The sequence below is a fragment of the Kitasatospora sp. Ki12 genome (assembly GCF_054601375.1).
Genome location: NZ_BAAIHT010000001.1, coordinates 3,477,148 through 3,533,702, shown reverse-complemented (window position 1 = coordinate 3,533,702; position 56,555 = coordinate 3,477,148). Strand labels below are relative to the sequence as shown.

Here is a 56,555-nt window from a genome sequence, read left to right as displayed (position 1 = left end):
GCCGAGCGCCAGCGCGATCAGGCCGACCGGGATGTTGATGAAGAACACCGACTCCCAGTTGACGTGCTCGACCAGCAGGCCGCCGACGATCGGGCCGGCCGCGGTGGAGGCGCCGATCACGCCGCCCCAGATGCCGATCGCCATGTTGAGCCGCTCGGCCGGGAAGGCCCCGCGCAGCAGGCCGAGCGCGGCCGGCTGGAGCAGCGCGCCGAACAGGCCCTGGAGCACCCGGAAGGCGATCACGGTCTGGATGTCGCCGGCGAAGCCGATCGCGGCCGAGGTGGCGGCGAAGCCGACCGCGCCGACCAGGAAGGTGTTCTTGTGGCCGAACCGGTCGCCGATCTTGCCGGCGGTGATCAGGAAGACCGCCAGGGCGAGCAGGTAGCCGCTGGTGACCCACTGGATCTCGGACGGGGCGGCGTTCAGCTTCTCCTGGATCACCGGGTTGGCGATGGCGACGATCGTGCCGTCCAGCGCGACCATCATCACGCCGACGGCGACGGTCAGCAGGGTCAGCCAGGGGTGCCCCTTGAGTCCGCTCCCGGACGGCGGCGTCGGCGGCGGCGCGGCGTCCGCCTCGGAGTTCTTGACGACGGACTGGCTCATCTGGGCCCTCCGGGGGCGTGGCTCGTTCGGAACGTGGTCGTGGCGCCCCGGCCCACCCGTCCCCACAGGTGCCCCGGCCCGACGGGCGCCACTCGCGGCAGATTATGTCAGCCGCTGACATTCGGCAAACAGTGACTTCTGGCCATTACTGACATTTGTCAGAACGCTAAAGTTGTGCTCCCACCCGCCGCACCAGCGCCCCGGAAGGCCCCACCATGGCCGCTCGCACCCCCCGCCCCGCCGGCACCCCGGAGGACCTCGGGCGGACACCCGGGCTGCGCGAGCGCAAGAAGCAGCAGACCAGGTACGCCCTGGTCCAGGCCGCCCACGTGCTCTTCCTCAGCCAGGGCTTCGCCCGGACGACCGTCGACGAGATCGCCTCCGCCGTCGACGTCTCCCAGCGCACCTTCTTCCGGTACTTCGCCAACAAGGACGAGGTCGCGCTCGCCGTGATGGCCGACGCCGAGGACTACTTCATCGAGTGCCTGCGCCACCGCCCCGCCGAGGAGACCCCGCTGCAGGCCCTGCGCGCCTCGATCGTCAAGGCCTGGCGCGACCTCGGGAACGCCAAGGCCTCCGGCCCCGGCTCGATCAGCAGCGCCCTCGAACTCATGCGGATGATCGAGGACGCCCCCACCCTGCTCGCCGCCCACCTGCGCCGGGTCACCGAGCAGGAGCGGATCGTCGTCCGGGTGCTCGCCGAGCGGGAGGGGCTGGACCCCCGGGAGGACCTGCGCCCCACCGTGCTCGCCGCCGTCTTCGGCAGCGTCCTGCGCGCCGCCCACCTCTCCTGGACGGCCGACCGCGAACCCGAGGGACCGGAGGGCATGATCGCCCTGATCGAGCGCCACTTCGACCAGCTCGGCCCGGCCCTGACCGGCCACTGGCGCGCCTGAACGCCCGCCCGGGTCATACCGGGGTACTACCCCGGATCCCGGCCCCCGGTCGGACTCGCCGCGGCCGTCCCGCCCCTAGTCTGGCCTGATGATCGACTCGTCCGCCGGATCCCGCCCCACCGGCACGGCGCGGGCCCTGCTCAACGCGCTCGTCCGGCCCTCCGCCGACCACACCCCGCTGCTGGCCCAGGCCTCCCGGCCGTGGGCCCGCCACCTCCCGTACGTCCTCGCGGTGGCCGCGATCGCCTCGCTGCTGCCCAGCGGGATCAACGTGCTGGCCAACGACTACGGGCTCAACGGGGGGCTCGCCGGTGCGCTCGCCGTCGCGCAGACCGCGCCGCTGCTGCTCGCGGTGAGCCGGCCGCTGGCCGCCTGGTGGATGATCGGCGGCACCGATCTGCTGGCCGCCCTGCTGGTCCTGACCACCGGGAGCGGGACCGGCAGCCTCTGGCCGTGGATCCCCACCAGCCTGATCGGCTACCTGATCCTGATGCTCCCGCTCTCCCTCCGCGAGCCGCGACGCACCCTGGTCGCGGTCTGGCTGGTCACCGCGGCGGCCGGGGGCGCCCTGACGATCGCCGGGGCGGGCTCCCGCTTCACCGGGAACAACGTCCTCCTCGCGATCGCCCTGACCGGTGCCGTCCTGCTGCTCGGTGGGGCCCTGCGGGAACGCGCCGAGGCGCGCCGGCTGCTCACCGAACAGGAGCACATCAGCGAGGCCGAACGCGAGCGCCGCACCCTGCTGGAGGAACGCGCCCGGATCGCGCGGGAGTTGCACGACGTGGTGGCCCACCACATGTCGGTGATCGCGGTCCAGGCCGCCAGCGCGCCGTACCGGATCAGCGACGTGCCGGCCGAGGCCGCCGAGGAGTTCGGCACGATAGCCGGCACCGCGCGCGAATCGCTCGCCGAGATGCGCCGGCTGCTGGGCGTGCTGCGCAGCGAGGACTCCGGCGGCGAGCGGGCCCCGCAGCCCGGGGTGGGCCAACTCGCCCAGCTGGTCGAGACGGTGGGACGGGCCGGAGTGCCGGCCGAACTGACCGTGGACACCGGGCTGGCGGAGACGGTGCCGCAGGCCGTCGGCCTCTCCGCGTACCGGATCGTCCAGGAGGCGCTCGCCAACGTGGTGCGGCACGCCCCCGGCGCGCGGACCTGGGTGTCGCTCTCCTCGGACGGGCCGGAGCTGCTGGTGACCGTGGTCAACGCGCCGCCGGCCGAGCGCACCGAGTCGCTGGAGGCCTCGGCCGAGGGCACCGGGCAGGGCCTGGTCGGAATGCGCGAACGCGTCCGGCTGGTCGATGGCAGGCTGGACACCGGCCCGCTGCCGGACGGCGGCTTCAAGGTGGCCGCCGTCCTGCCCCTCGACACCTCAGACACCGCAGACAGCCCAGACGCCCCAGGCAGCCCAGACACCCCCCGGGAGACCACCGCATGACCATCCGCGTGATCATCGTCGACGACCAGGCCATGGTGCGCGCGGGCTTCGCCGCCCTGCTGAACACCCAGACCGACATCGACGTGGTGGGGGACGCGGCGGACGGCGCCCAGGCCCTGGAGGTCACCGGGCGCACCCACCCCGACGTGGTGCTGATGGACGTCCGGATGCCCGTGATGGACGGCCTGGAGGCGGCCCGGCGGCTGCTCGGCCCGGCGGTGCCGGGCGCCCACCGGCCCAAGGTGCTGATGCTGACCACCTTCGACGTGGACGACTACGTGTACGAGGCGCTGCGCGCCGGCGCCAGCGGCTTCCTGCTCAAGGACGCCCCGCCCGCCGACCTGATCGCGGCCGTCCGGGTGGTCGCGGCCGGCGAGGCGCTGCTCGCCCCCTCGGTGACCCGGCGGCTGATCGAGGACTTCGCCCGCACCCGCCCGGCCCGGCGCCACGACCCCAAGGTGCGGCTCAACGGCCTCACCCCGCGCGAGACCGAGGTGCTGGCGCTGATCGCCCGCGGCCTGTCCAACCAGGAGATAGCCGCCGACCTGGTGCTCGCCGAGCAGACCGTCAAGACCCACATCGGGCGCATCCTCGCCAAGCTCGACCTGCGCGACCGCGCCCAGGCCGTGGTGCTGGCCTACGAGTCGGGCCTGGTGACCCCCGGCCAGTAGGGGGGCTGTCCCCACCCCGCTGACCCCCCTCCCGCGAGCGGGAAATCCTCCTGATACCCCAGTACCACAAGGCAGTTGGCCCCGCGGTGTGACGTCCGCGGGGCCGTGCTGTTCCTACCTTCCTCTCCGTAGCGAGCCGGACGGACGAGGGGGAACAGGGACATGCGCGGACTTCGGGTCAGGAGGGCGCTCGCCGCCGCCGCGGTGGCGCTGGCGGCGGTACTCGGCGCGGGCGGCTGGGCCGCCGGCACCCAGACCCCGCTCACCGGACCACCGCCCGGCAGCGCCGCCTGGACCGCCGACGCCTCGCTCGGCCTGCGGCTGCCCGACCCGGCCACCGCCACCCCGGCCGACGTCGCCGCGTTCTTCGCCGGGTTGGCACCGGCACGGCAGGACGCGCTGGCCGTCCGGCACCCGCTGGTGGTCGGCAACCTGGACGGCGCCCCGGTCCCGCTCCGGTACCGCGCCAACGCCCTGGCCCTCGCCGCCGAACGCACCCGTGAACTCGCCCGGGCCGTCGACCCCGCCCTCACCCCGCAGGACCACGCGGCCGCCCGTACCCGCGCCGAGCGCTACCGCACCCTGCTGGACGGCGGACGGCAGGTCCTCGCCTTCGACCCGCGCGGCCGCGGCCAGGTCGCCGAGGTGTACGGCGACCTGACGGGCGCCGCCCGCACCGCCGTGATCGTCCCCGGCTCGGACATCGACCTGCTCAGTTTCGACCGCGCGGGCAACCCGTACGGCACCCCCGCCGGCATGGCCCGCGCACTCCACGAGGCGACCGGCCGGCAGGTCGCCGTGATCGCCTGGGCCGGCTACACCACCCCGGTCGGCCTCGGCCCGGACGCCGCCACCGAGGACCTCGCCCGGGCCGGCGCCGACCGCCTCACCCGGCTGCTCGACGGACTCGCCGCCACCACCCGCCCGCAGGCCCCGGCCACCGTGTACTGCCACAGCTACGGCTCGGTGGTCTGCGGCCTGGCCCGCCCCACCCCGGCCCGGGCCTCCGGCGTGGTGGTGCTCGGCTCCCCCGGCATGGGCGTCGGCTCCGCCGCCGACCTCGACCCGCGCGTCCCGCTCTGGGCCACCGCCCGCAACGGCTCCGACTGGATCGGCGACGTGCCCAACGTGCGGCTGTTCGGCCTCGGCCACGGCACCGACCCGACCGCCCCCGGCTTCGGCGCCCGCCCGCTGCCCGCCACCGGATCCCACGGCCACAACGGCTACTTCGCCCCCGGCACCGACTCGCTCGCCGCGTACGCCGCCGTCGCCCTCGGCCGCGCCTGAGCGCCAAGCGCCGAGCGCCGAGCCACCCGAGCACCCCCCGCACCCAGCCCCCCGCACCGGAAGGAGCACCACCATGGCACGGAGCACCACCGCCGCCCACCCGCTCACCGCCCTGCGCCACGCCGCCCGACGGGTCGACGCCAAGACCCCCGCCACCCGCGACCGCGCCCTGGACGGGCTGCGCGCCCTCGCCCTGCTCGCCGTCCCGGTCGGGCACTGGATGCTCGGCGGCTTCACCCGCTCCCCCGACGGCGTGCTGCACAACGCCAGCCCGCTCTCCTCGCTCGGCTTCTTCGCCCCGATCAGCTGGGCGCTCCAGATGCTCGGGGTGTTCTTCCTGGTCGGCGGCCACTCCTCGGTCCGCTCACTGGAACGGGCCCGCGCCCGCGGCGGGTCCTACGGCGGGTGGCTGCGCAGCCGGGCGGTGCGGCTGCTGCGTCCGGTGCTCGGGGTCACGGCCGTCTGGGCGCTGCTGATCCCGCTGCTGCCCGCGCTCGGCGTGCCCGCCGACACCCTGCGCACCGGCGCGACGCTGGTGGTGCAGCCGCTCTGGTACATCGGGGTCTACCTGGGCCTGACCGCGCTCACCCCGCTCTGCGTGGCCGCCGGGCGCCGGCTGGGCGGCTGGTCGGCGGGCCTGCTGGCGGCCTCGGTCGCCGTCGTCGACCTGCTCCGGTACGGGCCGTGGGCGCAGGCGGTGCCGTCCTGGGTCGCGCTGCTGAACATCCTGCCGGGCTGGCTGTTCGGCTACCAGCTCGGCGTGCTCTGGGCGCAGGGCCGGCTCGGCCGGCCGGCCGCCCGGGTGCTGCTGCTCGGCGGCGGCGCGCTGTTCGCCGCGCTGCTGCTGGTGTTCCACTACCCGGCCAGCATGGTCGGCGTGCCGGGGGCGGAGCGCACCAACTCGCACCCGCCGTCCCTGCTGGTGCTCGCGCTGGCGGCGTTCCAGTGCGGCGCCGCGGTGCTGCTGCGGGAGCGGCTGGGCCGGCTGCTGACCCGCCGTCCGCTGCTCTGGCTGCCGGTGGTGGTGGTCAACCTGTCGGCGATGACGATCTTCTGCTGGCACCAGAGCGCGATGCTCGCGGTGGCGGTGCCCGGCGCGGCCGGCCTGGGCGCCGTCCCGGGGCTGACCACCGCGCCGGACTCGCTCGGCTGGGTGGCCGCGCGGCTGGCCCTGCTGCCGCTGTTCGGAGCGGTGCTGGTGGCGATCGGGTGGTTCACCCGGCGGTTCGACGGGCCGTGGACGGCCTTCTCCCGGGCCGGGAAGGCGGCGGCCGGCGCCGGGGCAGCGCTGTTCGCGGCGTACGCGCTGGGCGTGGTGTGACGTTCCGCCGGGCTCGGTGCGACCGTTCCGTCGAGGGAATGCATCGGCATGCGAACCACCACACGCTGTGATCTCCTGTCACCGTTGGCGACCATCGCAGGACCGCGCCCGCCCACGGCCCGTCCGCCCGCATTCGCCGCCTCCCTCCCTCCGCGCACCCCCTCCTTAGGAGACCCATGTCCCTGTCCCCACCACGCCCCCAGCCACGGCGCCGGGCCCGCCGACGGCTGTCGGGCACCGCCGTCGTCCTCGCGGTGACCGCCGGCAGCCTGCTGGGCACCGCCGCCCCGGCCCTCGCCCACGGGCCCGGCTCCGACGACCTGACCCCGCACGTCGACTCCCCCCGGGTGATGGCCGAGCTGCGGCAGGACGAGGTCGCGGCGCTCGGCCAGGAGCACGCCGAGGAGCACGCCCGGATGCGCGCCGCCGTCCGGGGCATCGGCGACTACCCGCAGACCACCCGCACCAACCGCTACAACGCGCTGACGGCCTCCCAGGCCGATCACAACAGGGCCTTCGACCCGGCGACCTTCGGCGCGTTCAAGGAGTACTTCCCGTCCCCCGACTTCGGCGACCACGTCGCGCTGCTGCCGACCGGCAAGGTGCTGCTGTTCTCCTTCGAACGGATCGAGACCAACCCGGAGAAGGAGCCCGCCCCGACCCAGACCATCGGCAAGGAGAACGCGGGCCGGGCCTTCCTCTGGGACCCGGCCAAGGGCACCGGCAAGGACGCCTTCAAGCAGGTCACCCCGCCGGTCGCCGACATGCCGGACGGCCTGGGCGAGCAGCGCCCGGTGCCGTTCTTCTGCTCCGGCCACTCCTTCCTGCCCAACGGGATGCTCGGCGTCTTCGGCGGCAACCTGGGCGGCAACGGCGGTACGGGTGCCAAGCTCTCGCTGATCTTCGACCCCTGGACCGAGACCTGGACCCGCAACCCCGACATGTCGGTCGGCCGCTGGTACCCCTCGGTGGTGACCGGCGCCGACGGCCGGCAGCTGATCATGTCCGGGCAGTCCGAACTCGGTTACGGCACCCCGACCCCGGTGGTCGAGCGGTTCCCCGCCAAGAACTTCGCGGTGCCGGTGAAGAAGACCGACCTCCCCGCCAACACCCCGGTGGAGCGGTTCAGGGCGGACGCCCCGTTCAGCACCGACTACCCGCACCTGTTCTCGCTCAACGACGGCAACGTCTACGGCTTCGGCCGCACGCCCAACGAGCAGTGGAAGTTCGACCCGGTCGCCGAGTCCCGCGGCGACCTCACCGCCCGCCCCGACGGCCGCAGGCGCAACTACGGCTCCGCCGTGATGCTGCCGAGCGGCGTCAACGGCCCGGACTCCGCGCTGATCCTCGGCGGCGACCGGGACAACCCGAGCACCCTGCGCTTCTCCAACGGCAGTTGGACCGCCGACAAGTCCCGCGCCTTCGGCCGCACCCAGGACGACACCGTCCTGCTGCCCGACGGCAGGCTGCTGACCGTCAACGGCGCCTACGACATCCGCGACTACGGCAACGGTCCGTACAACCCCAACGCGGACCTCAAGTACCGCCAGATCGAGCTGCGCGACGACCAGGGCAACTGGAAGCTCGGCCCGGTCCAGCGGCTGCCGCGCGGCTACCACTCCAACGCGGTGGTGCTGCCGGACGGGCGCGTCATGGTGACCGGCGACGAGCTCCAGCAGCTGGCCAACAACACGGACGTCAACGGCACGGTGAGCGGCATCCCCGGCACCACCGGCCCGACCACCATGAACGGCACCATCGAGATCTACGAGCCGCCGTACCTGAGCCAGGGCGACCGGCCGGCGCTGGCCAACGCGCCCACCACCCCGGTCGGCTACGACAAGACCTTCACCGTCACCAGCACCACCCCGGGCCTGGCCGCCAAGGCCGTCCTGCTGGCCCCGACCACCTCCACCCACTCGGTCAACACCAGCCAGCGCCACATCGAGCTGCGGCTCACCAGCCGGGCCGGCAACCGGCTGCAGCTCCAGGCCCCGCCGGACGCCAAGGCCGCCCCGCCCGGCTGGTACATGCTCTTCCTGCTCAGCGACCAGGGCGTGCCCAGTGTCGCGCAGTGGGTCCAACTCGGCTCCTCGGCCTGATCCCCGCAGTACGAAAGGACTTCCCACCCATGACCACGGAACCGAACCTGCGCGACAGCGAGGAGATCCAGGGCGACATCCTCGCCGGGTTCAAGAAGGACAACGTCAGTGTCCTGTTCCTCAAGTTCGAGGACGCCGCCCGGGCCCGCGACTGGCTGCGCAAGCTGACCCCGCAGATCTCCACCACCCGCGAGGTCGCCACGTTCAACGAGGCGTTCAGCGAGGCCAGGCAGGCCTCCGGCGGCGACGACCCCAAGTCGCTGACCGCCACCTGGCTCGGCATCAGCTTCACCTACGAGGGCCTGCGGATGCTCTCCGCGAGCGACCCGTTCCCGACCGCCCCGCCGGTCGGCAGCGGGCTGGAGGCCTTCAAGCAGGGTTCGGCCCAGCGTGCCTTCGCACTCGGCGACACCGGTGACAACAGGCCGGACAACTGGCTGTTCGGCAACGGGAAGAACCAGCCGGTGCACGCCGTGCTGAAGATCTCCGCCGACACCGAGCGGGACCTGCAGTCGGCCGTCGAGGCCCAGCGGATCTCCGCCGCCGAGTGCCGGGTCCTGATCGTCTACCAGCAGAACGCGCAGACCCTGCTGGGCAGCCGCCGCGGCAAGGAGCACTTCGGCTTCAAGGACGGCATCAGCGAGCCCGGCATCAGCGGCTTCGACCGGCCCAACCCGGCCAAGCCGGACGAGGTGGACGGCCACCCGGGCACCCGGCTCATCCCGGCCGGCGAGTTCGTCTGCGGCCTGGAGAACGACCGGTTCAGCTTCCCCAGGGACCGCTACCCGGAGTGGTCGCGCAACGGCTCCTTCCAGGTGGTCCGCCGGCTCGCCCAGGACGTACCCGGCTGGTGGTCGCAGGTCGCGGTCAAGCTGGAGGAGCTCAGGCAGGCCAAGGCCGTCCCGGAGAACGCCACCACCGAGTGGCTGGCCGCCCGGATGGTCGGCCGCTGGCGATCCGGCGCACCGGTCTGCAAGCACCAGGACCGGGACGTCCCGAACAACCCGAACGCCGCCAAGGACAACGACTTCGACTTCCGGGACGACCCGGAGGGCCTGGTCACCCCGCTCTGGTCGCACCTGCGCAAGACCGAACCCCGAGCCGGCCTGCAGGAGAGCCCGGACAAGCCCGCGTTCCCGGCCAGGGACCTCAACGGCCGGCGGATCATGCGCCGCGGCACCCCGTACGGCGCGCCGTTCGACCCGGCCTCCGAGGGCCCCGGCGGCCCCGACGACCCCCGCGGCCTGCTGTTCATCTGCTACCAGGCCGACCTGCAGCGGCAGTTCGAGTTCATCCAGGCCGACTGGATGGACCAGCGGAACTTCCCGCCCAACCGCGACTCCCAGGGGACCACCCCGCCCGGGCACACGAGCCCGAGGCCCGTCCCCGGCCGGGACCCGGTCACCCAGCACTGCCTGGACCCGGACACGGGTGAGGTCACCCCGGTCGACTACGAGAGCCGGGACGCGAGCGGCCTGATCCAGCACACCCCGCTGAACTTCGCGCAGTTCGTCCGGACGACCGGCTCGGTGTACGCCTTCATGCCCTCCCTGAGCATCCTGCGCGGGCTCTGCGAGGGACGGCTCACCCCGGTCGGCGGGCAGGGCAGCAACGGCCAGACCGGCGGGCAGACCGGCGGACAGACGGGCAGCCAGACCGGCGGGCAGACGCAGCCCAAGCCGCAGCCGGTGAAGGCGTACCCGTGCGACGAGTTCGTCGGCGTCCCGGACCAGTACCGCAAGGGCGGCCAGAGCCAGTACTGGGCGTTCCACGGCGACCGCTGCCGGCTGATCTCGGTGGCCGACGGCTCGGCCCACACCGACCGGAAGGTCGAGGACGACACCTGGCTCACCAGCTGGACCTGTCTCCAGGGCGTCGGCCGGGTCGACTGCTTCCTGCCCGTGCCGGACCAGCAGGACCCGGCCGGCAAGAGCTGGTACTGGGTCTTCCACAGCACCGGCGGCCGCCAGCTGTACCGGATGGTCTCGGTCACCTGCGCCGGCGGCCGGTACACCACCACGCTCGAACGCTCCGACCGCGACCTCACCCACTGGGGCTCGCTCAGCGGCGTCGGCCAGGTGGACTGCTGGCTGCCCGTCCCGGACCAGCAGCGGGTCGGCGGCAAGAGCTGGTACTGGTGCTTCCACACCACGGCCGGCCGCCAGCAGTACCGGCTGATCTCGATCGCCGACGGCACCTCGCACACCGACGTGCGCGAGCGCACCGACCGTGAACTCTCCCAGTGGAGCTCGCTGAACGGGCTCAACCGGGTGGACTGCTTCCTGCCCGTCCCGGACTGCCAGCGGGTCGGCGGGAACAGCGAGTTCTGGGTGTTCAGCGGCCAGAACTACCGCCGGATCTCGATCGCCGACGGCAGCGGCCACCCGGACCGGCTGGTCGCCGCCGACCGCTCCTGCGACGCCTGGGCCTCGCTGTCCTGACCGGTGCGTGGCCCGACCGGCCCCGGCCCGGCCGCCCCGGCCCGGTCGCCCGGCCCCGGACCCACCCGCGCCCCCGGTGCGCTGTCACGCGCGCCGGGGGCGCGTTGTCGGTGCCCTGCTCTAACCTGCCGCCATGGTGACGTTCGACGAGTTCCGCACGATGGCCATGGCCCTGCCGGAGGCCGCCCAGGAGCCGACCTGGGACATCGAGACGCTGCGGGTGCGCGGCCGGATCTTCGCGATGGGCGCGCCCGACGGCGACCGGGTCACCGTCAAGGCCTCCCCCGAGGACCAGGCCGAACTCCTCGCCGCCGAACCCGAGGTGTTCTCCTCCGCCCCCTACGTCGGCCGGCACGGCTGGGTGAGCGTCCGGCTCGCCCTGGTGGACCGGGACGAGCTGCGCGACCTGGTCACCGAGGCCTGGCGGCGGACGGCACCGAAGCGGCTGGTACGGGAGTTCGACGCCTGAGCGGACGGCCGTACGGGTCTCCGGCGCACCACTGGGAGACGCCGTCAGGACACCCTCGGTTCATGTGACTCATCCCACAGTTTGGCCGTGCCCGCCACCCCGTCGGGCCCCCTAGGCTTGCGCAGGGAAGTCAGCAGTCTTATCGCACCCTCCGGGCACCGCCCGAGAAACGGTGACGGGCCCCAAGGGAGTTGGTGCGGTGCGCAACCGTCGACGCTGGAAGCGGGTACTGGTCGGAGCGTTCGCGGGTTGTGCCGTGCTCGCCGATGCCGGCGCCTCGGCCGCCGCGGCGGCCGTCTCCTCCGAGCAGCTCGCGATCTCCACGCCCCCGGCCGGCAGCGCCGCCTGGGTCCAGGACCACTCCTACGGCCGCGTGCTGCCCGATCCGGCCACCACCAGCCCGGCCGCCGCCGCCGAGTTCTTCGCCTCGCTGGCGCCCACCGAGCTGGACCGGCTGATCCAGGAGTACCCGCTGGTCGTCGGCAACTACGACGGCGCCCCGCTGGACCTGCGCTACCGCGCCAACCGGATCGCCCTGGCCGTCGAGCGCGACAAGGCCAAGGCCCGCGCCGAGGACCGCGAGCTCGACTCCGACACCCGCGCGCTGGCCGTCTCCCGCGCCAACGACGTCGATCACCTGCTCGCCCCCGGCCGGCAGATCCTGGCCTTCGACCCGCGCGGCCGTGGCCTGGTCACCGAGGTGTGGGGCGACCTCGCCGACGCCGAGCGGATCTCCGTCCTGGTGCCCGGCTCGGACGCCGACCTCGGCCACTTCGACCAGACCGCCGAGCCGCTGCGCTCCCCGGCCGGCATGGCCCGCGCCCTCCACGCCGAGGAGCAGCGCCAGGCCCCGGGCACCCGTACCGCCGTGATCTCCTGGACCGGCTACGTCACCCCCTCCGGCCTCGGCCCGGACGCGGCCACCTCCCGGCTCGCCGACGTCGCGGCGCCCCGGCTGGAGCGGCTGCTCGCCGGGCTCAAGGAGACCACCCGGCCGGACGTGCCCCCGTCGCTGCTCTGCCACTCGTACGGCTCGGTGGTCTGCGGCACCGCCGCCCCGAAGATCCCGCGGGCGGCCGCCTCGCCGTCCGACACCTCGGGCATCACCGACATGATGGTGTTCGGCAGCCCCGGCATGGGCGTGCAGAGCACCGCCGAACTGGGCGACGGCGTACACGTCTGGGCCGCCCGCAACCCCAGCGACTGGATCGGCAACGTCCCGTTCCTGGAGGTCGGCAAGCTCGGCCACGGCGCCGACCCGACCGGCGGCGGCTTCGGCGCCGAGCAGATCTCCTCGGCCCGCGCGGTCGGCCACAACGGCTACTTCACCGACGGCACCGACAGCCTGCACAACTTCGCGGCGATCTCCCTCGGCCACTACCGGGACGTGGTCCGGACGGAGCCCAACTCCTAGAGCCCGTTCACGCCCTACGACGGCTGGTCCTGGTACAGCCGCAGGGCGTCCGCCGCCGCCCTGGCCAGTTCGCGCCGGGCGGCCGGCGGGGCCAGCACCTCGGCGTCCGCGCCGAAGGCCAGCAACGACCGGACGGCCGCAGGGGACGGGAAGGCCATCGCCACCTCCACCCAGTCCTCGGCCGGCCCGACGCCGGTCTCCGGCGGCTGCGCGGTGACCCGGCCGCCGTGGATGCGCAGGAACAGGTCCAGCCTGCCGCGCCGTACCCGCACCCGTACCGGCAGTTCCTTCGGCAGCCGCTCCACCTGCTCGCGCAGCACCGCCCACACCTCGCCGAGCCCCACCCCGGCCCGGCGGCGCACCGCCTCCTCGGTGGTCTCGGCGGCCAGCACCCGGTCGGCCCGGAACAGCCGCGGCTCGCCGTGCAGATCGGCCACCAGGTACCAGACCGACGCCTTGCTCACCAGCCCGTACGGGTCCACGGTGTACTCCGCCGGCGCGGGCGTGCCGCTGTGCCGGTAGCGCAGCCGCAGCCGGCGGTCGGCGAAGACCGCGTACTGCAGTTCGCCGAGGTCCGGGCCGGCCGCGGCGGCGGGCGGGCCGCCCTGCATCCAGCGGGCCGGGTCGACCAGGATCCGCTCGCTGATCCGCTCGGCGGCCGGGCGGTGCGGGGCCGGCAGCGCCGCCATCACCTTGCGCAGCGCCGAGCCGAGCGCGCCCTCCAGCCCGAGGTCGCTGTGCGCGCCCTGGGCGGAGAGCACGAACAGCGCCCTGGCCTCGTCCGCGGTCAGGCCGGTGACGTCGGTGCGGTAGCCGGGGAGCAGGCCGATGCCGCCGTGCCGCCCGCGCTCGGTGACCACCGGCACCCCGGCGGCGGAGAGCGACTCCACGTCGCGGTAGATGGTGCGGACGGACACCTCCAGCCGCTCGGCGAGTTCGGTGGCGGACACCCGGCCGCGGGTCTGGAGCAGCAGGAGGACGGAGAGCAGGCGGTCGGCCTTCATGGAACAAGAATCCCAGTAATCCTGACGGCGCTTGTCAGGTTTTACTGGGAGATTGCGTTCCGAGCCCGAAAGACCGGCCCACTACGGAGAGTTGACCGCACATGAACGCCGTCCAGGACGCCCGCCCGCAGTACCTGCTCGCCCTCGACCAGCTGGAGAAGCTGTTCGCCACGATCACCCCGGCGGACCTCGACCGGCCCACCCCCTGCCCCGAGTTCACCCTGCGTCAGCTGCTCAACCACGTGGTCGGCGGCGTCCACCGCCTCGCCTACATGGGCGAGGGCGGCCGCTCCGAGGACATCCTGCCCGGCATCGTGGACCCGTCGGACGAGGGCTGGCCGGCCGCGCTGGGCCGGGCCCGCGCCCGGGTCGCCGCCGCCTGGGCGGACGACGCCAAGCTCGGCCGCCCGACCTTCGCCCCCTGGGGCGAGGTGCCCGGCGCCGCCGCGGTCGGCGGCTACGTGATGGAGGCGGTGACCCACACCTGGGACATCGCCACCAGCCTCGGCAACGGCTTCGTCCTGGACGACGGGCTGGCGCACACCGCGCTGGGCATCGCCCAGGCCGTCCTGCCGGCCGAGGGCCGGGGCGAGGGCGTGCCGTTCGGCGCCGTCCGGCCGGCCGCCGAGGACGCCGACGTCCACGCCCGACTGGCCGCCTGGCTGGGCCGCGCCGCCTGAACCGACGCGACGGGCAGGGCCCGGGGAGCCGGCGGCTCCCCGGGCCCGTCCCGCTACCTCCGGCCCGCTACCTCCGGCCCGCTACCTCCGGCCGGCCGCTTCCGGCCGGCTACTCCCGGCCGACCGAGGTGAAGCTCATGTCCGCGTAGCGGTCCCCCGACACCCGGCCGGCCACCGGCTCCAGCAGCGCCAGCTCCGCCGCGGTGAGCCGCAGCGTCACCGCCCCGGTGTTCTCGGCGAGCCGGCTGCGCTTGCGGGTGCCCGGGATCGGCACGACGGTCAGCCCGTGCACCTCGGCCCGCTGGTGCACCCAGGCCAGCGCGACCTGGGCGAGCGTCACGCCGTGCGCCTGCGCGATCTCCCGCAGCGGGGCGAGCAGTTCGCCGTTGGCGGCTGCGTTCTCGCCGGTGTAACGGGGGTGGGTGCGCCGGAAGTCCGTCGCGGAGAGCCTCTCGGCGTCCTGGAACGCGCCGGTGAGGAAGCCCCGCCCGAGCGGCGAGTACGGCACGAAGGCGACGCCCAGCTCCGCCGCGGCCGGCACCGCCGAGCGCTCGACATCGCGGGCGAACACCGACCACTCGGACTGCAGCGCGGCGATCGGGTGGACGGCGTGCGCCTCCCGCAGTTCGGCGCCGGTCACCTCGGACAGGCCGAGGTGACGCACCTTGCCGGCCTCGACCAGCTCGGCCATCGCGCCGACCGACTCGGCGAACGGCACGGCCGGGTCGCGGCGGTGCATGTAGTAGAGGTCGATCTCGTCCACGCCGAGGCGGCGCAGCGAGGCGTCGACGGCGGCCCGGATGTACGCCGGGTCGTTGCGGATGGCGCGCCGGGTCGGGTCGTCCTCCGAGCGCTCGATGGCGAACTTGGTGGCGATCACCACCCGGTCCCGGTTGGCCTTGACGAAGGGGCCGACGAACTCCTCGTTGCGGCCGAAGCCATACATGTCGGCCGTGTCGAACAGGGTGACACCGCGCTCCAGCGCGGCACCCAGGGTGGCGAGCGCCTCGTCTGAGTCGGTCGGACCGTAGAACTCGCTCATGCCCATGCAGCCGAGGCCCTGGACGCCCACCAGCGGGCCGCCCGTGCCGAGTTCGGCGGTGGGAAGGACGGGGTGAGTCATGTGATACCTCCACAAACCCCCGACCGAGGCCGGGGAATGGATCGGATCTTTTGCGGAATAGGTCGATTGCCACGGACAGTGATAGCGTGGTCACGCCGGGTCGGAGCGATAACCAAGCTTCGGCCCGGCCTACCGCCGGGCCGGCGGGAAGTCAGGTCTGTGGAGCTGATGTAAGACCGATGGGCGGCACACCGTCCCTCCGCTGGTAACCCCAGGTCGGCAATCGACTGTGAAGCAGAAAGCCCGACCCGCGAGGGCCGGAATCCTCTGGCTTCGGCCGGAGGCTGAGGTCAAGCGCTCTGCTCTTCCTCTTGGTGGTACCGGCATTCGACCGGGGCGCCGGTGCTGCCGGCGATCTTCCCGGCGTAGAGATCGATCTTGTAGTCGAGGACGGCGAGGGTGGCCTGGAGGTCGACGATCCGCTGCCGGACCTCCTCGCGCTGGTCGACCAGCAGCTGCCGGCGGTCCTCGTAGGTCCCCTCGCCCTGACGGGCCATGTCGACGTACCTGAGCATGTCCGCCACGGACATGCCGGTCAGCCGCAGCCGGCCCAGGAAGGCCAGCCGGTGCAGGTCGGCGTCGCAGTAGCGGCGCTGGCCGCCGGCCGCGCGGTCGACCGGGTCCAGCAGGCCGATCCGCTCGTACCAGCGCAGGGTGTGGGCGGTCAGGCCGCTCGCGGCGGCGACCTCGCTGATGGTGTGCCGCGGGGTCCGGTCCGGATCGCCGCCGGGTGCGCGGTTGAACACCTCGGAGCAGCTGAGCGGGTCGACCTCGACTCGTGCGGGCGTGGCCATCGAACGTTTCCCCCCTGTCCTGTACGACCTGTCGTCGCACGACCGGTCCTCACGCGACCCGTCCTGTGCGACGGGAACGACGCTACCGAGTTGGAGTGCACTCCAAGCAAGCCGGTCCGACCCGTCAGCCGGGTGCCCCCGCCACCCGTCTCCGACCCCGGCTACAGTCGAGGTCCATGGAGAGCTTGCGCATGATCGACAACTGGCCGGTGCCCCACGCCGCGGCGGCGGTGGTCCGGGGGGCGGACGGCGCGGTGCTGGGGGCGCACGGCCCGCAGCAGCACCTGTTCCCGCTGGCGTCGGTGACCAAGCTGCTCACCTCGTACGCGGCGCTGGTCGCGGTCGAGGAGGGCGTGTTCGAGCTGGACGACCCGGCCGGGCCGCCCGGTTCGACGGTGCGCCACCTGCTCGCGCACACCTCCGGCCTGGGCTTCGACGAGGACCGGGTGTTCGCCGAGCCCGGCAACCGCCGGCTGTACTCCAACGCGGGCTTCGACGCGCTGGCGCGGACGCTGTCCGAGGCCGCCGGGATCGAGTTCTCCCGCTATGCCGCCGAGGCGGTGTTCGAGCCGCTGGGCATGGCCGACACCCTGATCAACACCGCGCACAAGTCCCCGGCCGGCGCCGGCGGCCTGTCCACCGTCGCCGACCTCGCCCGGTTCGCCGCCGAGCTCCAGGCCCCCAAGCTGCTGGACCCGTCCACCGTCCTGCGGGCCACCCGCGAGGTGGCGTTCCCCGGCACCAGCGGCGTGCTGCCCGGCTACGGCCACCGCCGCCCGAACGACTGGGGCCTCGGCTTCGAGATCCGCGACGGCAAGAGCCCGCACTGGACCGGCACCGCCAACTCCCCCGCGACCTTCGGCCACTTCGGCCAGTCCGGCACCTTCCTGTGGGTCGACCCGCGGGCGGGCGCGGCCTGCGTCGCGCTCACCGACCGGGACTTCGGCCCGTGGGCGGTCGAGGCCTGGCCGGCCTTCTCCGACGCGGTCCTCGCCGAGCTGGGCTGAGAGCCGGGCCCCCTCAGCCGTACGAGACCGGCGAGTGCATCTCCCAGAGCAGGAGCTGCGCGCCGGTCTCGCCGGCCGTCGGGTCGGCGAAGGCGTCGCCGGTGATCCGCACGCTGTCGCCCGGGACCATCGAGCGTCCGCCGCCCTTGGGCCCCGGGACGGTCCGGTAGCCCAGCGAGCCGGCCGTCAGGTGGGCGTACCGCCAGGGGGCCGCGGGCAGTCCGGGCAGCGGCTGCCACGGCCCGGCGGCCGCCAGCCAGAGCGCGGCGTCACCGCGGCGCAGCCGCAGCGCGTCCGTCCCGGCGTCGCGCTCCAGACCGGAGGCGAGCAGTGTCAACCCGTCGTCGGCCGGTTCCACCTCGCGCAGCCCGTACGCCGGCTCGGCGTCGAACCTGTCCGGCTGGAGCCACATCTGGACGAAGCGCACCGGGCCGGTGGCGCCGTCGGCGTTGCGCTCGGTGTGGGTGACGCCCGAACCGGCGCTCAGGTGCTGGACCGTCCCCGGGCGGACCACCCCCTCGTGGCCGTGGGAGTCCCGGTGGGCGAGCGCGCCCTCCAGCACCCAGGTCAGGATCTCGGTGTCCCGGTGCTTGTGCTCCTCGAACCCCGCGCCGGGGGCGAGGAGTTCCTCGTTGCAGGCGAGCAGCGCGCCGAAGTGGGTGTTCTTCGGGTCGTAGTGGCCGGAGAAGGAGAACGCGTGGCGGGTCTCGACGCCCTCGGCCGGGGTGGAGCGGTAGCGCTCGCCGGTGCGGCGCAGGTCGGCGCGGGGGCGTTCTGGGGCGTCGGTCACGCGCCCCACACTAAAGGGTGTGACCCTTGCCACCGTGCCGCTCCGCCGGGGGGTGTGCACGAGCAGTCACTCACGTGAGGCAGTCTTGTCCTTGTGCCAGCCGCCTCCGCGAACGCCAAGAGCGAACCCAGTCCCGCACCCGAACCGACCGGGAAGAGCCCGGCTCCCCGGTCGGGCCGTGACCGCCCCGGCCGTACGGCGCCCCGCCTGACGGCGCAGGAGCGCAGAAACGCCGCCGAGCGCGCCGAGCGCCGGGCGGCGACGCTCAAGCGGCTGGAGAAGGCCTCGGGCAAGCTGGCCACCGCCGCGATCTCGCGGATGGACGACCAGCTCGGCTGGTACCGGCGGATGCCGCCGGAGCACCGGTCCTGGATCGGCCTGGTCGCCCAGGCCGGTATCGCCGCCTTCACCGAGTGGTACCGGCACCCCGAGTCCGCGAAGGCGATCTCCACCGACGTCTTCGGCACCGCCCCGCGCGAGCTGACCAGGGCGATCACCCTGCGCCAGACCGTGGAGCTGATCCGCACCACGATCGAGGTGATGGAGGAGGCCATCGAGGAGGTGGCCGCCCCCGGCGACGAGGCGGACATGCGCGAGTCGGTGCTGGTCTACGCCCGGGAGATCGCCTTCGCGACCGCCCAGGTGTACGCCCAGGCGGCCGAGGCGCGCGGCGCCTGGGACGCCCGGCTGGAAGCGCTGGTGGTCAACTCCCTGCTGTCCGGCGACGCCGACGAGGGCGTGCTCTCGCGCGCCGCCGCGCTCGGCTGGGGCCAGCCCAGCCAGATCCGGGTGGTGATGGGCAACGCCCCGGACGGTGACAGCGAGCTGGTGGTGGAGGCGATCCGCCGGGCCGCCCGGTACGCCAAGCTGCACGTGCTGACCGGGGTGCTGGGCAGGCGCCTGGTGGTCGTGGTCGGCGGCGACAAGGAGCCGGTGCAGGCGGCCAGGGCGCTGATCGGCCAGTTCGCGCCGGGCCCGGTGGTGGTCGGCCCGACCGTGCCCGACCTGCTCTCCGCGACCCGCTCGGCGCACGCCGCCGCGGCCGGCCTGCGCGCCTGCGCGGCCTGGCCGGACGCCCCGCGCCCGGTGCTGGCCGACGACCTGCTGCCCGAGCGGGCGCTGGCCGGTGACCAGGCCGCCCGCCAGCAGTTGGTGGAGGAGATCTACACACCGCTGGACGAGGCCGGTTCGGCCCTGCTGGAGACGCTGAGCGTCTACCTGGAGCAGGCCTCCTCGCTGGAGGGCGCCGCCCGGATGCTCTTCGTCCACCCCAACACGGTGCGCTACCGGCTACGACGTGTGACCGACGTCACGGGGTACGCCCCGTCCGACGTACGTTCGGCGTTCACCCTGCGGATCGCACTGGCCCTCGGCCGACTGACCGCGGCCGGGGAGCCCAGCTGAGCCGGGATGTAGGGACCATACAATCCCGGATGGTTTTCTTCGTTACCGTCGCCTACCCGCCCCTGGGCGCCTGGCGAGAGAGGGTTGAACCGTGCTCGTAATCGTCGCCCCTGGACAGGGTGCCCAGTCCCCCGGTTTCCTCAGCCCCTGGCTGGAGCTGGACGGTGTCGCCGACCGCCTTCGCGGCTGGTCGGAGGTGGCCGGGCTCGACCTGGTGCACGCCGGCACCGAGGCGTCCGCCGAGGAGATCAAGGACACCGCCGTCGCCCAGCCGCTGCTGGTCGCGGCCGGTCTGGTGACCGCCCGGGAGCTGTTCCCGGACGAGGACGCCGCCCGCAAGCTGGTCGGCGCCGTCGCCGGCCACAGCGTCGGTGAGATCACCGCCGCCGCCGGTGCCGGAGTGCTCAGCGCCCACGACGCGCTGGCCTTCGTACGTGAGCGCGGCCGGGCCATGGCCGCGGCCGCCGCCGTCACCGAGACCGGCATGATCGCCGTGCTCGGCGGCGACTCGGAGGTCGTCGCGGCGAAGCTGGCCGAGCACGGCCTGACCGCGGCCAACAACAACGGCGGCGGCCAGATCGTCGCCGCCGGCACGCTGGCCCAGCTGGAGGCGCTGAAGGCGGACCCGCCGGCCGGCGCCAAGCTGATCGCCCTGAAGGTGGCCGGCGCGTTCCACACCGAGCACATGGCCCCCGGCGTCGAGCGGCTGGCGGAGCTGGCCCCGACCCTGACCGCGGCCGACCCGCAGGTCCGTTACGTCTCCAACAAGGACGGCGCGGTCGTGGACTCCGGTGCCGAGGTGCTCGCGCGCCTGGTGTCGCAGGTGTCCAACCCGGTCCGCTGGGACCTCTGCATGGAGACCCTCGGGCAGCTGGGCGCGACGGCCGTGATCGAGCTGTCCCCCGCGGGCACCCTGACCGGGCTGCTCAAGCGCAACCTCAAGGGTGTGGCCACGCTCGCCCTCAAGACCCCCGCCGATCTGGACAAGGCCCGCGCGCTCGTCGCGGAGCACGGCGGTCAGGACCAGGAGTTCCACGCATGACCAAGCCCCAGATCCGTCCCGCCACGGGTGCGCGGTACTCGCGCATCCACGGCGTCGGCGGCTACCGCCCGGTCCGGGTGATTCCCAACGCCGAGGTGCTGGAGTGGATCGACTCCTCGGACGAGTGGATCCGCACCCGCAGCGGCATCACCGAGCGCCGCTGGGCCGGCCCGGACGAGTCCGTCGCCGAGATGTCGGTGCAGGCCGCCGGCAAGGCCATCGCCCAGGCCGGGATCTCCGCGGACCGGATCGGCGGCGTGATCGTCGCGACGGTCTCGCACCTCAAGCAGACCCCGGCGATCGCCACCGAGATCGCCGAGCGGCTCGGCTGCGGCACCGCCCCGGCCTTCGACATCTCGGCCGCCTGCGCGGGCTTCGGCTACGGCCTCGGCCTGGCCGACGGCATGATCCGCGGCGGCAACGCCGAGTACGTGCTGGTGATCGGTGTCGAGCGGCTCAGCGACCTGACCGACCAGTCGGACCGCTCGACCGCCTTCATCTTCGGCGACGGCGCGGGCGCCGCGATCGTCGGCCCGTCCGACGTCCCCGGCATCGGCAAGCTGATCTGGGGGTCCGACGGCTCGCAGGCCGACGTGATCACCCAGACCGAGGCCTGGGACACCGCCTTCGCCAAGCCCGACGCCGTCAACGGCCCGGGCGGCGAGACCAAGTGGCCGTACCTGCGGATGGACGGCCAGCCGGTCTTCCGCTGGGCGGTCTGGGAGATGGCCAAGGTCGCCCAGCAGGCGCTGGACGCCGCCGGGGTGACCGCCGACCAGCTCGGCGCGTTCATCCCGCACCAGGCCAACATGCGGATCACCGACGCCATGATCAAGGCCCTCAAGCTGCCGGAGTCGGTGCCGGTTGCCCGTGACATCGCGGAGACCGGCAACACCTCCGCGGCCTCCATTCCGCTCGCGATGGAGCGCATGCTGGAGACCGGCGAGGCCCACAGCGGCGACCTGGCGCTGATCATCGGGTTCGGGGCCGGTCTCGTGTACGCCGCAGCAGTCGTTACGCTCCCCTAGGCGCGTTTCGCCCATTGCCCCACAAGCCTGTGCCCGGCCGCCGGCCGGACACGTTCAACACTGAAGAGGAGCAGCCAGTATGGCTACCAAGGACGAGGTCCTGGAAGGTCTCGCCGAGATCGTCAACGAGATCGCCGGTATCCCGACCGAGGATGTCGCGCTCGACAAGTCCTTCACCGATGACCTGGACGTCGACTCGCTGTCCATGGTCGAGGTCGTCGTGGCCGCCGAGGAGCGCTTCGACGTCAAGATCCCGGACGACGAGGTGAAGAACCTGAAGACCGTGGGCGACGCGGTGGACTACATCCTCACCAACGCCTGAGCGATCGATTCGTTCGACTCGGCCAGCTCGTCCGGCGTCCCGCACGCCTCCGACGGCTGACCTGTCGGCCCGGCTCACCGAGCCAGGCCGACCGCCGGCCGGGACGCCCCAACCGGGGCGCCCGGCCGGGCCCGTCCTCGGCTCCCGCCGACCCCCCGCACACGTGAGAGAAGAAGAAACCAGTGACCGCTGAAAATCGCACCGTGGTCGTCACGGGTATCGGCGCCTTCACGCCGCTGGGCGCCGACGCCGCCAGCACCTGGGAGAACCTGGTCGCCGGCAGGTCCGGTGTGGCGGCCCTGACCGAGGAGTGGGCCGAGGAGCTGCCGGTTCGGATCGGTGCGCGCACCGCCGTCGAGCCCGGCGAGATCCTGCCCCGCCCGCTGGCCCGCAAGCTGGACCGCTCGGCCCAGTTCGCCCTGATCGCGGCCCGCGAGGCCTGGGCCGACGCGGGCTACGAGACCCCCGCCACCGACGAGTCCTCCAAGCTCGCCCCCGAGCGCCTCGGCACCGTCATCGCCTCCGGCATCGGCGGCGTGACCACCCTGCTCGACCAGTACGACGTGCTGCGCGAGAAGGGCGCCCGCAAGGTCTCCCCGCACACCGTCCCGATGCTGATGCCCAACTCCCCGGCGGCCAACGTCGGTCTGGAGGTCGGCGCCCGCGCGGGTGTGCACACCCCCGTCTCCGCCTGTGCCTCCGGCGCCGAGGCGATCGGCTACGCGATCGAGATGATCCGCACCGGTCGCGCCGACGTCGTGGTGGCCGGCGGCACCGAGGCGGCGATCCACCCGCTGCCGATCGCCGCGTTCGCCAGCATGATGGCGATGTCCAAGAACAACGACGACCCCCAGCACGCCTCCCGCCCGTACGACAAGGCCCGTGACGGCTTCGTGCTGGGCGAGGGAGCCGGCGTGGTGGTCCTGGAGTCGGTCGAGCACGCCGAGGCCCGGGGCGCCCGGATCTACTGCGAGGCCGTGGGCCAGGGCCTGTCCTCGGACGCCCACCACATCGCCCAGCCCGAGCCGACCGGTGCCGGTGTGGCCCGCGCGCTGGCCGACCTGTTCGAGCGCAACGAGCTGGACAAGGCCGAGATCGTGCACGTCAACGCGCACGCCACCTCGACCCCGCAGGGCGACACCGCCGAGCTGAAGGCGCTCCGCAAGGAGCTCGGCGACGACCTGGACCACATCGCCATCTCGGCCACCAAGTCGATGACCGGCCACCTGCTGGGCGGCGCCGGCGGCGTCGAGACCGTCGCCACCGTGCTGGCCCTGCACAACCGTCTCGCCCCGCCGACCATCAACGTCGACGACCTGGACGACGACGTGGACGCGGACATCGTGCGCGGCGAGGCCCGCAAGCTGCCCGAGGGCCGGATCGCGGCGCTGAACAACTCGTTCGGCTTCGGCGGCCACAACGTGGTGCTGGCCTTCCGCACCCGCTGACGCCCATGACGGAGGGGCCGGCGCTCGTCGCGAGCGCCGGCCCCTCCGTCGTACCCGTCGGTCTCAGACCACCTGGTGCAGCCAGCGCACCGGAGCGCCCTCGCCCGCGTACCGGAACGGCTCCAGCTCGTCGTCCCAGGGCTTGCCGAGCAGCCGGGCGATCTCGGCCTCCAGGTCGGCCCCCTCGCTGCGGGCGCGCAGCAGGACGGCGCGCAGCCGGTCCTCGGGGATCAGGATGTCGCCGTGGATGCCGGTGACGGCGTGGAAGATGCCGAGCGAGGGCGTGCTGCTGTAGCGCTCGCCCTCCGCCGTGGCGCAGGGCTCGCTGGTCACCTCGTACCGCATCAACTGCCAGCCGCGCAGCGCGGAGGCGATCTTCGAAGCCGTGCCGGGCTCCCCCTGCCAGGAGAGCTCGGCACGCCAATGCCCGGGTGCGGCCGGCTGGCGGATCCAGTCCAGGCTCACCCGCACACCGAGCACCCCCGCGACGGCCCACTCGACGTGCGGGCACAGCGCGCGGGGCGCGGAGTGGATGTACAGAACTCCACGTGTCGTCACCGGGACCTCCAGGCTGTGGACGAGGGTCGCCTTCCCCAGCTGCCTCGTGCCTGCAGTTGATCCACAGTTACCCACGTTAGCCGACATTAAGCCACTAAATTGAGCAAAACGGACAGGCTTTCGCTCAATGCTAGTCGAATCCTCAACGAGGTCTACCCCTCGGCCGGATCTCTCCCCCGAACGGCCCCATCGCCGGGCGGGACCACCGTACCGCGCCGCCCCGCACGATGGCTGACGCACTTTCGGATCCGGCCGGAATGCGGTAGTGCGGGCGGATCCCCTGCGCCCGACCGCGAACCTTTCCGCGCGGCCCCGCGCGACCCCGGGTACGGGACCGCCCCGCGCGCCCGGGTCGGGGCGGCGGGGCGGTCGGGCGTCCTGACGTGGCGTCAGCCGTCCAGGCGGACGACCATCTTGCCGGTGTTGGCACCGCGCAGCAGGTCGAGGAAGGCCTCGGCGGCGTGCTCGAAACCGTCCACCACGGTCTCCTCGTTGCGCAGCTCGCCGGAGGCCAGCCAGCCGGCCACCTCGGCGACGAACTGCGGCTGCAGCGCGGCGTGGTCGCCGACCAGCATGCCCTCCAGGCGCAGCCGCTTGCCGATGGCGAGCGCGAGGTTGCGCGGGGCGGCGGGCGCGGTGGTCTCGTTGTACTGGGCGATCGCGCCGCAGAGCACGGCGCGGCCGTGCACGTTCAGCGCGCCGATCGCGGCCTCCAGGTGGTCGCCGCCGACGTTGTCGAAGTACAGGTCGATGCCGTCCGGGGCGGCCGCGGCGAGCTGCTCGCGGACCGGGGCCTCCTTGTAGTCGAAGGCGGCGTCGTAGCCGAAGTCCTCCACCAGCCTGGTGACCTTCTCGGCCGAGCCGGCCGAGCCGACGACCAGGGCGGCGCCCTTGAGCTTGGCGATCTGGCCGACCATGGAGCCGACCGCGCCGGCCGCGCCGGAGACGAAGACCTTGTCGCCCTCCTTGAGGCCGCCGACGGCGAGCAGGCCGGCGTAGGCGGTCAGGCCGGTCATGCCGAGCACGCCGAGGTAGGCGGAGAGCGGGGCGGCGGCCGGGTCGACCTTGACGGCGCGCTTGGCGTCCACGGTGGCGTACTCGCGCCAGCCGAGGCCGTGCAGCACCGCGTCGCCCGGGGCGAAGCCCTCGGCCTCGGAGGCCACCACGTAGCCGACCGCGCCGCCGTCCATGGCCTCGCCGAGCTGGAACGGCGGGACGTAGGACTTCACGTCGTTCATCCGGCCGCGCATGTACGGGTCCACCGAGAGGTAGGCGTTGCGGACCAGGATCTCGCCCGGACCGGGGGTCCGGACCGGGGCCTCGACCAGGGCGAAGTCGGTCGGCACCGGCCAGCCCTGCGGGCGGGCGGCGAGGTGCCATTCACGGGCGGTGGCGGGGGCGGCCTGCTCTGCCATGGATGGTTCTCCTTGCGCTTCAACTGCATGAAAGGTTGAGAAACTGAAGTAACGATGGACATAAAAGGTTCATGTTGTCAACTTTTCAGGTAGACTATGGACCATGGACACTCAGCCGGCCCAGGACGCCACGCCGCAGCCCGACGAGATCACCCGCGAGGTCGTCGACCTGATGGCCAACCTGGTCGCGCTCTTCCACCGCGAGTACGAAGAGGCCGCCGCCGCCCGCTCGCTCACCGGAGCCCAGGCCAAGGTCCTCGCGCTGCTGCGGCGCGGGCCGATGCCGATGCGCCAGATCGCCCAGACGCTCAGCTGCGAGCCGTCCAACATCACCGGCATCGTCGACCGGCTGGAGTCCCGCGGCTTCGTGACCCGCGAGGCCGACCGGCAGGACCGCCGGGTCAAGCTGGTCGCCGCCACCGACACCGGCTCGGCCGCCTCCACCGAGCTGCGCGAATCGCTGAACTTCGCCCGCGAGCCGCTGGCCGCCCTCGGCCCGGACGAGCGGACGGTCCTGCGCGACCTGCTCCGGCGGATGCTCACGGGCGCCGCCGGCCCCGGCGCGTGACCAGCATCACAGGCTCGACGGGAGATCCGTTCGCCCATCGGGGGTAACCGAACCGCCTTCCGGAACGTCTAACGTTCGAATCATCGAACGCGAGATACCTGAAGACGGGGGGCACGGAGGATGAGCAGCAGCACGCGCCGGCGCCGCTACCTGCGGACCGCCATCGGCCTGGCCGCCGTTCTGGTGCTGTCGGTCGTGGGTGCCGGAGCCTGGTTCTACCACCGACTGGACAGCAACATCACCACCTTCGACGCGGGCGGCGTCGCCACCGAGCGCCCGCCCGCCCCCGTACCGGCCACCCCGGGCGCCTCGGTGCCGGTCAACGTGCTGCTGCTCGGCTCGGACACCCGCGACGACGGCAACAAGTCGCTCGGCGGCGGCGACGAGGGCGTCGGCCACTCGGACACCGCGATCGTGCTGCACATCTACGCCGACCACAAGCACGCCGTCGGCGTCTCCATACCCCGCGACACCCTGGTCACCATCCCGTCCTGCCGGCTGCCCAGCGGCGCCTGGACGACCGCCAGGAACGACCAGATGTTCAACGCCGCCTTCTCCGTGGGCGACGACCCCAAGGGCAACCCGGCCTGCACCCAGAACACCGTGGAGAAGCTCACCGGGCTGCGGATCGACCACACCGTGGTGGTCGACTTCAAGGGCGCGGCCGCGATGGCCGACGCCGTGGGCGGCGTCGACGCCTGCGTCCCCAACGACGTCAACGAGTACGGCATCCACCTGAAGAAGGGCCTGCAGAAGCTCTCCGGACAGTCCGCCGTCGACTACCTCCGGGCGCGCCACGGCATCGGCGACAACTCCGACGTGGGCCGGATGAAGCGCCAGCAGGCCTTCCTCTCCTCGATGATCAAGAAGGTCCAGGGCCAGGGCTTCTCGCTGCCGACCCTGCTGCCGCTGGCGGACGCCGCCACCAAGTCGCTCACCGTGGACGAGGGGCTGGGCACCGCGATGAAGCTGGTGGACTTCGCCCGCTCGGTGCAGGACATCAAGCTCTCCGACGTCACCTTCGTCACCGCGCCCTGGCGCTTCGCGGGCGAGCGGATCCGGCTGGTCCAGCCGGACGCCGACACCCTCTGGACGCTGCTGCGCGAGGACCGCACCCTGGACGGGCAGAGCACCGCCGGAACCGGCCAGGTGACCGCCTCGCCCACCGCGACCGCCGGCGCCGACACCCCGCTCACCCCCGAGCAGGCGGCGGCCCCGATCACCGTGGTCAACGGGGTCGGCAGCGCCGGGCTGGCCGGCTCCGGCGCGGAGACGCTCAAGGCGCGGGGCTTCCGGAACGTCACGCTCGGCACCAACGACCCCGGGCACCAGGTCACCCGGATCGGGTACGACCCCGCGCTGAAGGCCACCGCCGACCAGGTGGTGGCGCTCTTCCCCGGCGCCAAGGCGGTCGAGGAGCCCGGCTCGGAGGCGGTCACCGTCACGCTCGGCGCCGACTACCGGGCGGCCGGCACCCGGATCGACGCGGTCTCCTCCCCGAGCCCGGCACCCGGCGCCACCGCCGGTGCCACGCCCGGTGCCGCGCCCGTCACGCCGGGCGGTGGCATCCCCACCGGCATAGCGGAGAACACCCGCAACGCCGACACCGACCCGTGCGCCAACCTGACCTTCGGCTGACCGCGCCCGGCCGCCGGGCGGCCGGTTACTCGGGCTGCTCGGGCTGCTCGGGATCGGGCACCCCGGTGACCACGGCGGTGAGGCGGGTGCCCCGCGGGAAGGCGCCCGCCTCGGCCAGGCCGGCCAGCGCGGCCAGCAGCTTGGCGACGTAGCGGCGTTCCAGCGGGACGCCGTGCCGGCGCTCGAACCCCTCGGCGAAGGCCGCCAGGTCCGCCGGGACCCTGCCGTAGCCGCCGCCGTGGTGCGCGTGGTCGATCCGCCAGTTGTCGAACTCGCGCCCGTACGCGGCCCGGTGGAGCCTGGCGACCTCCGCTTCCAGGTAGCCCTCGCCGCCGCGCAGCACGGCCACGCCGAGCGCCCGCGCGCCCGGCGGCAGGCCCGCCGCGATGCCGGCCAGGGTGCCTCCGGTGCCGACCGGGCAGCAGACCACGTCACGGGCGCCCAGGTCGGGCAGTTCGGCCGGGACCGCCGCCGCGCCGACGGCGGCCAGGGCGTTGGAGCCGCCCTCCGGGAGCACCAGGCAGGAGCCCCAGCGGCGCCGCAGCTCCTCGGCCGAGGCGCCGTGGTCCGCGGCGGCCCGGCCGGTGGCCTCCCGGTAGGCGGCCCGGGTCAGGAACTCCAGCCGCATCCCGGCCGCCTCGGCCGCCCGCAGCGACCAGTTGCGCGGTCGGTCGGCCAGTTCCTCGCCGCGGACCAGCCCGACGCTCTCCAGCCCGAGCGCCCCGGCGGCGGCCGCGACCGCCCGCAGGTGGGTCGAGTACGCCCCGCCGAAGGTCAGCAGCCGGGTGTGGCCGCGCTCGACGGCGTCGGCCAGGTTCGGCGCGAGCTTGCGCCACTTGTTGCCGGGGACGGTCGGGTGCAGCAGGTCGTCCCGCTTCAACCGCAGCTCCACCCCGGCCCGGGCGAACACCTCGTCGGTGCAGTCCACCAGCGGGGTCGGCAGCAGGGCGGGTTCGAGCATCCGGCCAGCCTACGCGGGCCCCGGACGGCGCGAGCCCGGACGGCGCGAGCCCGGACGGCGGGAGCCCGGCCACCGTCAGCGGCGGCCGGGACCGGTCCGGGTCCGGGCCCGGGCCCGGGCCGCCGGGTCAGCCCGCCCCGCCGTCCGCGCCCTTCGCGTTGATGGCCCGCCGCAGCGCGCGCGGGACGGGGCCGGCGGCGGGGGCCAGCTTGTCGATCCGGGCCCGGAACTCGCGGCGCCGGCGCCACGTCAGGGCCGAGCCCAGCCGGGCGGCGTCGACCAGCGCGACCAGGGCGGCGTCGGCCGGGTCGACCCGGCTGAACGGGCCGCTCAGCGCCGACGTGACACTCGCCGCCAGCGCCTTGCGCACCCGGGGTTCCGGCAGGGTGACCCGTGCGACCGGGAAGAGCCCGAGCACCCGGCGCCGCTCGACCCGGATCCGGCCGGCGGCCGCGAGCCCGTCGCGGACCACCCGCGCCGACCACGCCTCGCGGCCGATCCAGCCCTTCCACGTGCGCCGACGCCCCTGGTGGATCGCCTCCAGCAGCGCGGCGGAGAGCGGGTCGAGGCCGTCGGCCGGGCCGGCCACGCCGACCGGGTGCCGGCCGTCGTCGCGGATCAGCCCGCGGCGGAGGAGTTCGGTGAGCGCCGCCGCCCGTACGGCCAGGTCGAGGTGGAGGGTGCCGGTGAGCCGCTCGCGCTCGGGGTCGTAGGCCAGCAGGTACAGCTTCTCGGGGAGGGTGGCGGGCAGGTCCATGTCGGTCTCCGAAGTCTTCGCGCGCCCGGCCGCCGGTCAGCTCTCGGTGGAGCCGTCGGGCTCCGAGCCGTCCTTGGGCAGGCTCTCCTTGGCCGGGCTCTCCTTGGCCGGGCTCTCCTTGGGCGGGCGTCCGCGCCGGGGAAGCCGGTCCGCGCCGCTGGGCATCCGGCTCGCGTCCGTCAGGGCGCGGCGGAGGAGGAACTCGATCTGCGCGTTGGTGCTGCGCAGGTCGTCCGCAGCCCATCTGGCGAGGGCGTCGTGAACCGAAGGGTCCAGTCGCAACAGGATCTTCTTCCGCTCCGTCGCCACTGCCTCGCCTTACTGGTAGAGGGAGCCCGTGTTGACGACGGGCTGGGCGCCGCGGTCGCCGCAGAGCACCACCAGGAGGTTGCTCACCATGGCGGCCTTGCGCTCCTCGTCCAAGTCCACCACGTCGCGCTCGGCGAGCCGGTCCAGCGCCTCCTCGACCATGCCGACGGCGCCCTCGACGATCAGCCTGCGCGCCGCCACCACGGCCCCGGCCTGCTGACGCTGCAGCATCACCTGGGCGACCTCCGGGGCGTAGGCGAGCCTGGTGATCCGGGACTCGATGACCCGCACGCCGGCCGAGGCGACCCGGGCGGAGATCTCCGCGGACAGCTTGCGGGCGATCTCCTCCGCGCCGTCGCGCAGCGACAGCTGGCCCTCGTGGTGGGCGTCGTACGGGTAGCTGGTGGCGATGTGCCGCACGGCCGTCTCGGTCTGGATGGCGACGAAGTCGGTGTAGTCGTCGACCTCGAACATGGCCATCGCGGTGTCCTCGACCTGCCAGACCACCACGGCGGCGATCTCGATCGGGTTGCCGTCCGCGTCGTTGACCTTGGTGGTCTCGGTCTCGTGGTTGCGGATCCGCAGCGAGATGTGGCGACGGCTGGTGAACGGGTTCATCCAGCTCAGGCCCTCGGCGCGGACGGTGCCCCGGTAGCGGCCGAGCAGCTGCACCACCCGGGCCTGGCCGGGCGAGACCACCGTCAGCCCGCAGAGCAGCACCACGGAGGTGATCAGCAGCACGGGCCCGACGGCCACCAGCGCGGCGCCCGGCCCGCCGTTCCCGCCGGACAGCTGGACGATGCCGGTGATGAACGACGCGGCCCCGGCGACCAGGCCGAGCAGCGAGCCGAAGAGCATCGGCAACCCGGCGGAACCGGTGATGAGCCGTTCGGTGATCTTCGGGGCCGGGATGTCGAGGACGGGGCCGTCCTCGACGGAGACGTGCGGTGCGGTCATGGGACCGACTCCCCCTGTTCGATGTGCGCCGCGCGAGTGCTCGCGTCAGCTGTCAAAGTGATATCACTTTTTTCGCACAGTGCGCCAGGGGTCGGCAGCGGGGAGCGGGCGGAGGTGGGGAGCCGTCAGGCGGTACCGGGGCCGATGCCCACGGGCGGGTGAATCGCGGCGCGCCACACGGGAAAGGAGGTGGCCGCGCCCTAGACTCTGCGTCGTCGCAGGCGCCGGGCTCCGGATCAGGAGCGCGCCCGCGGACGGTCGTTCACGACACTCGTCACGCATCGAGAAGGTGGGGCGGGTGGGACTCGAACCCACGACCAAGGGATTATGAGTCCCCTGCTCTAACCGGCTGAGCTACCGCCCCGGTTCGCCGCGCGCGCCGGTCGTCGGCCACGGCAGCAGCAGACGGCCCCTGCGAGGCCGTCCCGGGCAGCATAGCCGGTCGATCACCCGTGGTGCGCGCCGGGGGCGCACCTGGGTGCGCGACGGTGCGCGCCCTCTCCCCGCGGCGGGGCCCGGGTGGCGGCGGGGCCCCCGTCCGGGGCAGCCTGGGCGGATGACGACTCGTAGGGCGGGAGCGGGAGCGACGGCCGGGGTGCTCGCGGTGGCGCTGGCCGCGGCGGGCTGCACCACCTCGGCGGGGCCCGGCGGGGGCGTGCCCACGGTCACCTCGGCGCCGCCCGCATCCGCCGCGGGGGACGCCCACGGCTGGAACAGGCAGCGGTTCAAGGGCGCGGTCGGCAAGCACACCGGGGTGACCCGCACCGCCAAGCCCACCGTGCTCAACGGCCTGGTCGGCGCGGTGTTCACCCGCAACGCCGACGGCGACCACTTCTGCACCGCCAGCGTGGTCGACAGCGCCGGGCTCAACCTCGTCGTCACCGCCGCCCACTGCGTCTGGGACCCGAAGCTCGGCCGGCGCAGCGACCTGGTCTTCGTCCCCGGCTACCGGGACGGCGAGACCCCCAGCGGCGTCTGGCCGCTGCTGTCGGTCACCGTGGACGACGCCTGGAAGGACCACGCCGACCCGGACATGGACGTCGCCTTCGCCGTCGTCCAGGCCCAGAACGGGCAGCAGGTCCAGCAGGTGCTCGGCGCCAACCGACTGGGCGTCAACCGCGGCTACCGGGTGCCGGTGAGGGTCACCGGCTACCCCGGCAGCAGCGACGTCCCGATCACCTGCTCCAACACCACCTCCGAGCAGAGCCCGACCCAGCTGCGGATCGACTGCCCCGACTACACCGGCGGCACCAGCGGCAGCCCCTGGGTCACCGACTTCGACCCGGCGACCAGGACCGGCACCGTGGTCGGCGTGATCGGCGGCTACCAGGAGGGCGGCGACAACCCGGACACCTCGTACAGCAGCTACTTCGGCGACCGCGTCCAGGCGCTGTACGACCGCGCCACCGGCTGACCGGGGCCGGACCGGGCCCCGGCGGTGGCGCCGCCCGGCACGGCCTGGTAGATCTTCCTCACGAACGGCGGAACGCACACTCCCGGTGCCCGCCCCGAGGAACGAGACGGAGCCCCGATGGCCTCCCGCCCGGTACGGTCCGCGCGCACGGCACGTACGGCCGCACTGGCCGCCCTGCTGCTCACCGCCGGCACCGCGTGCGGCGGGCAGGACGAGGGGCCGACCGCCGAGGTCGCCCGGCAGAGCGCCGCCCGGGACCGGATCGGCACGCTCTCCATCCACACCGCGCAGGGCCCCCGGGCGTGCACCGCGAGCGTGGTGCAGAGCCCCCGGCACAACCTGCTGGTGACCGCCGCGCACTGCGTGCAGAACCACCGGATCGGCCTGCTGGACGGCCTGGTGTTCACCCCGGGCTACCGCAACGGCTCCACCCCGTACGGCACTTGGCCGGTGCGGTCGGTCACCGTCGACCCGCGCTGGTCGGCCGACGACGACCCCGAGTACGACGTGGCCTTCGTCACGGTCGGCGCGGTCGACGGCCGACAGGTCGAGGACGCGGTCGGCGGCAACCCGCTCGGCACCGACCAGGGCTTCGGGCTGTCGGTCTCGGTGACCGGCTACCCGAACGAGAGCGACGAGCCGATAACCTGCGCGGTCCGGACCCGCTCGCAGAGCGCCACCCAGGAGCGCTTCGACTGCGGCGGCTACAGCGACGGCACCAGCGGCAGCCCGTGGGTGACCGAGCAGGGCGCGGTGGTCGGCGTGATCGGCGGCTACCAGGAGGGCGGAGACTCCCCGAGCACCTCGTACAGCGTCGCCTTCGACCAGCGGATCGCCGACCTGTACCGGAAGGCGACCACCTGATTCCGGCCGGCTGAGGGGCCCTCCGGGGGGCGGCGCCACGACGTGACGTACGCGACAGCGCCGGGGGAAACACGAAGGCCCCCCGGTCGGCCGGGGGGCCTTCGCTCTGAGCAGTCACCGGGCGGACCCGGTGCAGCTCCCGCAATTGGACTCGAACCAATAACCTGCCGATTAACAGTCGGCTGCTCTGCCAATTGAGCTATGCGGGATCGCGGTACTGAACTTCCGTACCACGGACGGGATGCGGACCCCGGAAGGGCCACGTCCCGAGCTCCCCCAATTGGACTCGAACCAATAACCTGCCGATTAACAGTCGGCTGCTCTGCCAATTGAGCTATGGGGGATCGGCCACCGCCCCGGCCCCCGGTTTCCCGGGCTCCGCGGCGCTCGCTGCGGGACATACATTAGCGCACTCGGGGGGGTGGTCCGCCAATCGCTTTCGCCGGTTGCCCCGCGGTTGCCGCCCGGCGTGCCCCGCGCGCGCCCGCCGCCGCGCCCGGGGATGCTGGGGGCGCGGACGGTTCGCCGTCCCGACCGACGGGTAGGGCAATGCGGCAGAAGGCCGCCAGGAGAGGGTGGATCCGATCATGTGGAAGCTGTCGTTGGCCGCGGGCTTCGCGGCCGGCTACGTGCTGGGCTCGCGGGCCGGGCGCGAGCGCTACGAGCAGATCGCCAAGGTCACCCGGCAGATCGCCCGGAACCCCGCGGTCCAGGGCGCCGCCGACCGGGCCCGGCAGCAGGCCGGCGCGGTGGCCGGCAAGGCCGCGGGCGCCGTCGCGGACCGCGTCGGAGACCGGCTGCCGTCGGTCGTCACCGACCGGGTGCCGTACTTCAACCGGGCCCGGCCGGAGGACGACGGCTGGGGTACCTTCCGCCCGTGACGGGGCGGTGACGCGAGGACGAAGCGGATCCCAACCGAGGGTTCCGAACGGGCAAAGGCTCACCCGGCCCGGACGCGTCCCGGGCCGGGCTGAGGCATGATCTCGACATGGCCATCGTCGCGGGGATAGACAGCTCGACCAGCCGTACCCGGATCGTCGCGTGCGACACGGAAACCGGCGCCGTCCTGCGCTCCGGCAAGGCACCGCACCCCGTCCCCGAGGACCAGGACCTGCGCCCCGGCGAGGCCGACCCGCAGGTCTGGCTGCACTCGCTCGGCGACGCCGCGGCCGGCGGCCTGCTGGAGGGCGTCCGGGCGATCGGCGTCAGCGCGCAGCAGCACGGCATGATCGGCCTGGACGCGGGCGGGGTGCAGGTCCGGCCCGCGATCCTGTGGAACGACCCGCGCTCCAGCGGCGCCGCCGCCAAGCTGCTCGACGCCCTCGGCGGCCCGGCCGCCTGGACCGCCGCGATCGGCGCCGTGCCCGCCCCGACGTACACCATCGCCAAGCTGCGCTGGCTGGCCGAGTTCGAGCCGGCCAACGCCCGCCGGGTCGCCGAGGTGCTGCTGCCGCACGACTGGCTGGTCTGGCAGCTGCTCGGCCACCCCAAGCGCCGCACCACCGACCGCGGCGACGCCTCCGGCACCGGCTACTGGTCGCCGATCACCGGCGAGTACCGCCAGGACCTGGTCGAACTGGCGCTCGGCCACCAGCTCAAGCTGCCCGACGTCCTCGGCCCCGCCGAGCCCGCCGGGCACACCCCCGAGGGCCTGCTGATCTCGGCCGGCACCGGCGACAACATGGCCGCCGCGCTGGGCCTGGGCCTGCGCCCGGGCGACGCGGTGGTCTCGCTCGGCAGCGCCGGGACGATCTTCGCGGTGCACGAGGAGGCCGTGGTGGACGCCTCCGGCCTGGTCTCCTCCTTCGCCGACGCCAGCGGCCGCCACCTGCCGATGGTCGCCACCCTCAACGCCGCCCAGGTGCTGCTCTCCACCGCCGCGCTGCTCGGCCGGGACCTGGAGGGCCTGAGCGACCTCGCCCTGCACTCCTCCCCCGGCTCGTACGGCCTGGTGCTGCTGCCCTACCTGGACGGCGAGCGGACCCCCGCGCTGCCGCACGCGGCCGGCACCCTGACCGGCCTGCGGGCCGAGGCGATGACCCCTCAGCACCTGGCCCGGGCCGCCGTCGAGGGCATGCTGTGCAACATCGCGGACGCCCTGGACGTGCTGCGCGCCCGGGGCGTCGGGATCAACCGGGTGTTCCTGCTCGGCGCGGCCGGGCGGCTGCCCGCCGTCCGGCACGTCGCCCCGATGCTGTTCGGCGTCCCCGTCGTGGTGCCGCCGCCGGGCGCGCACGCCGCCCGCGGGGCCGCCCGGCAGGCCGCCTGGGCACTGGCGGGCACCCCCGAGCCGCCGGAGTGGGAGCTGCCGGACGCCGAGACCGTCGAGCCCGACGGGGAGCAGGACCTGGCGATCGGCGCCGCGGTGCGCCGGCAGTTCCAGGCCGCCCGGGACCAGATCCACCCGGAGGCGGCGGGCTGAGCCGCGGGGCCGGAGCGGTGCCGGGGGCCGGTGCCGGGCCGGTGAAGATGCGTCACCCGGCGCCCGGTGGCAGCGTGGGACGGGACACCGCCACCGACCCGAAGGGCGGCAGGACGCCATGGCGCTGCACAAGGGGGCCCGCGGGAACCGCCGGCTGAGCATCGGTGCGTTCACGGCCGTGTCCGACCCGCTGGGCGCGATGAAGCTGGCCCCGCCGGTGCACCGGCTCGGCGCCGGCGCCGTCCCCGCCGAGACCGCCTACCAGCTGATCCACGACGAGCTGATGCTGGACGGCAACGCCAAGCTCAACCTGGCGACCTTCGTCACCACGTCGATGGAGACCCAGGCCACCCGGCTGATGACCGAGTGCCTCGACAAGAACATGATCGACAAGGACGAGTACCCGCAGACCGCCGAGCTGGAACGGCGCTGCGTGGCGATCCTCGCCGACCTCTGGCACGCCCCCGACCCGGACACCGCCGTCGGCTGCTCCACCACCGGCTCCAGCGAGGCCTGCATGCTGGCCGGCATGGCGCTCAAGCGCCGCTGGATGCGCCGCAACCCCGAGCGCTACGCCGCCGGGGCCAGGCCCAACCTGGTGATGGGCGTCAACGTGCAGGTGTGCTGGGAGAAGTTCTGCAACTTCTGGGAGATCGAGGCCCGCACCGCGCCGATGGAGGGCGACCGCTTCCACCTCGACGCCGAACGGGCGGTCGCGCTGTGCGACCGGGACACCATCGGCGTGGTCGGCGTCCTCGGCTCCACCTTCGACGGTTCGTACGAGCCGGTCGCGGAGATCTGCGCGGCCCTGGACGACCTCCAGGAGCGCACCGGCATCGACGTGCCGGTGCACGTGGACGGCGCCTCCGGCGGCATGGTGGCGCCCTTCCTCGACCCCGAGCTGGTCTGGGACTTCCGGCTCCCCCGGGTCGCCTCGATCAACACCTCCGGGCACAAGTACGGCCTGGTCTACCCGGGCGTGGGCTGGGCGCTCTGGCGCGACCAGGAGGCGCTGCCGGAGGAGCTGGTCTTCCGGGTCAACTACCTCGGCGGCGAGATGCCGACCTTCGCGCTCAACTTCTCCCGGCCCGGCGCCGAGGTGATCGCCCAGTACTACGTCCTGCTGCGGCTCGGCCGGGCGGGCTTCCGGGCCGTCCAGGGCGCCAGCCGCGAGGTCGCCACCTACCTGGCCGGGGAGATCGGGAAGCTGGACTGCTTCCGGCTGCTGACCCGCGGCGACCAGGTGCCGGTCTTCGCCTTCACCACCGACGGGGACGTCCCCTTCGACGTGTTCGACGTCTCCCGGCGGCTGCGCGAGCGCGGCTGGCAGGTGCCCGCGTACACCTTCCCGGCGAACCGGGAGGACCTGTCGGTGCTCCGGGTGGTCTGCCGCAACGGCTTCTCCCGGGACCTCGCCGACCTGCTGCTCGCCGACCTCGACCGGCTGCTGCCGGAGCTGCGGCGCCAGCCCGTCCCGCTCAAGGAGCTCGGGGTGCCGGCCCGGTCGGGCTTCCACCACTGAGCCGGTCGGGCACGCCCTGACCGTGTCGCCTCCGGAAGACGTCACGGCGGGAAGACGTCACGGCGGGAGAGCGCAGTGAAGCACCCTCCCGCCGGACTGGTCCCGGACCGACCGGGGCAGCCTCCCCCCGCGAGGCTGCCCCGGCTCCGTGGGGGGAGCCGGGACGGAATTCGGACGAACGGCATGTAGCCGTCCGGTATCCGAACGAAAGCGTCGGACGGTCAACCGTGCCGACCAGAGAACTCTGCACGACCGCACCAGGGTTGTTCGAGCCATCCCTTGGCTTGTGAGACACTTCCGTCCGTCTCAGCGCCATGACCAGGGGATTGAGACGTCAGGCCGACGAGGTTGGAGACGCGGAGACACCCGAACGGCCCGGGCCGGACGCCGTTCCGCCCGTCCCCGTCCCCGTTCCGTCTCGCAACTTTTGGAAGGCCGCATGGGTTCCGCCTGGAAGAACCTGCCCGAGGAGCTGTCAGAGCCCGCCAGACGCCTGGCCGAGGAGCTCCGGGCCATCAAGGACGCCGCCGGACTCTCGCTGTCCGAGCTGGCCTCCCGGACGCACTACAGCCGGGCCTCGTGGGAGCGCTGGCTGAACGGCAAGAGGGTCGTCACCGAGCAGGCGCTGGAGGCGCTGATCGGGGCGGTCGACTGCGACGGGGCCGCGCTGCGGGCGCTCCGGGAACGGGCGGTGACGGCACCGGACGGACCGGACGAGCCGTCGGTGGGGGACGCCCCGGCAGAGGAGTCCCTTGCCGAGGAGTCCCCGGCCGACGAATCCCCGGCCGAGGAATCCCCGGCCGAGGAGAAGCCGCCCGGTGAGCCGTCGGAGCCCGGTGAGCCGGCCCCCGACGAGCCGTCCGGCCCGGAAGAGGCCGCGGCGCCCGCCGCCGTCGCCTGGTGGCGGCGCCCGGTGGTGCTGTTCTCCGGCGCGGCGGTGCTGGCGGTCCTGCTGGTGCTGGCCGGGCTGCGCGCCACCACCCGGCACGGCGGACAGCCCGCGGCGGCCCCCGAGCCGCTGCCGACCGCGTCCCCGGCGGCCACCACCGCCAAGCCCGTCCCCGCCGCCCCGACCTGCCAGGCCATGGGCTGCGATCACAAGGACCCCAAGAGCACCGGCTGCGGCAAGGACGCGCGGACCCTGCACACCGACGTCATCGGCAAGGTGGTCATCTACCTCCGGTACAGCCAGAAGTGCCAGGCCGCCTGGGCGGCGATCACCGAGGGCGAGCCGGGCGACTCCGCGACGATCATCGACAGCACCGGCGACAGCGAGCAGGGCCTCATCCACTACGGGTACGACAACTACTCGAGCATGCTGAACGCGGCGGATCCGTCGATCGGCTTCAAGATCTGCGGCCACCGCCACGAGCCGGTCGGGGACTTCTGCACCGAGGAGGTCTCCGACCTGGCCTCGGTGGTGGCCTCCACCCCGATCCCGATCGGCCCCGCCTCCCCGCCGCCGGGCACCGGGGCCGGAGCGGCGACGGCCTCCCCGGCAGCGACGACTGCCGCGACGCCTGCCCCGGCGTCGGCACCCGCGTCGGCCCCGACGGAGACGCCGGTGCCGACGCCGTCGGCCACTTCCTAGTCCAGGTAGCCGCGCAGCTGGGCGGCGAAGGCGTGGTCGCGGAGCTTGACCAGCGTCTTCGACTCGATCTGGCGGATCCGCTCCCGCGTCACGCCGAACACCGTGCCGATCTCCTCCAGCGTGCGCGGGCGGCCGTCGTCCAGCCCGTAGCGGAGCTGGACGACCTGGCGCTCCCGCTCGCCCAGGGTCGCCAGCACCGCGTCGAGGTGCTGGCGCAGCAGCAGGAAGGTCGCGGACTCGGCGGGTGAGGCGGCGTCGGCGTCCTCGATCAGGTCGCCGAGCGCGACGTCGTCCTCCTCGCCGACCGGGGTGTGCAGCGAGATCGGCTCCTGGGCCAGCCGGAGCAGCTCACGGACCCGTTCCCCGGTCAGTTCCAGGGCGGCCCCGATCTCGGCCGCCGTCGGTTCCAGCCCGTGCTGCTGCAGCAGCGCGCGCTGGACCCGGACCACCCGGTTGATCAGCTCGACCACGTGGACCGGCACCCGGATCGTCCGGGCCTGGTCGGCCAGCGCCCGGCTCATCGACTGGCGGATCCACCAGGTCGCGTACGTGGAGAACTTGAAGCCGCGGGTGTAGTCGAACTTCTCCACCGCCCGGATCAGGCCCAGGTTGCCCTCCTGGATCAGGTCCAGCAGGGTCAGGCCGCGGCCGACGTAGCGCTTGGCGACGGAGACGACGAGGCGCAGGTTGGCCTCGATCAGCCGGCGCTTGGCGATCCGGCCCCGTACCACCAGGGTGTCCAGTTCCCCGGTGAGCGGGTCGGGCGGCGGCGGGTGCCCGTTCAGCCGCTCCTCGGCGAACAGGCCGACCTCGACCCGGCAGGCCAGCTCGACCTCCTCGGCGGCGGTGAGCAGGCGGATCCGGCCGATCTCGCGCAGGTACTGGCGCAGCAGGTCGGCGGCCGGGCCGGCCTCGGCCGGTAGCCGCTGCTCGTCGGCGAGGCCGGGCTCGGCGAAGGCGTCGGCGTCGGCATCGAGGCCGGGGCCGTCGGCGTCGGGGCCGTCGGCGGTGTCGGATGCGGGCTCGGGCTCGGGCTCGGGCTCGGGACTTTCCGGGTGGCCCTCCGGCAGGCCCTGGGCGGGGACCCGCGCACCGTCCGGGGGTGCCGCCCCGGCCCGGCCGTGATCGGTCTCCTGGTCCCCCGCCGCTTCGGCGGGGGTCGCTCTCGTACTGGTGGTGGTCGCTGCGGCGTGGCCTTGCTCCACGGGCATCCCCTCGGGGCGGGCGCGACTCTGGCGGACCCGCGCTGGGAGGTGGGACGCCATCCAGTGTGCGGTACGCCACACTCCGTGGCCGAGACTCGTGCGCCGACTTTCTGTGCGGCGACTGCTACAGGGCGGCGGCGCCCCGGCTCTTCAGCTGGTCGCCGTACTGCTGGAGCTGCCACAGCTCGGTCTGCACCGCGTGCTGCTGCTCGGCGTCCGCCCGGTGGCCGAGCCGCTGCAGGTAGCCGCGGACCTCGGCGATCCGCCGGTCGACGGCCAGCAGGCGCAGCTTGACCAGGAACTCCCCCGCGTAGACGGCGTCCACCTTGCGGCGCGAGCGCACCGGCTCGACGGTCAGTTCGGTGACCAGCGAGCGCACCCGGTCGTCCGGGGACGCCTCGCGCACCGCGCCGGTGAAGTCCGGCAGGGTCGCCCCGTACGCGGCGCCGCCGGCCTTGGCGATGGCCTGCCGTACGGCGGTGTACGGCGGCGTCGGGAACTCGTCCTCGCCGTAGTGGTCGAAGGCCGGGCTGACCAGGTCCGGGTGCTGCAGCGCCAGCTTGAGCAGCTCGCGCTCCACGAACTGGGCCGGATCGCGCGGGTTGAGCCGGAAGGCGGGCTGCGCGGGGTTCGGCGCCCGCACCGCCTCGGGCCGGCGCAGGGCGGCGCCGCGCGGGTTCTGCTGGCGCTCGCGGTCCCAGCGGGCCAGCTGGGAGACCCGGCGCACCACGAAGGGCTCGTCCAGGATGCCGAGCATGCCGGCCAGCCGGACGGCGTACTCGTGCTGGATCGAGCGGTCCTTGATCTTGGCGACGATCGGGGCCGCCTCCTCCAGCGCGGCCGAGCGCCCTTCCGGGGTGTCCACCCGGTGCCGGGCCACCACCGAGGTCAGCGCGAACTCGAACAGCGGGACCGGGTTGTCGATCAGCTGCTTGACCGCCGCGTCGCCCTGCGCCAGGCGCAGGTCGCAGGGGTCCATGCCGCCCGGGCTGACCGCGATGGAGGTCTTGGCGGCGAACTTCTGGTCGTCCTCGAAGGCGCGCAGGGCGGCCTTCTGGCCGGCCGCGTCGCCGTCGAAGGTGAAGACCGTCTCGCCCCGGTACTGGGAGGTGTCCATCAGCAGCCGGCGGATGATCTTGATGTGGTCCTCGGCGAAGGCCGTACCGCAGGTGGCCACCGCCGAGGTGACCCCGGCCAGGTGGCAGGCCATCACGTCGGTGTAGCCCTCGACCACCACCGCGCGGCCCGACTTGGCGATCTCCTTCTTCGCCAGGTCGATGCCGTACAGCACGTGGGACTTCTTGTAGATCGGCGTCTCGGGGGTGTTGAGGTACTTCGGGCCGTTGTCGTCCTCGCGCAGCCGGCGGGCGCCGAAGCCGACCACCTCGCCGGCGATGTCCCGGATCGGCCAGACCAGCCGGCCCCGGAAGCGGTCGATCAGACCGCCGCGCTGGCCCTGCGAGGCCAGGCCGCCGAGCAGGATCTCCTTGTCGGTGAAGCCCTTGCCGCGCAGGTAGCGGACCAGGTGCTCCCAGCCGGCCGGGGCGTAGCCGACGCCGAAGGTCCTGGCCGCCTCCTCGTCGAAACCGCGCTCGGACAGGAAGCGGCGGCCGATCTCCGCCTCCGGCGAGGCCAGCTGCTCCTGGTAGTAGGCGGCGGCCACCTTGTGCGCCTCGACCAGGCGGGTGCGCTCGCCCTGCTGGTGGCGGGGGCTGTAGCCGCCCTCCTCGTAGCGCAGGGTGATGCCCGCCTGGGCGGCCATCCGCTCGACGGCCTCGGCGAAGGTGAAGTGCTCGATCTTCATCAGGAAGGCGATGGTGTCGCCGTTCTCCTGGCAGCCGAAGCAGTGGAAGACGCCCTTGGCGGGGTTCACGTAGAAGGAGGCGGACTTCTCGTCGTGGAAGGGGCAGACCCCCTTGTACTCGCCACCGCCACCGTTGGTCAGCTGTACGTAGTCGCCGACCACGGCGTCGATCGGCAGTGCGCTGCGCACCGCCTGTACGTCTTCGTCCCTGATCCGCCCGGCCACCCCGGAAGTCTACTGGGGTGGCCGGGGTTTCGAGCCGGGGTCGGGGGCCGGACTCGGGGGCCGGTCCTGGGGCCGGGGTCGGGGGCCGGACTCGGGGGCCGGTCCTGGGGCCGGGGTCGGGGGCCGGGGCTGGGGCCGCGGGCGTCACGCCCAGGCGGCGCCGACGAGCTTGGCGTGCAGGGCCAGGGCGGAGGCGTCGGTCAGGGTGGCGATCTGGTCGATCACCGTGCGCAGGGCGGCCCCGTCGTCCTCGGCCTCGCGGTACATGGCGGCGAAGACCGGGTCCAGCCCCTCGGGCGCGCGCTGGGTGAGCACGTACGCCAGCTCGGCGATCACGATCCGCTGGCGGGCCCGCAGCTGGGCCTGCTCGTCGCGCTGCATGACGAAGCGGACGGCGACCGCCTTGAGCACCGCGCACTCCAGCCGGACGTCCCGCGGCACCACCAGCTCGGCGCCGTACCGGGTGAGCCGGCCGGGGCCGTAGCGGGCGCGGGTGGCCTGCTCGGCGGCCAGGCAGAAGCGGCCGATCAGCTGGCTGGTGAGGTCCTTGAGCCCGGCCCGGGCGCGGGCGGTGCCGTCGTACGCGTGGGGCCACCACTCCTGCCCGAGCAGCCGGTCCAGGGCGTCGGCCAGCTCCTCGGGCTCGGCGTCCCGGGCGTAGCGCTCGGCGACCTTGAAGAGTTCGGCGCGCTCGCTCGGGGCGCGCAGGACGGCCGGGTCGATGTGGCCGGCCTGGAGGCCGTCCTCGACGTCGTGGGTGGAGTAGGCCACGTCGTCGGACCAGTCCATCACGGTGGCCTCGAAGCACTTGCGCCCGGTCGGGGAGCCGGCCCGCAGCCAGCGGAAGACCGGCAGGTCGTCCGCGTAGACGCCGTACTTGGGCGAGGCCGGGTCGAGCGGGTGGGCGCCCCTGGTCCACGGGTACTTGGTGGCGGCGTCGAGCGCGGAGCGGGTCAGGTTGAGGCCGACGCTGCGGCCGGGCCAGGGGGCGAGCCGGGTCGACGGCTCCTCCTGGGGGGCGAAGCGCTTGGGCTCCAGCCGGGTCAGGATGCGCAGCGACTGGGCGTTGCCCTCGAAGCCCCCGCACGCCTCGGCGGCCTGGTCGAGGGCCTCCTCGCCGGTGTGGCCGAAGGGCGGGTGGCCGATGTCGTGGGCCAGGCAGGCGGTCTCCACGAGGTCCGGGTCGCAGCCCAGGGCCGCGCCCAACTCCCGCCCGACCTGGGCGCATTCGAGGGAGTGGGTGAGCCTGGTGCGGGGGAAGTCGCTGCGCATCGGGGCGACCACCTGGGTGGTGCCGGCCAGCCGGCGCAGCGCCGCCGAGTGCAGCACCCGGGCGCGGTCGCGCTGGAACGCCGTACGGCCCGGGCGTTTGTCGGGCTCGGGGACCCAGCGGGCCTCGGCGGCGTGGTCGTACGGGGTCGGGGCTGCGAGGCGGTGCGCGGTGTCATCCATATGCCTCTCACGGTACGCCGCACCTCCGACACCCGGGGTGTGCCGCGCGCGAAGGGGCGCGGGCCGGGGCGTGAACGCTGCGCGGCGCGCGGGTGCCCGCCCCCGGCGGGTCCTCCTCACCCGAACGGCACGGACCCGGGCGCGGCGGCCGCGGTGCGCACGCCTCCGGCGGAGCAGGTCGGCCCCGTGCGGCGGCGGTCGGCCCCGGGTCGCAGCGGTCAGCCCCGGTCAGCCCCGGATCGCCTTGAGGACGAAGCCGGACACCGCCTCCTGCCCCTTGGCGTTGGGGTGGATCGGCGCCAGGCCGCGGGCCGGGAACGGCGGCTCGACCCAGCGCTTGTCCTCGCCGGCGCACATGTCGTGCCCGGCCGAGGGCCCGGCCGTGTCCACGAACACCGCGCCGGCGGCCTGCGCGTGCTTCCTGAGCATGCCGTTGAGCTGCTGCTCCTTCTCCGAGAGGAAGCCCAGGTCGGGGACGGCCACCGTCTTGCCGAGCACCGGCAGGCAGCTCGCCGGGTCGGCCGGGAGCAGCGTCGGGTACCCGATCACGTACACCCGGGCCTGCGGGGAGCGCCGCTTGATGTCCTGGAGGACCTTGCCGAGCCGGTCCCCGGCCTCGTTCACCTTGCGCTGGACCTGGTCGTCGCCGTCGCCGGAGGAGTAGTGGTCGCGGCAGGGCGAAGCGGCGCGGGTCTGCTTGATCACGCCCTTCACCGCGTCCACCAGGTTGTCCTTGGCGCACTCCGTCACGACCTCCATGAATCCGGCGTCGTTGCCGCCGATCCCGAGGGTGACCAGCCGGGTGTCCGCGGTCAGCGCGTCCAGCTGGGCCGGGTTGGTGCCGTTGCCGGTGTCCTGGGGCGCGGTGAGGTCCACGGTGGTGGCGCCGGTGCAGCTGACGTCCCGGAACTCGCCGGACGCCACCCCGAGGCCCTTGGCCACCAGGGACGGGTAGTTGACCCCCGAGCGGGAGCAGCCGCGCGGCTCGCCGGCGTGCGGGGGGATCTGCATGCCGGCCGTGTAGGAGTCGCCGAGCGCCACGTACGGGCCGGTGGGCGGTGGGGTGGGGGTCGGGGTCGCGCCGGCCTTCGCCCGGCCGGGCACCGCGTCCGCGAGGTCCTTCCCCTGGTTGTCCGTACCGCCGCCGCCGGTGCATCCGGCGAGCAGCAGGGCGGCCAGCGCGGCCGCCCCCGCCGTCATGGTGAGGGTCGGGCGTGTGGTCCTGGGCATGCGGTCCCCCCGGGGGTGCGTCGAGTCACGGTCGGCTCCCTACGGCAGCCCGTCCCCCGGGCACCTCAGGCTCCAACGCGCGGCCGGCGACGATGAATCCCGCCTCCGCGAAATCCTTCCAAGGGGAACGCACGCGTACGGAGCGTGCACCGAGGGCGTACGGAACGGCCACCTAGCGGCTACTCCGCGTCGCGCTCGTGTTCGGCCAGGAACTGCTCGAAGCGCCGGCCCAGTTCGTCCGCCGAGGGCAGGTCCACCGGCTCGGCCAGCAGACTCTCCCGGTTCTCGGCGCCCGCCACCGCGTCGTACTGGCCCTCCATGCCGCGGATCGCCGAGCGCAACTCGCCGTCCCCCTGCGTCAGCTGCTCCTCGATGTCGGCGTAGACCTCGCCGACCCGCTCGCGCAGCCGGGTGCCGGGCAGCACCAGCCCGGTGGCGGACTGCACCGCCTCCAGGATCAGCACGGCCGCCGCCGGGTAGGCCGAGCGGGCCACGTAGTGCGGCACGTGCACGGCGAAGCCCAGGACGTCGTGCCCGGCCTCGGCCAGGCGGTACTCCAGCAGCGCCTGGGCGCTGCCCGGGACCTGGGCCTGCTCGAACCACTGCGGGTACCCGGGCGCGAGGTCCAGCCGGTTGCCGTGCGGCGTCAGGCCGACCGGGCGGGTGTGCGGCACGCCCATCGGGATGCCGTGGAAGTCGACCGAGAGGCGGACCTCGAAGCGCTCGACCAGCTCGCGGACGGCGCGCGCGAAGCGCTCCCACTCCACGTCCGGCTCCGGGCCGCTGAGCAGCAGGAACGGTGCGCCGGCGGCGTCGTGGGCGAGCTGGAGCAGGATCTCCGGCGGGTCGTAGGACGTCCAGTGGTCGTGGTCGAAGACCATCGCGGGGCGGCGGGCCCGGTAGTCGACCAGCCGGTCGTGGTCGAAGCGGGCCACCACCTGCGGCGAGCCCGTCTCCAGCAGGTGGGCCACCACCTGGCCGCCGGCCTCCCCGGCGTCCATGAAGCCCTCGAAGTGGTGGAGCAGCACCAGACCGGCGCCGGTGTCGCGCAACCGCGCGGTGGCCGCGGCCACCGCGGCCACGCCCTGCTGATCCAGCTCGTACAACGCCTGGAAGTCACGCACCGCGCACCCAACCCCGTTCTCTGCTCGTCCCGGCCGACCGGCTTCTCGTCCTCTCCAGCGCACCGGGCGACGGGGGAATTCCCGCCACGCCGGACGACTCCTCCGACGCCCCCGGCCGACCGCTCCCGACCATGATCGCACCCGAAGGAAGAGTCCCTGGTCACGGGGGGTGCGGGGGCCCGTCCGGAGGCCCGCCGGAGCGGCCCGCGCGCCCATTCGCGCGCCGCGAAGTGACGCACCGCCTTCTGGCGGGTATCGTCCTCTCGCTGCCTCGCATCGTCGCGTCGTCGTCACGTCGTCCCGTAACGCCGTCGGCCACGTCCCGGTCCGGTGCTCGGCCAGCCCCACGACGCACCTTGCCTTCACCTGGCCGCCTGCTTCCCTTCGCGCTCTCGTTCCCTCTTCGGCCATTTCGCGGACGCACACTGTCCCCTCGCTCTTCCCGCCGGACCGGTCCGAGGATCCGTGTCCGTTCCGGCACCCGCGCCGCCCGTTCCTGGGCCGCCGCCCCCGCCCCGCCCGACCGGAATCCTCCGGCGCGCACGGCTACCCGGCGGACGGTCCCGGGCCGGGGCGAAACCGTCCCCGCACCTCGTGCCGTACCCCGGCGCGGGAGGCATCCTCCGACCGATGAAGGACCGAAGGTTCCGTGCCCGTACCTGTCATCCTCACCGGCCGCACCGTGCGGCTGGAGCCCCTCGCCGCGCACCACGCCGAGGCCATCGCCGAGGCCGGCGCCGAGGACCGTACGACTTACGCCTTCACGCCCGTCCCGCACGGCCTGGAAGCGGCCCGCGACTACATCGCGCGTGCCCTCTCCGACCAGGCCGCCGGACGGTCGCTGCCGTTCGCGACGGTGAACGTCGCCGACGGCCGGGTGGTGGGCTCCACCCGGTTCCTCGAACTGGACTACTGGCAGGGCCCGATGGTGTGGCCCCCGATGCCCGGCGTCCCGTTCGGCGATCCGGCCACGGCCGTCCCGGACGCCGCCGAGATCGGCAACACCTGGCTCTCGCCGCGCGCCCAGGGCACCGGCATCAACACCGAGGCCAAGCTGCTGATGCTGCGCCACGCCTTCGAGACCTGGGGCGTGCAGCGGATCTCGCTGCGCGCGGACGCCCGCAACCAGCGCTCGCGCGCCGCGATCGAGCGGCTCGGCGCGACCTGCGAGGGCGTGCGCCGGGCCCACTCGCGCGGACTGGACGGGGTGGTGCGCTCCACCGCGTTCTACTCGATCCTCGACGCCGAGTGGCCGGCCGTCCGGGACATCATCGAGCTGCGGATCGCCGCCGCCACCTCGCCGAGCGCGCCGGATCCGGCGATCAACCAGGAGTGCCTTAGACAGGGCGGCAGCGGCGCCGGGCAGCTGATGATCACGGTGTGACGCGGTCCCGGGCGGCGACGGCCGCGAGGACCACGTCGAGGTCGGCGAGGTTCCGGCCGTCCGGGAACAGCGGGTAGGCACCCGGGTACGCCTCGACGAAGGCCGTGACCGGGCGCCAGCCGCCGCGGACGGACGCCACCGTCACCTCCCAGACCGGGTGCCCCCGGGGGTGGTGCACGCTGACCACGCCCTCCCGGGTGCTGACCCACCAGCGGCCCCGCGACGGGGCGTCGGACCGGATGCGCTGCCACTGCCCGTCCGTCCAGACCACGTCCGGGACGGGGTGCGGCCGGGGCAGCCGCAGCCGCTCTTCGCGGCCGCGGACGCCGCCCGGCTCGGGGAACGCCCAGTCGGGCAGCGGCTCGCGGGCGGCCGGCCAGGCCACTGGGATGCCGTCCGCGCCGGTGTGCGCGGCGACCACTCCCCCGGTGATCGCGGCCACGGTGTCCATGTCGCCGCCGGGCGCGATCGCGTCCCACACGGCGGTCCGGTAGTCGGCGAGGTTCCGGGCGGCGCACCACAGGGCGTACGGGACGGTGTCGACCGCCGAGGTCCGGCTGCCGTTGCCGAGCACCTTGGCGGCGACCAGCGGATCGGGTTCGGCGAGCAGGCCGATCGCCTCGGTCAGGCCGTCGTGGACGGCCCCGCGCGGGGTGAGCGCGGCCACCGCCGCCAGGAAGGTGTGCGGCGTCACGGCCTCGGTGCGCGCCCGGACCGCGTACGCGGCCGCCACCGCGACCGCGATCGCGCCGTCCACCGCCTGCGGGTGGGTGTGGGTGACGAGGGCGGTGTCGGCGGCCGGGCGGACCACCGCCGCCGGGTCCTCGGCGTACGCGGCGCCGAGCGGGGCGACCCGCATCGCGGCGCCGTTGCCGTACGAGCCCTGGCCGTCGAAGAGTTCGGCGGCCAGCCGCTTCGCGTCGCCGCCCTCGCGGATCAGCCGCAGCATCCGGTTGGCGGCCGGGCCGTAGCCGCGGTCGAAGTCGTGGCGGCGGGCGAAGGCGTGGGTGAGGTCGAAGGTGTCGATCGCGCCGCGTTCGGTGTGGGCGGCGTACACCGAACAGGCCATCTCGGTGTCGTCGGTCCACGGCCAGGGGCCGGGCGGGTCGGTGCGGTCGGCGAGGTGGGTACGGGCCGTCCCGGGGACGAAGAACTGGGCACCGAGGGCGTCACCGACGGAGAGGCCCTGGAGCGCGTCGAGCGCGGGGCCGGTGTGTGGGGTCGTCATATGGGCACCAGCTCAGCCGGTCGGGCGCCGCTCCGTCAACATCTTTGCTCCGTTCTGCTCCGTTCTGCTCCGTTCTGCTCCGTCAACACGTTTGCCGGGAGCCCCCGACGGGGGGATGTTTCGCATACCTCCGATCCGGGCGGGCAGCACCCTGGCATGACCCGCGCGAACCCGCTCGACCCGGTCGCCCTGCTCGGCGCCGACCAGCAGCACATCGCCACCCGGGCGCAGCTGCGCCGCCTCGGGGTGCCCTCCGGCACCATCGCGCACCGGCTGCGGCCGGGCGGGCCCTGGCAGCAGGTGCTCCCCCGGGTGATCTGCCTGCAGAACGGGAGGTTGACGGTCCACCAGAAGCTGCGGGCCGCCCTGGCCTACGCGACGCCGAAGGGGCACCAGCCGCGCGCCGGGGAGGTGCTGCTGACCGGTTTCGCGGTGCTGGCCGCCGCCGGGCTGCCGAGCGCCGGGCACCCGGCCGACCTCGGTGCGGTCGACGTCCTGATCCCCCGCCAACGCCGGGTTCGTGACCTGGAGTTCGTCCGGATCCACCGGGCGGGCGGGGCGATGCCGGGCGGCTTCGAGCGGGACGACGGGCTGTGGAGCACCACGGTGGCGCGGGCGCTGGCGGACCTCGCGCCGGGAGGGACCGGGCAGCACCGGTTCCGGGCGCTCTGCGCGGAGGCCGTCCAGCGGCGGCACTGCGAACTCGGCGAACTGCTGGACCAGTTGCTGGCCAGACCGGGCGCGCTCGGGCTGCCGCAGGTGGCCCGGGTGGTGGAGGACCTGACCGCCGGGGTGCGCTCGGCGGTCGAGGCCGAGGCCCGCGAACTGCTGGCGCACGCGGGCCTGCCCGAACCGCTGTGGAACCCGGTGCTCTTCCTGGACGGGCGCTTCCTCGCCGTGCCGGACGCCTACTGGCCGCACGCCTGCGTGGCCCTGGAGATCGACTCCCGCGCCTGGCACCTGCGCCCGGCCGACCACGAGCGCGGGCTGGGCCGCGCCAACCGGCTGACCGCCGCCGGGCTCCCGGTGGTCCGCACCACCCCGGTCCAGCTCCGCCGGGATCCGGCGCCGGTGCTGCACGAGCTGACCGCGCTGGTCACCACCGGCCCGCACGGCCCGCACGAGCGGGTCAGCTGGCGCCGGGCGCGGTGAGGGCGAGCGCGGTGAGGGTACGGCGACGGTTCAGCAGCGGGGGTCGATCTCCTGGAAGGTCGCGTAGTGGTCCGCGGACCAGTACTGCTCGCCGGAGGTGCCGGTGACCACCCGGCGGGTGCCGCGGTCGTTGGAGCCCGGGGTGACCACGGTGAACTCGTGGTAGTAGCCGTCGGCCTTCTTGGGGAGGCGGCTCTCGCGGTTCTCGAAGACGATGCCGTCGCGGTTGTAGGGGTAGGGCCCGCCCTTGGCGATCAGGCCGAGGGTGTCCTGGGCCTGGCTGGGGAGCTTGGTGCGGCAGACGTCGGCCAGCGCGGGGTCGGCGGGGACCCAGGTGCCGGCCGGGGCGGTGCCGCCGGCGGGCGGGGACGGCTTGGGCGCCGAGGGCTTGGGCGCCTGGGAGCCGGCGGCCTGGGTGCCCGTGGCGGCCGCCGTGGGGCTCGCGGCGGCCTTGGAGTGGCCGCTCCCCTTGTTCGCGAGGAGGTACCCGGCCCCGGCCAGGAGCACCAGGATCAGCACGGCCACGACGACGAGCGGGTTCTTACGACTGGTCATGCGGACCAGCTTGGCAGGCGGGCTCGCCGGGCCCGGCGAGCTACACACGTGGCCACCGCCACACTGCCGGGGCGTACGGCCCGCGGGAAACACGTACGGCCGAGCGGGAACGGACGCCGTTGTCCGTTCCCGCCCGGCCGTGTCACGTACGCCGGTTCTCCTGCGCCGAGCTCCGGTGTACGCCCTCCCGGTGGGAGGGGGAGCGGTCAGTCGACCCGCGTGAGGAGGGGATGCCTTCCCTCGCTCAGCGCGAGTCGCTGCCCGCCGTCTCGATGGCGGCGCGGCCTGCCTCCAGGCGCGCCACCGGGATCCGGAAGGGGGAGCAGGAGACGTAGTCCAGCCCCACCTCGTGGAAGAAGTGGACCGACTCCGGGTCGCCGCCGTGCTCGCCGCAGACGCCGAGCTTGAGGTCGGGGCGGGTGGCCCGGCCGGCCTCGACGGCGTGCTTGACCAGCGCGCCGACGCCGTCGCGGTCGATGGTCTCGAACGGGGAGACCCCGAAGATGCCCTTCTCCAGGTAGGCGGTGAAGAAGGAGGCCTCCACGTCGTCCCGGGAGAAGCCCCAGACCGTCTGGGTGAGGTCGTTGGTGCCGAAGGAGAAGAACTCGGCGGCCTCGGCGATCTGGCCGGCGGTCACCGCGGCGCGCGGCAGCTCGATCATGGTGCCGAGCTTGATGTCCAGCTGGACGCCGGTGGACTGGGCGACCTCGGCGAGCACGCGCTCGCACTCGTCGCGGACCAGCTCCAGCTCCTGGACGGTGCCGACCAGCGGGATCATCACCTCGGGGCGCGGGTCCCCGCCGGCCAGCTTGCGCTCGGCGGCGGCCTCGGCGATGGCCCGGACCTGCATGCCGAACAGGCCGGGGATGACCAGGCCGAGGCGGACGCCGCGCAGGCCCAGCATCGGGTTCTGCTCGTGCAGCTTGTGCACCGCCTGGAGCAGCCGCAGGTCGTTCTCGTTCGGGTCCTTGCGGGCCTCGGCGAGGGCGACGCGCACCGACAGCTCGGTGATGTCGGGCAGGAACTCGTGCAGCGGCGGGTCGAGCAGCCGGACGGTGACGGGCAGTCCGTCCATCGCCTGGAACAGCTCCAGGAAGTCGCTCTTCTGCAGCGGCAGCAGGGTGGAGAGGGCCTGCTCGCGGTCCTTGTCGTTGTCCGCGAGGATCAGGTGCTCGACCTCCTTGCGGCGCTCCTCACCGAGGAACATGTGCTCGGTGCGGCACAGGCCGATGCCCTGGGCGCCGTAGCGGCGGGCGCGCCCGCCGTCCTCGGCGTTGTCGGCGTTGGCGCGCACGGCCAGCCGGCGGCGGCCGTCGGCGTGCGACATCAGCCGGTGCACGGCCTGGACCAGCCCGCCCTGGACGTCGGCGCCGGCGTGCAGGGTGCCCTCGAAGTACTCGACGACGGGGGACGGCAGGACCGGTACCTCGCCGAGGTAGACCTTGCCGCTGGCGCCGTCGATGGAGACGACGTCGCCCTCGTGGACGACCAGGCCGTCGGCGGTGGTGAACTTGCGGGCCTTGGTGTCGACCTCCAGCTCCTCGGCGCCGCAGACACAGGTCTTGCCCATGCCGCGGGCGACGACGGCGGCGTGCGAGGTCTTGCCGCCGCGCGAGGTGAGGATGCCCTCGGCGGCGATCATGCCGTCCAGGTCGTCCGGGTTGGTCTCGCGGCGGACCAGGATGACCTTCTCGCCGGAGCGGGACCACTTGACGGCGGTGTACGAGTCGAAGACGACCTTGCCGATCGCGGCGCCCGGCGAGGCGGCGAGGCCCCAGCCGATCTGCTTGGACTCGGCGGTCGGGGCGAAGCGCGGGAACATCAGCTGGGCCAGCTGGCCGCCGGTGACGCGCATCAGGGCCTCGTCCAGGTCGATCAGGCCCTGGTCGACCAGCTGGACGGCGATCCGGAAGGCGGCGGCGGCGGTGCGCTTGCCGACGCGGGTCTGCAGCATCCAGAGCTTGCCGCGCTCGATGGTGAACTCGATGTCGCAGAGGTCGCGGTAGTGGTTCTCGAGCTTCTGCATGATCGCCATCAGCTCGTCGTACGACTTCTTGTCGAGCTTCTCCAGCTCGGACAGCTGCAGCGTGTTGCGGATGCCGGCGACGACGTCCTCGCCCTGGGCGTTGGACAGGTAGTCGCCGTAGACGCCCTGGGCACCGGTGGAGGGGTCGCGGGTGAAGGCGACACCGGTGCCGGAGTCCTCGCCGAGGTTGCCGAAGACCATGCTGCAGACGTTGACCGCGGTGCCGAGGTCGTTCGGGATGCGCTCCTGGCGGCGGTACAGCCGGGCGCGGTCGCCGTTCCAGGAGTGGAAGACCGCGTGGATGGCGAGGTCCATCTGCTCGCGCGGGTCCTGCGGGAAGGCCCGGCCGGTCTCGCGCTCGACGATGCCCTTGAACACCTCGACCAGTTCCTGGAGGTCGGAAGCGTCCAGGTCCAGGTCGTTGACGGTGCCCTTGGCGTGCTTGGCCTCGTCCAGGGCCTCCTCGAACAGCTCGCCGTCGACGCCCAGCACGGTCTTGCCGAACATCTGGACCAGGCGGCGGTACGAGTCCCAGGCGAAGCGCTCGTTGCCGGACTGGGCGACGAGGCCGGTCACCGAGGTGTCGGAGAGGCCGATGTTGAGGACGGTGTCCATCATGCCGGGCATGGAGAACTTCGCGCCGGAGCGCACCGAGACCAGGAGGGGGTTGTCGGCCTGGCCGAGCTTCTTGCCCATCTCCTGCTCGAGGGCGTCCAGGTGGGCGCTGATCTCCTCGTGGAGGGAGGTGGGCTCGCTGCCGGTCTCCAGGAAGACCTTGCAGGCCTCGGTGGTGATGGTGAACCCCGGGGGGACGGGGAGGCCCAGGTTGGTCATCTCGGCCAGGTTCGCGCCCTTGCCGCCGAGAAGGTCCTTGAGGTCCTTGTTTCCTTCAGTGAAGGAGTAAACAAACTTCTGCTGGGACGGCACGGGTCGGTCTCCTCGTACGCGGTTGCCCTGACGCCGGAGAACATACCCATTTCGAAGGCACTTCTCTGCCCTGAATAGGCCACCCGAGGCCGGTACCGAGAGGTAACCCTCTAGATCGAAAGCGCATAAAGGCGTTCACCTCTGTTGGTGAAATCGTCCGCCTGACGCTAGCTTGCCTTCAACTCTTGAAGCCAACGAAACCGGAAGATCGCACGATTCGGACGCTGGGTAGCGGGCGTGGTTCCGTCGCGTTGCCCCGGCTTGATTTCCTGCACCCGGATCGCCCGATCCCCGGTCGACCGGCTTCGGGAAGCGATCCACGGCCGACCTGTCCATTTCGTCCACTGACCCACCATCAGTCCCGACGGCGTGTGGCAAGGGTCACCAGCGCGTCTCACCGCTCGAACGTAGAACGCCTCCGCCGATCGTCGCACAGCGTCCAGAAACGTGCCCGTTCCGTGACATCCGAATGCCGAAAAGGAGCCCTCCTGTCCAGATTGGACAAGAGGGCTGGGACCTAGTGGCAATCGACCGACGAGGGTCGAATTCGCCGGTCCGTACAGATCATCCGCCGGAGGTGTCCGATTCGGCGTCCTCGCCCGGTCGGGCGCAGTCGTACGGATCGTCCAACCACCCCTCCGGCAGGACCACCCGGCCGTTGCCGCTGGTCCGCCCGCGCGGGCCGTCCGCACCCACCGGCCAGCCCTGGGACTGCTCCACTTCGGACAGGGTTTCGGCCAGATCGGCCAACGAGGAGGAGTTGGCGAGCCGCACCCGCAGCTCCGAACCGACCGAGAAGCCCTTGGTGTACCAGGCGACGTGCTTGCGGAAGTCGATCACACCGCGCGTCTCGTCCCCGATCCACTCGCCGAGCAGCTGCGCGTGGCGCACCATCGCCCGCGCCACGTAGCCGAAGTCGGGGCGGGCGTGGTCGACGTCGCCCTCGAAGATCGCGACCAGGTCCTTGAACAGCCACGGCCGGCCCAGGCAGCCGCGGCCCACCACGACGCCGTCGCAGCCGGTCTCGCGCATCATCCGCAGCGCGTCCTCGGCCGACCAGATGTCCCCGTTGCCCAGCACCGGGACGTGCGCCGGCACGGACTCCCGCAGCCGGGCGATCGCCGACCAGTCGGCCGTCCCGCCGTAGTGCTGGGCGGCGGTGCGCCCGTGCAGGGCGATCGCGGCCACGCCCTCCTCGGCGCCGATCCGGCCGGCGTCCAGGTAGGTGAGGTGGTCGTCGTCGATGCCCTTGCGCATCTTCATGGTCACCGGGAGGTCGCCCGCGTTGGCCACGGCCTCGCGCAGGATCTCGCGCAGCAGGTTGCGCTTGTACGGCAGCGCCGAGCCGCCGCCCTTGCGGGTCACCTTCGGGACGGGGCAGCCGAAGTTGAGGTCGATGTGGTCGGCCAGGCCCTCGTCGGAGATCATCCGGGCGGCCTTGCCGACCGTCACCGGGTCCACCCCGTACAGCTGGATCGAGCGCGGCTTCTCGCTCGCGTCGAACTTGATCAGCTGCATGGTCTTGGCGTTGCGCTCGACCAGCGCCCGGGTGGTGATCATCTCCGAGACGTACAGGCCCCGGACGATGCCGGGGTGGGAGAAGGAGCGGGTCGAGGGCCGAGTCTGGCCAGGCGGAGGAGGGAGTAGCAGCGGAGCTGCGGCGACCGACGACAACGACGCCAGGCGAGAGCCATCGGCCCGCGACGCCGCCCCGGCATCGTCCGGGGCCTGCGGGCCCTTGCCGCCGCTCTGCTCGCGGCACAGGGTACGGAAGGGCGCGTTGGTGATGCCGGCCATCGGCGCCAGCACGACGGGCGGCCACACCTGGATCGGGCCGATGTCGAGCGGCGCGAACTCGGTGTCGGGCGCGATGGGTGCGGGCGTGGCTGTCATGCGCGGCTGACCTCGGGTCGAGGGGACGGGACTCTCCATTGTCCCCCACCCGGGTGAGCGGCCGGCCCGGCGGCGGAACCGGCGGCCCGGCCGCCACGACCGGTACGACCGCCACCACGGCCCGGCCGCTACGACGGGTCGATGGTGATCGACCCCGAGGTGGCCGTCGCGTGGATGTGGTTCGGGCTGCCGGAGTCCGCCAGCTGCGGGTCGATCCGGCCGGTGCCCGAGCCGATGTCGCTGGAGAAGGCGTAGCGGCTGCCCCTCGGCAGGGTCATCGTCACCGAACCGGAGGTGGCCCTGGTCTCCACCTGCTGCGGGGCACTGGCGAAGGACAGCTCCATCGCCCCCGACGTGGTCCGCGCGTCCACCCGCCGGGCCTTCAGGTCCTCGCCCCGGATCAGCCCGGAGGTGGCCCGCGCCGTCACGTCCCCGGAGGTACCGGACAGCAGCAGCTCGCCGGAGCCGAGCTCCACGTCCACGTTCCCGCTCAGGCCCTCCACCCGGACCGAGCCGGAGCCCAGCGACCCCGACACCCCGGTCTCCGCCGGCACCTCCACCTCGATCTCGGCGCCGCAGCCGAAGTCCGCGACCGGCAGGATCGGCCGGCACTGCACCCTGACGGTGAGGAGGCCGTCGACGATGATGCTGGACACCACCGGCTTGCGCACCGTCCAGTCCAGCCGCTGGCCGACCACCACGTGGTCCGCCCGTCCGGCCCGCACCTTGACCGAGGCGTTCCCCGTCTCCAGCCGCAGCCGGTCGACCGGCACCTCGTACGACCGGCTGCTGGTCGACTCCTGCTGCGCCACGACCGACCAGGTCTGCAGCCCCGCGCCGATCAGCACCAGGACGGTCGCGACCGTGCCGGTGACCCGCCAGGCCTTCGCGGCGCCCGCGCTCACCCGACCTCCAGGAAGCGCAGCACCGCCATCACCCGGCGGTGGCTGTCCTCGGCCTGCGGCAGGTCGAGCTTGGTGAAGATCGAGTTGATGTGCTTGGCCACCGCGCTGTCGCTGACCACCAGCGAGGCGGCGATCGCGGCGTTGGAGCGGCCCTCCGCCATCAGGCCCAGCACGTCCCGCTCGCGCGGGGTCAGCTTCTCCAGCGGGTCCCGGTGGCGGCGCACCAGCAGCTGGGCGACCACCTCCGGGTCCAGCGCGGTGCCGCCCTCGGCGACCCGCTGCAGCGCGTCCACGAAGTCGTCCACGTTGGCCACCCGCTGCTTGAGCAGGTAGCCCACGCCGCTGGTGTTGGTGGACAGCAGGTCGGCGGCGTAGCGCTCCTCCACGTACTGGGAGAGCAGCAGGACGGCGGTCTCCGGCCACTGCCGGCGGATCACCATGGCCGCCTTGACGCCCTCGTCGGTGAAGCCCGGGGGCATCCGGACGTCCGCCACCACCACGCCCGGGCGGTGCTCCTCGACCGCGGCCAGCAGTTCGACGGCGTCCCCGACGGCGGCCACCACCTCGAAGCCCACCGCCTCCAGGACCTTGACCAGGCCGACCCTCAGCAGGACCGAGTCCTCGGCGATCACAGCACGCACGGCAACTCCACGGTGATGGTGGTGGGGCCCCCGAGGGGGCTGAGAACGGACAGCGAGCCGTCGACCGAGCCGGCGCGCTGGCGCAGACCGGTGAGCCCGGTGCCGCGCGAGGCGTCCGCGCCGCCCACGCCGTCGTCGCTGACGACCAGGCGCAGCCGGCCGCCGGTCGTCCGCACCGAGACGTCGACCTGCTCGGCCCGGGCGTGCTTGGCCACGTTGGTGAGCGCCTCGGAGACGGTGAAGTAGGCGACCGCCTCGACGGTCGGGGCGATCGGCTCGGAGAGCTCGACGTCCAGGCGCACCGGCAGCGGGGCGCGGGCCGCGATGCCGGACAGCGCCGCGTCCAGACCGCGGTCCTCCAGGACGGCCGGGTGCAGGCCGCGCACCAGGTCGCGCAGCTCGTCGATGGCCGCCTGCGCCTCCTCGTGCGCGTCGACGATCACCTGCATGACCTCCGGCGGGACGTCCTTGAGGGTGCGCCGGGCCAGGCCCAGGTTCATCGCCAGCGAGGTGAGGCGCTGCTGGGCGCCGTCGTGCAGGTCGC

49 protein-coding genes and 3 tRNA genes (2 of these 52 only partly in view) are annotated in these 56,555 nt (G+C 73.6%); 26 read left to right on the top strand and 26 right to left on the bottom strand.

Annotated features, from left to right (window positions below; all coding sequences use genetic code 11):
* Positions 1-486, bottom strand: partial view of an MFS transporter gene (locus ACYP53_RS15590; protein WP_459647988.1) — the 5' portion only. It extends 999 nt beyond the left edge of the window; the window shows 486 of its 1,485 coding nt (coding positions 1-486); its start codon is at positions 484-486; its stop codon lies off the left edge, out of view.
* Between the two features lie 335 nt (positions 487-821).
* Here ACYP53_RS15590 and ACYP53_RS15585 point away from each other — a divergent pair, with 335 nt between their 5' ends.
* The 9 genes from ACYP53_RS15585 to ACYP53_RS15545 all read left to right on the top strand — a co-directional run bounded on the left by ACYP53_RS15585 (position 822) and on the right by ACYP53_RS15545 (position 12,642).
* Complete coding sequence (locus ACYP53_RS15585; protein ID WP_189918166.1) at positions 822-1,502, top strand: TetR/AcrR family transcriptional regulator; 681 nt, start codon at positions 822-824, stop codon at positions 1,500-1,502.
* Positions 1,503-1,590: 88 nt separating this feature from the next.
* The gene (locus ACYP53_RS15580) at positions 1,591-2,937 is read left to right on the top strand and encodes a sensor histidine kinase (RefSeq protein ID WP_459647709.1); all 1,347 of its coding nucleotides are present in this window, start codon (positions 1,591-1,593) and stop codon (positions 2,935-2,937) included.
* The gene (locus tag ACYP53_RS15575) at positions 2,934-3,608 is read left to right on the top strand and encodes a response regulator (RefSeq protein ID WP_459647708.1); all 675 of its coding nucleotides are present in this window, start codon (positions 2,934-2,936) and stop codon (positions 3,606-3,608) included. Before ACYP53_RS15580 ends, ACYP53_RS15575 begins: the two co-directional genes overlap by 4 nt.
* Positions 3,609-3,770: 162 nt before the next feature.
* A complete protein-coding gene (locus ACYP53_RS15570) occupies positions 3,771-4,895 on the top strand; it encodes an alpha/beta hydrolase (protein WP_459647707.1) in 1,125 nt (374 codons plus the stop codon).
* Between the two features lie 73 nt (positions 4,896-4,968).
* Positions 4,969-6,216, top strand: coding sequence for an acyltransferase family protein (locus ACYP53_RS15565; RefSeq protein WP_459647706.1), 1,248 nt, complete (start codon positions 4,969-4,971; stop codon positions 6,214-6,216).
* 176 nt (positions 6,217-6,392) lie between these two features.
* Entirely contained in the window at positions 6,393-8,318 is a 1,926-nt protein-coding gene (locus ACYP53_RS15560) for a galactose oxidase-like domain-containing protein (RefSeq protein WP_459647705.1), read from the top strand.
* A gap of 29 nt (positions 8,319-8,347) precedes the next feature.
* A complete protein-coding gene (locus ACYP53_RS15555; RefSeq protein ID WP_459647704.1) occupies positions 8,348-10,759 on the top strand; it encodes a Dyp-type peroxidase in 2,412 nt (803 codons plus the stop codon).
* Between the two features lie 133 nt (positions 10,760-10,892).
* Complete coding sequence (locus ACYP53_RS15550; protein ID WP_189918153.1) at positions 10,893-11,228, top strand: MmcQ/YjbR family DNA-binding protein; 336 nt, start codon at positions 10,893-10,895, stop codon at positions 11,226-11,228.
* Between the two features lie 199 nt (positions 11,229-11,427).
* Positions 11,428-12,642 (top strand): alpha/beta hydrolase, encoded by a 1,215-nt coding sequence (locus tag ACYP53_RS15545; RefSeq protein WP_459647703.1) that lies wholly within the window; start codon positions 11,428-11,430, stop codon positions 12,640-12,642.
* Between the two features lie 14 nt (positions 12,643-12,656).
* Here the strand turns inward: ACYP53_RS15545 and ACYP53_RS15540 are convergent, their stop codons facing one another.
* Positions 12,657-13,646, bottom strand: coding sequence for a helix-turn-helix transcriptional regulator (locus ACYP53_RS15540; protein WP_459647702.1), 990 nt, complete (start codon positions 13,644-13,646; stop codon positions 12,657-12,659).
* Positions 13,647-13,747: 101 nt separating this feature from the next.
* Here ACYP53_RS15540 and ACYP53_RS15535 point away from each other — a divergent pair, with 101 nt between their 5' ends.
* Complete coding sequence (locus tag ACYP53_RS15535; RefSeq protein WP_459647701.1) at positions 13,748-14,326, top strand: TIGR03086 family metal-binding protein; 579 nt, start codon at positions 13,748-13,750, stop codon at positions 14,324-14,326.
* A gap of 109 nt (positions 14,327-14,435) precedes the next feature.
* Here the strand turns inward: ACYP53_RS15535 and ACYP53_RS15530 are convergent, their stop codons facing one another.
* Both ACYP53_RS15530 and ACYP53_RS15525 read right to left on the bottom strand, forming a co-directional pair.
* The gene (locus ACYP53_RS15530) at positions 14,436-15,449 is read right to left on the bottom strand and encodes an aldo/keto reductase (RefSeq protein WP_459647700.1); all 1,014 of its coding nucleotides are present in this window, start codon (positions 15,447-15,449) and stop codon (positions 14,436-14,438) included.
* A gap of 290 nt (positions 15,450-15,739) precedes the next feature.
* Positions 15,740-16,243 carry a MerR family transcriptional regulator gene (locus ACYP53_RS15525; RefSeq protein ID WP_459647699.1) on the bottom strand — a complete coding sequence of 168 codons (504 nt, stop codon included), beginning with the start codon at positions 16,241-16,243 and terminating at the stop codon, positions 15,740-15,742.
* Between the two features lie 176 nt (positions 16,244-16,419).
* Here ACYP53_RS15525 and ACYP53_RS15520 point away from each other — a divergent pair, with 176 nt between their 5' ends.
* Complete coding sequence (locus tag ACYP53_RS15520) at positions 16,420-17,250, top strand: serine hydrolase domain-containing protein (RefSeq protein ID WP_459647698.1); 831 nt, start codon at positions 16,420-16,422, stop codon at positions 17,248-17,250.
* Positions 17,251-17,263: 13 nt separating this feature from the next.
* Here ACYP53_RS15520 and ACYP53_RS15515 read toward each other — a convergent pair whose 3' ends face one another.
* Complete coding sequence (locus tag ACYP53_RS15515; protein ID WP_459647697.1) at positions 17,264-18,040, bottom strand: pirin family protein; 777 nt, start codon at positions 18,038-18,040, stop codon at positions 17,264-17,266.
* 207 nt (positions 18,041-18,247) lie between these two features.
* Between ACYP53_RS15515 and ACYP53_RS15510 the strand changes: the two genes are divergently transcribed.
* The 5 genes from ACYP53_RS15510 to fabF all read left to right on the top strand — a co-directional run bounded on the left by ACYP53_RS15510 (position 18,248) and on the right by fabF (position 23,284).
* Complete coding sequence (locus tag ACYP53_RS15510; protein ID WP_189918487.1) at positions 18,248-19,444, top strand: PucR family transcriptional regulator; 1,197 nt, start codon at positions 18,248-18,250, stop codon at positions 19,442-19,444.
* Between the two features lie 91 nt (positions 19,445-19,535).
* Positions 19,536-20,486 (top strand): ACP S-malonyltransferase, encoded by a 951-nt coding sequence (locus tag ACYP53_RS15505; RefSeq protein ID WP_189918134.1) that lies wholly within the window; start codon positions 19,536-19,538, stop codon positions 20,484-20,486.
* Positions 20,483-21,514 carry a beta-ketoacyl-ACP synthase III gene (locus tag ACYP53_RS15500; protein ID WP_189918132.1) on the top strand — a complete coding sequence of 344 codons (1,032 nt, stop codon included), beginning with the start codon at positions 20,483-20,485 and terminating at the stop codon, positions 21,512-21,514. Before ACYP53_RS15505 ends, ACYP53_RS15500 begins: the two co-directional genes overlap by 4 nt.
* A gap of 79 nt (positions 21,515-21,593) precedes the next feature.
* The gene (locus ACYP53_RS15495) at positions 21,594-21,836 is read left to right on the top strand and encodes an acyl carrier protein (protein ID WP_189918130.1); all 243 of its coding nucleotides are present in this window, start codon (positions 21,594-21,596) and stop codon (positions 21,834-21,836) included.
* A gap of 182 nt (positions 21,837-22,018) precedes the next feature.
* Positions 22,019-23,284 carry a beta-ketoacyl-ACP synthase II gene (gene fabF / locus ACYP53_RS15490; RefSeq protein ID WP_189918127.1) on the top strand — a complete coding sequence of 422 codons (1,266 nt, stop codon included), beginning with the start codon at positions 22,019-22,021 and terminating at the stop codon, positions 23,282-23,284.
* A gap of 63 nt (positions 23,285-23,347) precedes the next feature.
* Here fabF and ACYP53_RS15485 read toward each other — a convergent pair whose 3' ends face one another.
* A complete protein-coding gene (locus tag ACYP53_RS15485; protein ID WP_189918125.1) occupies positions 23,348-23,842 on the bottom strand; it encodes a DUF3145 domain-containing protein in 495 nt (164 codons plus the stop codon).
* Positions 23,843-24,231: 389 nt separating this feature from the next.
* Positions 24,232-25,257 carry an NADP-dependent oxidoreductase gene (locus tag ACYP53_RS15480; RefSeq protein WP_189918123.1) on the bottom strand — a complete coding sequence of 342 codons (1,026 nt, stop codon included), beginning with the start codon at positions 25,255-25,257 and terminating at the stop codon, positions 24,232-24,234.
* Between the two features lie 103 nt (positions 25,258-25,360).
* Here ACYP53_RS15480 and ACYP53_RS15475 point away from each other — a divergent pair, with 103 nt between their 5' ends.
* Positions 25,361-25,825, top strand: a complete 465-nt coding sequence (locus ACYP53_RS15475) for a MarR family winged helix-turn-helix transcriptional regulator (protein ID WP_459647696.1) — start codon at positions 25,361-25,363, stop codon at positions 25,823-25,825.
* 120 nt (positions 25,826-25,945) lie between these two features.
* Complete coding sequence (locus tag ACYP53_RS15470; protein WP_459647695.1) at positions 25,946-27,463, top strand: LCP family protein; 1,518 nt, start codon at positions 25,946-25,948, stop codon at positions 27,461-27,463.
* 25 nt (positions 27,464-27,488) lie between these two features.
* On the opposite strand, the gene ACYP53_RS15465 is transcribed toward ACYP53_RS15470, so the two are convergent.
* The 5 genes from ACYP53_RS15465 to ACYP53_RS15445 all read right to left on the bottom strand — a co-directional run bounded on the left by ACYP53_RS15465 (position 27,489) and on the right by ACYP53_RS15445 (position 30,811).
* Positions 27,489-28,424 carry a 1-aminocyclopropane-1-carboxylate deaminase/D-cysteine desulfhydrase gene (locus ACYP53_RS15465; RefSeq protein WP_459647694.1) on the bottom strand — a complete coding sequence of 312 codons (936 nt, stop codon included), beginning with the start codon at positions 28,422-28,424 and terminating at the stop codon, positions 27,489-27,491.
* A gap of 127 nt (positions 28,425-28,551) precedes the next feature.
* Complete coding sequence (locus ACYP53_RS15460; RefSeq protein ID WP_459647693.1) at positions 28,552-29,181, bottom strand: GOLPH3/VPS74 family protein; 630 nt, start codon at positions 29,179-29,181, stop codon at positions 28,552-28,554.
* Between the two features lie 36 nt (positions 29,182-29,217).
* A complete protein-coding gene (locus tag ACYP53_RS15455) occupies positions 29,218-29,490 on the bottom strand; it encodes a type II toxin-antitoxin system antitoxin (protein ID WP_459647692.1) in 273 nt (90 codons plus the stop codon).
* 9 nt (positions 29,491-29,499) lie between these two features.
* Complete coding sequence (locus ACYP53_RS15450) at positions 29,500-30,447, bottom strand: SPFH domain-containing protein (RefSeq protein WP_189918111.1); 948 nt, start codon at positions 30,445-30,447, stop codon at positions 29,500-29,502.
* Positions 30,448-30,737: 290 nt separating this feature from the next.
* A tRNA-Ile gene (locus tag ACYP53_RS15445) sits at positions 30,738-30,811 on the bottom strand.
* A gap of 192 nt (positions 30,812-31,003) precedes the next feature.
* Here ACYP53_RS15445 and ACYP53_RS15440 point away from each other — a divergent pair.
* Together ACYP53_RS15440 and ACYP53_RS15435 are read left to right on the top strand one after the other, a co-directional pair.
* On the top strand, positions 31,004-31,861 hold the full coding sequence (locus ACYP53_RS15440) for a trypsin-like serine peptidase (RefSeq protein WP_459647691.1): 858 nt from the start codon (positions 31,004-31,006) through the stop codon (positions 31,859-31,861).
* Between the two features lie 117 nt (positions 31,862-31,978).
* Positions 31,979-32,725 (top strand): trypsin-like serine peptidase, encoded by a 747-nt coding sequence (locus ACYP53_RS15435; protein ID WP_459647690.1) that lies wholly within the window; start codon positions 31,979-31,981, stop codon positions 32,723-32,725.
* A 136-nt stretch (positions 32,726-32,861) separates the two neighbouring features.
* Here ACYP53_RS15435 and ACYP53_RS15430 read toward each other — a convergent pair.
* Positions 32,862-32,934, bottom strand: a tRNA-Asn gene (locus ACYP53_RS15430).
* A gap of 62 nt (positions 32,935-32,996) precedes the next feature.
* Positions 32,997-33,069 (bottom strand) — tRNA-Asn (locus ACYP53_RS15425).
* A 240-nt stretch (positions 33,070-33,309) separates the two neighbouring features.
* On the opposite strand from ACYP53_RS15425, the gene ACYP53_RS15420 reads away from it, so the two are divergent.
* The 4 genes from ACYP53_RS15420 (at position 33,310) to ACYP53_RS15405 (ending at position 38,260) form a co-directional block, all read left to right on the top strand.
* Complete coding sequence (locus ACYP53_RS15420) at positions 33,310-33,606, top strand: hypothetical protein (RefSeq protein WP_189918485.1); 297 nt, start codon at positions 33,310-33,312, stop codon at positions 33,604-33,606.
* 107 nt (positions 33,607-33,713) lie between these two features.
* Positions 33,714-35,147 (top strand): FGGY family carbohydrate kinase, encoded by a 1,434-nt coding sequence (locus ACYP53_RS15415; RefSeq protein WP_189918105.1) that lies wholly within the window; start codon positions 33,714-33,716, stop codon positions 35,145-35,147.
* 118 nt (positions 35,148-35,265) lie between these two features.
* Positions 35,266-36,669, top strand: coding sequence for a glutamate decarboxylase (locus tag ACYP53_RS15410; protein ID WP_459647689.1), 1,404 nt, complete (start codon positions 35,266-35,268; stop codon positions 36,667-36,669).
* A gap of 439 nt (positions 36,670-37,108) precedes the next feature.
* On the top strand, positions 37,109-38,260 hold the full coding sequence (locus tag ACYP53_RS15405) for a helix-turn-helix domain-containing protein (protein WP_459647688.1): 1,152 nt from the start codon (positions 37,109-37,111) through the stop codon (positions 38,258-38,260).
* Here the strand turns inward: ACYP53_RS15405 and ACYP53_RS15400 are convergent.
* The 5 genes from ACYP53_RS15400 to ACYP53_RS15380 all read right to left on the bottom strand — a co-directional run bounded on the left by ACYP53_RS15400 (position 38,257) and on the right by ACYP53_RS15380 (position 45,300).
* Entirely contained in the window at positions 38,257-39,471 is a 1,215-nt protein-coding gene (locus ACYP53_RS15400) for an RNA polymerase sigma factor (RefSeq protein ID WP_459647687.1), read from the bottom strand. The genes ACYP53_RS15405 and ACYP53_RS15400 overlap by 4 nt on opposite strands.
* A 118-nt stretch (positions 39,472-39,589) precedes the next feature.
* Positions 39,590-41,494, bottom strand: coding sequence for a DNA primase (gene dnaG / locus ACYP53_RS15395; protein ID WP_189918099.1), 1,905 nt, complete (start codon positions 41,492-41,494; stop codon positions 39,590-39,592).
* 144 nt (positions 41,495-41,638) lie between these two features.
* Positions 41,639-42,946 (bottom strand): deoxyguanosinetriphosphate triphosphohydrolase, encoded by a 1,308-nt coding sequence (locus tag ACYP53_RS15390; RefSeq protein WP_189918097.1) that lies wholly within the window; start codon positions 42,944-42,946, stop codon positions 41,639-41,641.
* A 228-nt stretch (positions 42,947-43,174) separates the two neighbouring features.
* Positions 43,175-44,176, bottom strand: coding sequence for an SGNH/GDSL hydrolase family protein (locus ACYP53_RS15385; protein ID WP_459647686.1), 1,002 nt, complete (start codon positions 44,174-44,176; stop codon positions 43,175-43,177).
* Between the two features lie 179 nt (positions 44,177-44,355).
* Positions 44,356-45,300 carry a PAC2 family protein gene (locus ACYP53_RS15380; protein ID WP_459647685.1) on the bottom strand — a complete coding sequence of 315 codons (945 nt, stop codon included), beginning with the start codon at positions 45,298-45,300 and terminating at the stop codon, positions 44,356-44,358.
* A gap of 649 nt (positions 45,301-45,949) precedes the next feature.
* Here ACYP53_RS15380 and ACYP53_RS15375 point away from each other — a divergent pair.
* Positions 45,950-46,684: a GNAT family N-acetyltransferase gene (locus tag ACYP53_RS15375; protein ID WP_189918091.1), complete on the top strand. Its 735-nt coding sequence runs from the start codon at positions 45,950-45,952 to the stop codon at positions 46,682-46,684.
* Here ACYP53_RS15375 and ACYP53_RS15370 read toward each other — a convergent pair.
* Positions 46,674-47,912 (bottom strand): ADP-ribosylglycohydrolase family protein, encoded by a 1,239-nt coding sequence (locus ACYP53_RS15370; RefSeq protein WP_459647684.1) that lies wholly within the window; start codon positions 47,910-47,912, stop codon positions 46,674-46,676. The genes ACYP53_RS15375 and ACYP53_RS15370 overlap by 11 nt on opposite strands.
* 156 nt (positions 47,913-48,068) lie before the next feature.
* Here ACYP53_RS15370 and ACYP53_RS15365 point away from each other — a divergent pair, with 156 nt between their 5' ends.
* On the top strand, positions 48,069-49,064 hold the full coding sequence (locus ACYP53_RS15365; protein WP_459647683.1) for a hypothetical protein: 996 nt from the start codon (positions 48,069-48,071) through the stop codon (positions 49,062-49,064).
* A gap of 30 nt (positions 49,065-49,094) precedes the next feature.
* Here ACYP53_RS15365 and ACYP53_RS15360 read toward each other — a convergent pair whose 3' ends face one another.
* The 6 genes from ACYP53_RS15360 to ACYP53_RS15335 all read right to left on the bottom strand — a co-directional run.
* Positions 49,095-49,619 (bottom strand): ribonuclease, encoded by a 525-nt coding sequence (locus tag ACYP53_RS15360; protein ID WP_459647682.1) that lies wholly within the window; start codon positions 49,617-49,619, stop codon positions 49,095-49,097.
* 244 nt (positions 49,620-49,863) lie between these two features.
* Positions 49,864-52,572 carry a pyruvate, phosphate dikinase gene (gene ppdK / locus ACYP53_RS15355; protein ID WP_459647681.1) on the bottom strand — a complete coding sequence of 903 codons (2,709 nt, stop codon included), beginning with the start codon at positions 52,570-52,572 and terminating at the stop codon, positions 49,864-49,866.
* 564 nt (positions 52,573-53,136) lie between these two features.
* Positions 53,137-54,465 carry a tRNA dihydrouridine synthase DusB gene (dusB, locus tag ACYP53_RS15350; protein WP_459647680.1) on the bottom strand — a complete coding sequence of 443 codons (1,329 nt, stop codon included), beginning with the start codon at positions 54,463-54,465 and terminating at the stop codon, positions 53,137-53,139.
* A gap of 128 nt (positions 54,466-54,593) precedes the next feature.
* On the bottom strand, positions 54,594-55,370 hold the full coding sequence (locus tag ACYP53_RS15345; protein WP_459647679.1) for a DUF4097 family beta strand repeat-containing protein: 777 nt from the start codon (positions 55,368-55,370) through the stop codon (positions 54,594-54,596).
* Positions 55,367-56,011: a response regulator gene (locus ACYP53_RS15340; RefSeq protein ID WP_189918081.1), complete on the bottom strand. Its 645-nt coding sequence runs from the start codon at positions 56,009-56,011 to the stop codon at positions 55,367-55,369. Before ACYP53_RS15340 ends, ACYP53_RS15345 begins: the two co-directional genes overlap by 4 nt.
* Positions 55,999-56,555, bottom strand: the final stretch of a protein-coding gene (locus tag ACYP53_RS15335) for a sensor histidine kinase (protein WP_459647678.1). Its footprint extends 658 nt past the window's final position; the window shows 557 of its 1,215 coding nt (coding positions 659-1,215); its start codon lies beyond the right edge, outside the window; the stop codon is at positions 55,999-56,001. Before ACYP53_RS15335 ends, ACYP53_RS15340 begins: the two co-directional genes overlap by 13 nt.

What these genes read in the sequence shown, in the direction of transcription:
- ACYP53_RS15585 (WP_189918166.1), top strand. Translation starts at nt 822, where the DNA reads ATGGCCGCTCGCACCCCCCGCCCCGCCGGCACCCCGGAGGACCTCGGG.
- ACYP53_RS15475 (WP_459647696.1), top strand. Translation starts at nt 25,361, where the DNA reads ATGGACACTCAGCCGGCCCAGGACGCCACGCCGCAGCCCGACGAGATC.
- ACYP53_RS15550 (WP_189918153.1), top strand. Translation starts at nt 10,893, where the DNA reads ATGGTGACGTTCGACGAGTTCCGCACGATGGCCATGGCCCTGCCGGAG.
- ACYP53_RS15540 (WP_459647702.1), bottom strand. Translation starts at nt 13,646, where the DNA reads ATGAAGGCCGACCGCCTGCTCTCCGTCCTCCTGCTGCTCCAGACCCGC.
- ACYP53_RS15565 (WP_459647706.1), top strand. Translation starts at nt 4,969, where the DNA reads ATGGCACGGAGCACCACCGCCGCCCACCCGCTCACCGCCCTGCGCCAC.
- ACYP53_RS15435 (WP_459647690.1), top strand. Translation starts at nt 31,979, where the DNA reads ATGGCCTCCCGCCCGGTACGGTCCGCGCGCACGGCACGTACGGCCGCA.
- ACYP53_RS15465 (WP_459647694.1), bottom strand. Translation starts at nt 28,424, where the DNA reads ATGCTCGAACCCGCCCTGCTGCCGACCCCGCTGGTGGACTGCACCGAC.
- ACYP53_RS15495 (WP_189918130.1), top strand. Translation starts at nt 21,594, where the DNA reads ATGGCTACCAAGGACGAGGTCCTGGAAGGTCTCGCCGAGATCGTCAAC.
- ACYP53_RS15440 (WP_459647691.1), top strand. Translation starts at nt 31,004, where the DNA reads ATGACGACTCGTAGGGCGGGAGCGGGAGCGACGGCCGGGGTGCTCGCG.
- ACYP53_RS15470 (WP_459647695.1), top strand. Translation starts at nt 25,946, where the DNA reads ATGAGCAGCAGCACGCGCCGGCGCCGCTACCTGCGGACCGCCATCGGC.
- ACYP53_RS15500 (WP_189918132.1), top strand. Translation starts at nt 20,483, where the DNA reads ATGACCAAGCCCCAGATCCGTCCCGCCACGGGTGCGCGGTACTCGCGC.
- ACYP53_RS15580 (WP_459647709.1), top strand. Translation starts at nt 1,591, where the DNA reads ATGATCGACTCGTCCGCCGGATCCCGCCCCACCGGCACGGCGCGGGCC.
- ACYP53_RS15460 (WP_459647693.1), bottom strand. Translation starts at nt 29,181, where the DNA reads ATGGACCTGCCCGCCACCCTCCCCGAGAAGCTGTACCTGCTGGCCTAC.
- ACYP53_RS15410 (WP_459647689.1), top strand. Translation starts at nt 35,266, where the DNA reads ATGGCGCTGCACAAGGGGGCCCGCGGGAACCGCCGGCTGAGCATCGGT.
- ACYP53_RS15520 (WP_459647698.1), top strand. Translation starts at nt 16,420, where the DNA reads ATGGAGAGCTTGCGCATGATCGACAACTGGCCGGTGCCCCACGCCGCG.
- ACYP53_RS15370 (WP_459647684.1), bottom strand. Translation starts at nt 47,912, where the DNA reads ATGACGACCCCACACACCGGCCCCGCGCTCGACGCGCTCCAGGGCCTC.
- ACYP53_RS15400 (WP_459647687.1), bottom strand. Translation starts at nt 39,471, where the DNA reads ATGCCCGTGGAGCAAGGCCACGCCGCAGCGACCACCACCAGTACGAGA.
- ACYP53_RS15360 (WP_459647682.1), bottom strand. Translation starts at nt 49,619, where the DNA reads ATGACCAGTCGTAAGAACCCGCTCGTCGTCGTGGCCGTGCTGATCCTG.
- ACYP53_RS15405 (WP_459647688.1), top strand. Translation starts at nt 37,109, where the DNA reads ATGGGTTCCGCCTGGAAGAACCTGCCCGAGGAGCTGTCAGAGCCCGCC.
- dusB (WP_459647680.1), bottom strand. Translation starts at nt 54,465, where the DNA reads ATGACAGCCACGCCCGCACCCATCGCGCCCGACACCGAGTTCGCGCCG.
- ACYP53_RS15365 (WP_459647683.1), top strand. Translation starts at nt 48,069, where the DNA reads ATGACCCGCGCGAACCCGCTCGACCCGGTCGCCCTGCTCGGCGCCGAC.
- ACYP53_RS15450 (WP_189918111.1), bottom strand. Translation starts at nt 30,447, where the DNA reads ATGACCGCACCGCACGTCTCCGTCGAGGACGGCCCCGTCCTCGACATC.
- ACYP53_RS15480 (WP_189918123.1), bottom strand. Translation starts at nt 25,257, where the DNA reads ATGGCAGAGCAGGCCGCCCCCGCCACCGCCCGTGAATGGCACCTCGCC.
- ACYP53_RS15385 (WP_459647686.1), bottom strand. Translation starts at nt 44,176, where the DNA reads ATGCCCAGGACCACACGCCCGACCCTCACCATGACGGCGGGGGCGGCC.
- ACYP53_RS15570 (WP_459647707.1), top strand. Translation starts at nt 3,771, where the DNA reads ATGCGCGGACTTCGGGTCAGGAGGGCGCTCGCCGCCGCCGCGGTGGCG.
- ACYP53_RS15530 (WP_459647700.1), bottom strand. Translation starts at nt 15,449, where the DNA reads ATGACTCACCCCGTCCTTCCCACCGCCGAACTCGGCACGGGCGGCCCG.
- ACYP53_RS15560 (WP_459647705.1), top strand. Translation starts at nt 6,393, where the DNA reads ATGTCCCTGTCCCCACCACGCCCCCAGCCACGGCGCCGGGCCCGCCGA.
- ACYP53_RS15415 (WP_189918105.1), top strand. Translation starts at nt 33,714, where the DNA reads ATGGCCATCGTCGCGGGGATAGACAGCTCGACCAGCCGTACCCGGATC.
- ACYP53_RS15555 (WP_459647704.1), top strand. Translation starts at nt 8,348, where the DNA reads ATGACCACGGAACCGAACCTGCGCGACAGCGAGGAGATCCAGGGCGAC.
- ACYP53_RS15575 (WP_459647708.1), top strand. Translation starts at nt 2,934, where the DNA reads ATGACCATCCGCGTGATCATCGTCGACGACCAGGCCATGGTGCGCGCG.
- ACYP53_RS15535 (WP_459647701.1), top strand. Translation starts at nt 13,748, where the DNA reads ATGAACGCCGTCCAGGACGCCCGCCCGCAGTACCTGCTCGCCCTCGAC.
- ACYP53_RS15390 (WP_189918097.1), bottom strand. Translation starts at nt 42,946, where the DNA reads ATGGATGACACCGCGCACCGCCTCGCAGCCCCGACCCCGTACGACCAC.
- ACYP53_RS15525 (WP_459647699.1), bottom strand. Translation starts at nt 16,243, where the DNA reads ATGGCCACGCCCGCACGAGTCGAGGTCGACCCGCTCAGCTGCTCCGAG.